General features: G+C 28.7%; 54 protein-coding genes (1 of these 54 cut by a window edge). 22 read left to right on the forward strand and 32 right to left on the reverse strand.

The window, feature by feature from the left end; all coding sequences use genetic code 11:
- The first annotated feature begins 133 nt into the window (after nt 1-133).
- Together IPM32_03675 and IPM32_03680 are read left to right on the forward strand one after the other, a co-directional pair.
- Nucleotides 134-898, forward strand: a complete 765-nt coding sequence (locus IPM32_03675) for an SDR family NAD(P)-dependent oxidoreductase (protein MBK8944351.1) — start codon at nt 134-136, stop codon at nt 896-898.
- A 3-nt stretch (nt 899-901) separates the two neighbouring features.
- Nucleotides 902-1273, forward strand: coding sequence for a hypothetical protein (locus IPM32_03680; protein MBK8944352.1), 372 nt, complete (start codon nt 902-904; stop codon nt 1271-1273).
- 28 nt (nt 1274-1301) lie between these two features.
- Here the strand turns inward: IPM32_03680 and carB are convergent, their stop codons facing one another.
- Both carB and carA read right to left on the reverse strand, forming a co-directional pair.
- Nucleotides 1302-4520 carry a carbamoyl-phosphate synthase (glutamine-hydrolyzing) large subunit gene (gene carB, locus IPM32_03685; GenBank protein ID MBK8944353.1) on the reverse strand — a complete coding sequence of 1073 codons (3219 nt, stop codon included), beginning with the start codon at nt 4518-4520 and terminating at the stop codon, nt 1302-1304.
- A gap of 76 nt (nt 4521-4596) precedes the next feature.
- Nucleotides 4597-5670 (reverse strand): glutamine-hydrolyzing carbamoyl-phosphate synthase small subunit, encoded by a 1074-nt coding sequence (gene carA / locus IPM32_03690; protein MBK8944354.1) that lies wholly within the window; start codon nt 5668-5670, stop codon nt 4597-4599.
- 268 nt (nt 5671-5938) lie between these two features.
- Here carA and IPM32_03695 point away from each other — a divergent pair, with 268 nt between their 5' ends.
- Together IPM32_03695 and IPM32_03700 are read left to right on the forward strand one after the other, a co-directional pair.
- Nucleotides 5939-8212, forward strand: coding sequence for a TonB-dependent receptor (locus tag IPM32_03695; GenBank protein ID MBK8944355.1), 2274 nt, complete (start codon nt 5939-5941; stop codon nt 8210-8212).
- Between the two features lie 43 nt (nt 8213-8255).
- Nucleotides 8256-9617 (forward strand): deoxyribodipyrimidine photo-lyase, encoded by a 1362-nt coding sequence (locus IPM32_03700; protein MBK8944356.1) that lies wholly within the window; start codon nt 8256-8258, stop codon nt 9615-9617.
- Between the two features lie 18 nt (nt 9618-9635).
- Here the strand turns inward: IPM32_03700 and IPM32_03705 are convergent, their stop codons facing one another.
- Nucleotides 9636-10175 carry a glutathione peroxidase gene (locus IPM32_03705; protein MBK8944357.1) on the reverse strand — a complete coding sequence of 180 codons (540 nt, stop codon included), beginning with the start codon at nt 10173-10175 and terminating at the stop codon, nt 9636-9638.
- Between the two features lie 38 nt (nt 10176-10213).
- Nucleotides 10214-11137 carry a MerR family transcriptional regulator gene (locus IPM32_03710; GenBank protein ID MBK8944358.1) on the reverse strand — a complete coding sequence of 308 codons (924 nt, stop codon included), beginning with the start codon at nt 11135-11137 and terminating at the stop codon, nt 10214-10216.
- A 121-nt stretch (nt 11138-11258) separates the two neighbouring features.
- Here IPM32_03710 and IPM32_03715 point away from each other — a divergent pair, with 121 nt between their 5' ends.
- The 10 genes from IPM32_03715 to IPM32_03760 all read left to right on the forward strand — a co-directional run bounded on the left by IPM32_03715 (nt 11259) and on the right by IPM32_03760 (nt 20714).
- Nucleotides 11259-11708, forward strand: a complete 450-nt coding sequence (locus tag IPM32_03715; GenBank protein ID MBK8944359.1) for an SRPBCC family protein — start codon at nt 11259-11261, stop codon at nt 11706-11708.
- 8 nt (nt 11709-11716) lie between these two features.
- Nucleotides 11717-13198 carry a phytoene desaturase gene (gene crtI / locus IPM32_03720; GenBank protein MBK8944360.1) on the forward strand — a complete coding sequence of 494 codons (1482 nt, stop codon included), beginning with the start codon at nt 11717-11719 and terminating at the stop codon, nt 13196-13198.
- The gene (locus tag IPM32_03725; protein MBK8944361.1) at nt 13179-14024 is read left to right on the forward strand and encodes a phytoene/squalene synthase family protein; all 846 of its coding nucleotides are present in this window, start codon (nt 13179-13181) and stop codon (nt 14022-14024) included. The genes crtI and IPM32_03725 overlap by 20 nt, the downstream gene beginning before the upstream one ends.
- A gap of 39 nt (nt 14025-14063) precedes the next feature.
- Nucleotides 14064-14753 (forward strand): lycopene cyclase domain-containing protein, encoded by a 690-nt coding sequence (locus IPM32_03730; GenBank protein MBK8944362.1) that lies wholly within the window; start codon nt 14064-14066, stop codon nt 14751-14753.
- 122 nt (nt 14754-14875) lie between these two features.
- A complete protein-coding gene (locus IPM32_03735) occupies nt 14876-15862 on the forward strand; it encodes an aromatic ring-hydroxylating dioxygenase subunit alpha (GenBank protein ID MBK8944363.1) in 987 nt (328 codons plus the stop codon).
- A gap of 2 nt (nt 15863-15864) precedes the next feature.
- Entirely contained in the window at nt 15865-16569 is a 705-nt protein-coding gene (locus IPM32_03740) for a class I SAM-dependent methyltransferase (GenBank protein ID MBK8944364.1), read from the forward strand.
- An 8-nt stretch (nt 16570-16577) separates the two neighbouring features.
- A complete protein-coding gene (locus IPM32_03745) occupies nt 16578-18083 on the forward strand; it encodes an FAD-dependent oxidoreductase (protein ID MBK8944365.1) in 1506 nt (501 codons plus the stop codon).
- Between the two features lie 221 nt (nt 18084-18304).
- Nucleotides 18305-18517, forward strand: a complete 213-nt coding sequence (locus IPM32_03750) for a cold-shock protein (GenBank protein MBK8944366.1) — start codon at nt 18305-18307, stop codon at nt 18515-18517.
- A 206-nt stretch (nt 18518-18723) separates the two neighbouring features.
- Entirely contained in the window at nt 18724-20514 is a 1791-nt protein-coding gene (locus IPM32_03755) for a 5'-nucleotidase C-terminal domain-containing protein (protein MBK8944367.1), read from the forward strand.
- Nucleotides 20515-20531: 17 nt separating this feature from the next.
- Entirely contained in the window at nt 20532-20714 is a 183-nt protein-coding gene (locus tag IPM32_03760; GenBank protein ID MBK8944368.1) for a hypothetical protein, read from the forward strand.
- Between the two features lie 122 nt (nt 20715-20836).
- Here IPM32_03760 and IPM32_03765 read toward each other — a convergent pair whose 3' ends face one another.
- The 7 genes from IPM32_03765 to IPM32_03795 all read right to left on the reverse strand — a co-directional run bounded on the left by IPM32_03765 (nt 20837) and on the right by IPM32_03795 (nt 29302).
- A complete protein-coding gene (locus tag IPM32_03765; protein MBK8944369.1) occupies nt 20837-21106 on the reverse strand; it encodes an RNA-binding protein in 270 nt (89 codons plus the stop codon).
- Between the two features lie 235 nt (nt 21107-21341).
- Nucleotides 21342-22481 carry a hypothetical protein gene (locus IPM32_03770; GenBank protein MBK8944370.1) on the reverse strand — a complete coding sequence of 380 codons (1140 nt, stop codon included), beginning with the start codon at nt 22479-22481 and terminating at the stop codon, nt 21342-21344.
- A 1-nt stretch (nt 22482) separates the two neighbouring features.
- A complete protein-coding gene (locus IPM32_03775; protein MBK8944371.1) occupies nt 22483-23439 on the reverse strand; it encodes a hypothetical protein in 957 nt (318 codons plus the stop codon).
- Between the two features lie 15 nt (nt 23440-23454).
- A complete protein-coding gene (locus tag IPM32_03780; protein ID MBK8944372.1) occupies nt 23455-24030 on the reverse strand; it encodes a sigma-70 family RNA polymerase sigma factor in 576 nt (191 codons plus the stop codon).
- A gap of 217 nt (nt 24031-24247) precedes the next feature.
- Nucleotides 24248-26323: a hypothetical protein gene (locus IPM32_03785; GenBank protein ID MBK8944373.1), complete on the reverse strand. Its 2076-nt coding sequence runs from the start codon at nt 26321-26323 to the stop codon at nt 24248-24250.
- The gene (locus IPM32_03790; protein MBK8944374.1) at nt 26323-26868 is read right to left on the reverse strand and encodes a hypothetical protein; all 546 of its coding nucleotides are present in this window, start codon (nt 26866-26868) and stop codon (nt 26323-26325) included. Before IPM32_03790 ends, IPM32_03785 begins: the two co-directional genes overlap by 1 nt.
- Before the next feature lie 196 nt (nt 26869-27064).
- A complete protein-coding gene (locus tag IPM32_03795) occupies nt 27065-29302 on the reverse strand; it encodes a carbohydrate binding family 9 domain-containing protein (protein MBK8944375.1) in 2238 nt (745 codons plus the stop codon).
- 328 nt (nt 29303-29630) lie between these two features.
- Here IPM32_03795 and IPM32_03800 point away from each other — a divergent pair, with 328 nt between their 5' ends.
- Nucleotides 29631-30806 carry an MFS transporter gene (locus IPM32_03800; GenBank protein ID MBK8944376.1) on the forward strand — a complete coding sequence of 392 codons (1176 nt, stop codon included), beginning with the start codon at nt 29631-29633 and terminating at the stop codon, nt 30804-30806.
- Between the two features lie 25 nt (nt 30807-30831).
- On the opposite strand, the gene IPM32_03805 is transcribed toward IPM32_03800, so the two are convergent.
- The 12 genes from IPM32_03805 to IPM32_03860 all read right to left on the reverse strand — a co-directional run bounded on the left by IPM32_03805 (nt 30832) and on the right by IPM32_03860 (nt 41253).
- Entirely contained in the window at nt 30832-32265 is a 1434-nt protein-coding gene (locus IPM32_03805) for a hypothetical protein (protein ID MBK8944377.1), read from the reverse strand.
- Between the two features lie 54 nt (nt 32266-32319).
- On the reverse strand, nt 32320-33183 hold the full coding sequence (locus IPM32_03810) for a hypothetical protein (protein ID MBK8944378.1): 864 nt from the start codon (nt 33181-33183) through the stop codon (nt 32320-32322).
- Complete coding sequence (locus IPM32_03815) at nt 33184-33606, reverse strand: SufE family protein (protein MBK8944379.1); 423 nt, start codon at nt 33604-33606, stop codon at nt 33184-33186.
- A 90-nt stretch (nt 33607-33696) separates the two neighbouring features.
- Nucleotides 33697-34311: a bifunctional phosphoribosyl-AMP cyclohydrolase/phosphoribosyl-ATP diphosphatase HisIE gene (locus IPM32_03820; GenBank protein ID MBK8944380.1), complete on the reverse strand. Its 615-nt coding sequence runs from the start codon at nt 34309-34311 to the stop codon at nt 33697-33699.
- On the reverse strand, nt 34308-35063 hold the full coding sequence (hisF, locus tag IPM32_03825; GenBank protein MBK8944381.1) for an imidazole glycerol phosphate synthase subunit HisF: 756 nt from the start codon (nt 35061-35063) through the stop codon (nt 34308-34310). The genes IPM32_03820 and hisF overlap by 4 nt, the downstream gene beginning before the upstream one ends.
- Nucleotides 35053-35772, reverse strand: a complete 720-nt coding sequence (hisA, locus tag IPM32_03830; protein ID MBK8944382.1) for a 1-(5-phosphoribosyl)-5-[(5-phosphoribosylamino)methylideneamino]imidazole-4-carboxamide isomerase — start codon at nt 35770-35772, stop codon at nt 35053-35055. The genes hisF and hisA overlap by 11 nt, the downstream gene beginning before the upstream one ends.
- The gene (gene hisH / locus IPM32_03835; protein ID MBK8944383.1) at nt 35766-36353 is read right to left on the reverse strand and encodes an imidazole glycerol phosphate synthase subunit HisH; all 588 of its coding nucleotides are present in this window, start codon (nt 36351-36353) and stop codon (nt 35766-35768) included. The genes hisA and hisH overlap by 7 nt, the downstream gene beginning before the upstream one ends.
- The gene (gene hisB, locus IPM32_03840) at nt 36350-36937 is read right to left on the reverse strand and encodes an imidazoleglycerol-phosphate dehydratase HisB (protein MBK8944384.1); all 588 of its coding nucleotides are present in this window, start codon (nt 36935-36937) and stop codon (nt 36350-36352) included. The genes hisH and hisB overlap by 4 nt, the downstream gene beginning before the upstream one ends.
- An 11-nt stretch (nt 36938-36948) precedes the next feature.
- Nucleotides 36949-37995, reverse strand: a complete 1047-nt coding sequence (hisC, locus tag IPM32_03845; GenBank protein MBK8944385.1) for a histidinol-phosphate transaminase — start codon at nt 37993-37995, stop codon at nt 36949-36951.
- Complete coding sequence (gene hisD / locus IPM32_03850; protein ID MBK8944386.1) at nt 37992-39275, reverse strand: histidinol dehydrogenase; 1284 nt, start codon at nt 39273-39275, stop codon at nt 37992-37994. The genes hisC and hisD overlap by 4 nt, the downstream gene beginning before the upstream one ends.
- A 144-nt stretch (nt 39276-39419) precedes the next feature.
- Nucleotides 39420-40286: an ATP phosphoribosyltransferase gene (locus IPM32_03855; GenBank protein MBK8944387.1), complete on the reverse strand. Its 867-nt coding sequence runs from the start codon at nt 40284-40286 to the stop codon at nt 39420-39422.
- Nucleotides 40287-40524: 238 nt separating this feature from the next.
- Nucleotides 40525-41253 (reverse strand): esterase family protein, encoded by a 729-nt coding sequence (locus tag IPM32_03860; GenBank protein ID MBK8944388.1) that lies wholly within the window; start codon nt 41251-41253, stop codon nt 40525-40527.
- A gap of 157 nt (nt 41254-41410) precedes the next feature.
- Between IPM32_03860 and IPM32_03865 the strand changes: the two genes are divergently transcribed.
- Nucleotides 41411-42058, forward strand: coding sequence for a DUF2807 domain-containing protein (locus IPM32_03865; protein ID MBK8944389.1), 648 nt, complete (start codon nt 41411-41413; stop codon nt 42056-42058).
- Nucleotides 42059-42131: 73 nt separating this feature from the next.
- A complete protein-coding gene (gene uvrB / locus IPM32_03870) occupies nt 42132-44144 on the forward strand; it encodes an excinuclease ABC subunit UvrB (GenBank protein ID MBK8944390.1) in 2013 nt (670 codons plus the stop codon).
- A gap of 1 nt (nt 44145) precedes the next feature.
- Here uvrB and IPM32_03875 read toward each other — a convergent pair whose 3' ends face one another.
- On the reverse strand, nt 44146-44919 hold the full coding sequence (locus IPM32_03875) for a ParA family protein (GenBank protein ID MBK8944391.1): 774 nt from the start codon (nt 44917-44919) through the stop codon (nt 44146-44148).
- Between the two features lie 139 nt (nt 44920-45058).
- Nucleotides 45059-46048 (reverse strand): NAD(P)-binding domain-containing protein, encoded by a 990-nt coding sequence (locus tag IPM32_03880; protein MBK8944392.1) that lies wholly within the window; start codon nt 46046-46048, stop codon nt 45059-45061.
- A gap of 131 nt (nt 46049-46179) precedes the next feature.
- Here IPM32_03880 and IPM32_03885 point away from each other — a divergent pair, with 131 nt between their 5' ends.
- Nucleotides 46180-47460, forward strand: a complete 1281-nt coding sequence (locus IPM32_03885) for a hypothetical protein (GenBank protein MBK8944393.1) — start codon at nt 46180-46182, stop codon at nt 47458-47460.
- Nucleotides 47461-47522: 62 nt separating this feature from the next.
- On the opposite strand, the gene cysK is transcribed toward IPM32_03885, so the two are convergent.
- The 3 genes from cysK to IPM32_03900 all read right to left on the reverse strand — a co-directional run bounded on the left by cysK (nt 47523) and on the right by IPM32_03900 (nt 51249).
- Nucleotides 47523-48434: a cysteine synthase A gene (cysK, locus tag IPM32_03890; GenBank protein ID MBK8944394.1), complete on the reverse strand. Its 912-nt coding sequence runs from the start codon at nt 48432-48434 to the stop codon at nt 47523-47525.
- Nucleotides 48435-48457: 23 nt separating this feature from the next.
- On the reverse strand, nt 48458-49300 hold the full coding sequence (locus IPM32_03895) for a serine acetyltransferase (protein MBK8944395.1): 843 nt from the start codon (nt 49298-49300) through the stop codon (nt 48458-48460).
- A 260-nt stretch (nt 49301-49560) separates the two neighbouring features.
- On the reverse strand, nt 49561-51249 hold the full coding sequence (locus tag IPM32_03900) for a glucose-6-phosphate isomerase (protein ID MBK8944396.1): 1689 nt from the start codon (nt 51247-51249) through the stop codon (nt 49561-49563).
- A 144-nt stretch (nt 51250-51393) separates the two neighbouring features.
- On the opposite strand from IPM32_03900, the gene IPM32_03905 reads away from it, so the two are divergent.
- Nucleotides 51394-51942, forward strand: a complete 549-nt coding sequence (locus tag IPM32_03905) for a hypothetical protein (GenBank protein ID MBK8944397.1) — start codon at nt 51394-51396, stop codon at nt 51940-51942.
- Complete coding sequence (locus IPM32_03910) at nt 51939-54104, forward strand: TonB-dependent receptor (GenBank protein ID MBK8944398.1); 2166 nt, start codon at nt 51939-51941, stop codon at nt 54102-54104. Before IPM32_03905 ends, IPM32_03910 begins: the two co-directional genes overlap by 4 nt.
- A 3-nt stretch (nt 54105-54107) precedes the next feature.
- Here the strand turns inward: IPM32_03910 and IPM32_03915 are convergent, their stop codons facing one another.
- Nucleotides 54108-54542, reverse strand: a complete 435-nt coding sequence (locus tag IPM32_03915) for a lipocalin family protein (protein MBK8944399.1) — start codon at nt 54540-54542, stop codon at nt 54108-54110.
- A gap of 140 nt (nt 54543-54682) precedes the next feature.
- On the opposite strand from IPM32_03915, the gene IPM32_03920 reads away from it, so the two are divergent.
- Nucleotides 54683-55678: an SDR family oxidoreductase gene (locus tag IPM32_03920; protein MBK8944400.1), complete on the forward strand. Its 996-nt coding sequence runs from the start codon at nt 54683-54685 to the stop codon at nt 55676-55678.
- A 26-nt stretch (nt 55679-55704) separates the two neighbouring features.
- The gene (locus IPM32_03925; protein MBK8944401.1) at nt 55705-56028 is read left to right on the forward strand and encodes a hypothetical protein; all 324 of its coding nucleotides are present in this window, start codon (nt 55705-55707) and stop codon (nt 56026-56028) included.
- A gap of 41 nt (nt 56029-56069) precedes the next feature.
- On the opposite strand, the gene IPM32_03930 is transcribed toward IPM32_03925, so the two are convergent.
- The 3 genes in view from IPM32_03930 to IPM32_03940 are tightly spaced (at most 33 nt apart) and all read right to left on the reverse strand, a layout consistent with a single transcriptional unit that may run on beyond the window.
- Entirely contained in the window at nt 56070-57254 is a 1185-nt protein-coding gene (locus IPM32_03930; GenBank protein MBK8944402.1) for a SpoIIE family protein phosphatase, read from the reverse strand.
- A 1-nt stretch (nt 57255) separates the two neighbouring features.
- On the reverse strand, nt 57256-57633 hold the full coding sequence (locus tag IPM32_03935; protein ID MBK8944403.1) for a response regulator: 378 nt from the start codon (nt 57631-57633) through the stop codon (nt 57256-57258).
- 33 nt (nt 57634-57666) lie between these two features.
- A protein-coding gene (locus IPM32_03940; protein ID MBK8944404.1) for a GHKL domain-containing protein crosses the window boundary here: on the reverse strand, nt 57667-57671 show its end. The gene runs 3316 nt beyond the window's last position; only the last 5 of its 3321 coding nucleotides appear in the window; its start codon lies off the right edge, out of view; it ends in the stop codon at nt 57667-57669.

Here is a 57671-nt window from a genome sequence, read left to right on the forward strand (position 1 = left end):
AATAAGGCTTGAATCCTTTTTATTTAATTATTGATTCAAATCGAAAAAATTAATTTATTGATTTCCACTAGCCTACATAAGTTTTGTATTTACTAAAATTCTTAAATTTACAAATCAAAAAAAATACTCAATTATGAATTTTGAAAACAAAGTAGTTTTATTAACCGGCGCTTCTACCGGAATTGGAAAAGAAATTGCTCATCAATTAATTGTTAAGAAAAATGTTAAACTTGTTTTGGTTGCAAGAAGAGAAAATTTGCTGAAAGAAAATTTTTCGGAAAATGAAAATCTCAAAATTTTAAAATGTGATGTAAGTAAAAAAGATGATGTTAAAATTACTTATCAAAAAATTTTAGAAAAATTTGGGAAAATTGATGTTGCAATTTTAAACGCCGGATATTCAGTAAGAATGCCGGTTGAAGAATATAATTCAGAAGCTGCAGAAAAAATTTTTGGCGCAAATATTTTTGGAATTATTTATTGGGTTGAACAAATTTTGCCGGAATTTATTAAAAGAAAAAATGGAATTATTGTCGGAGTTTCAAGTCTTGCAGATTCCAAAGGATATTCCAAAAGCGGATTTTACTCAGCAAGCAAAGCTGCTGCAACAATTTATCTTGAAGGCTTGAGAACGGAATTAAATAAATATAATGTGAAAGTATTAACAGTTCGTCCGGGTTTTGTAAAAACTCCAATGACAGATAAAAATGAATTTAAAATGCCGTTTATGATGAGTGTGGATAATGCAGCAAAAATTATAATTAACGGAATAGAAAAAGAAAAAAGAATGATTCAATTCCCTTGGCAGTTGGTAATTTTAACAAGATTGATTCCTTTAATTCCCACATGGATTTACGAAAAATTAGAAACAATATTTGTCGAAAAAAATAAAAAGTAAAATATGGAAAACACAATTATTTTAATCGGCGGATTTTACAATTTAGCTTTTGCAACTTTTCATTTATTATTTTGGAAAATTTTCAAATGGAATAAAGAATTAAAACGAATGAATTTTGTAAACGGAAATATTTTGCAGATTTTAAATCTATCTATAACTTTTGTTTTTATAATTTTTGCATTTTTATCATTTTTTTACGCAAAAGAATTAGTTACAACTCAACTTGGCAATTCAATTTTAAGATTGATTTCTTTCTTCTGGTTTTTTAGATCACTTCAGCAAATTTATTTTTTCGGATTAAAAAATATTACATCAGTATTATTTTTTATTGGATTTTTGATTGGAGTGGGAATTTATATTTATCCTACTTTATAACTTTTTTACTTTTTACTTTTGATTTTTTTTAGTGTTCATTCCAATGTTTGATGGAAATGTCTTCCAAATCTTTTTTACAAAATGCTGTAATAAAAGCTTGAGCCAATCGTGTATTGGTTATAAGCGGAATATTAAAATCAATTGCACTTCTTCTAATTGAGTAATCATTATCTAATTCTGATTTAGACAAATTTTTGGGAATGTTTATCACCAAATCAATTTTTCTTTTTTTCAAATATTCAAGTGTATTTGGGCTTTGATTTTCATCTGGCCAATATAAAAGTTGAGATTCAACATTATTATCTTTTAAGAATTTATGAGTTCCCCTTGTAGCAAATAAATTATAATCATTTTCAATTAATAATTTACAGCTTTCTAAAAGTTCAGCTTTTGATTGGACCGGACCGGTAGAAAGTAAAATATTTTTCTTTGGAATTTTATATCCGACCGAAAGCATAGATTTTAAAAGTGCATCATAAAAATCATCCCCAATACAACCAACTTCTCCGGTTGAAGCCATATCAACGCCAAGGATAGGATCAGCTTTACTCAAACGTGAGAATGAAAATTGAGGCGCTTTTATTCCAATATAATCAAGCTCAAACAAAGATTTATTTGGTTTAATATATTTTGCTTGGAGCATAATATCAGTTGCCAATTCAACAAAATTTACTTTTAAAACTTTTGATACAAACGGCAAACTTCTTGAAGCACGTAAATTACATTCAATAACTTTTACATCATTATCTTTTGCAAGAAACTGAATATTGAATGGACCGGAAATATTTAATTCTGAAGCAATTTTTCTAGAAATAGTTTTTATTCTTCTCACAGTTTCAAAATAAATTTTCTGCGGTGGAAAAACCATTGTTGCATCACCAGAATGAACTCCGGCGAATTCAATATGCTCGCTAATTGCATAAAGAACCATTTCGCCCTTATCAGCAACTGCATCAATTTCTATTTCTTTTGCATTTTCAATAAACTCGGAAACAACAACCGGATATTGTTTAGAAACCTCCGTTGCCAGTTGTAAAAAATGATCCAATTCATTTTCGTTAGAAACAACATTCATTGCAGCACCGGAAAGCACATATGAAGGACGAACTAAAACTGGATAATTTACTTCAGAAATAAAATTTCTTATTTCGGTTGTTGAAGTTAATTCTCTCCATCTCGGCTGATCGATTTTTAAATCATCCAACATTTGTGAAAATTTATGTCGGTTTTCCGCTCTATCAATTGAAAGCGGAGAAGTTCCCAAAATGTTAACATTTGATTTGTGCAATCGCATTGCCAAATTATTTGGAATTTGCCCGCCGGTTGAAACAATTACACCTTTTGGATTTTCCAAATCAACAATATCTAAAACTCTTTCCAGAGTTAATTCATCAAAGTAAAGACGATCACAAATATCATAATCCGTACTGACTGTTTCCGGGTTATAATTTATCATTATTGATCTAAAATTTTCTTTCTTAATTGTGTTTAAAGCATTTACTCCGCACCAATCAAATTCAACACTGCTTCCAATTCTATAGGCTCCGGAACCCAAAACAACAACTGATTTATTATCATTTATAAAATTTATATCGTGTTCAATTCCGCTGTAAGTTAAATAAAGATAATTTGTGTGTGCCGGATATTCAGCTGCAAGAGTATCAATTTGTTTAACAAAAGGTTTAATGCCTTTACTTAATCTATAATTTCTAACTTGCAAAATATCTTGTTCAATTTCTTTAATTTCGCTTTTAAGTACAAATTTGCCGATTTGAAAATCTGAGAATCCTAATTTTTTTGCATCAATTAATAATTGGTCTGGTAATTCTTCTAACGAATTATATTTATGCAATTCATATTTATAATCATAAATATTTTTAAGTTTTACCAAAAACCATTTGTCAATTTTAGACAGTTCATAAATTTCATCAACTGTTAATCCTTCCTTAAACGCTTGAGCAATTACAAATATTCTCATATCGGTGGGATTAAGCAACATATCTTTAATATCTGATGTGGGAATATCTTTATTCCCAACAAATCCATGCATTCCTTGTCCAATCATTCTCAACCCTTTTTGAATTGCTTCTTCAAAGGTTTTGCCGATTGCCATTACTTCACCGACACTTTTCATACTGCTTCCAATTTGATTGGAAACTCCATGAAATTTATTTAAATCCCATCGAGGAATTTTGCAGACGATATAATCTAATGCAGGTTCAAAAAATGCAGATGTGGTTTTAGTTACTGAATTTTTTAATTCATAAAGTCCATAACCCAAAGCCAATTTTGCCGCAACAAATGCAAGCGGATATCCAGTTGCTTTGCTTGCCAATGCACTGGAACGAGATAATCTCGCATTAACTTCGATAACTCTATAATCTTCTGAAAATGGATCGAGCGCATATTGAACATTACATTCACCAACAATTCCGATATGTTGAATTAATTTTATTGCAATTTCACGAAGTTTATGATATTCGGTATTTGTTAAAGTTTGAGAAGGCGCAACCACAATACTTTCGCCGGTATGAATTCCAAGCGGATCAAAATTTTCCATATTACAAACTGTGATGCAATTGTTGTAACAATCTCGCACAACTTCGTATTCAACTTCTTTCCAACCTTTTAAAGATTCTTCAACTAAAATTTGATCAGAATACGAAAGAGCTTTTGATGATAAAATTTCTAACTCTTCTGCATTTACACAGAATCCGCTTCCTTGTCCGCCTAATGTATAAGCGGCTCTAACAATTATTGGAAATCCTAAATCATCGGCTGCTTTTAATGCATCTTCAACAGAAGTAACTGCAACACTTTTAGGAGTTTTAATATTAATTTTCTTAAGTGTGTTTGCAAATAGTTCTCGATCTTCAGTATCCATTATTGCTTTAATTGGAGTTCCAAGAACTTTTAAATTATATTTTTCAAAAACGTTTGTTTTAAAAAGTTCAATTCCGCAATTTAGTGCCGTTTGTCCGCCGAACGAAAGTAAAACTCCATCCGGTTTTTCTTTTGCAATTACTTGCTCAACAAAATATGGCGTAACCGGAAGAAAATAAACTTTATCTGCAATATTTTCTGATGTTTGAACTGTAGCAATATTTGGATTGATTAAAACTGTTTCAATATTTTCTTCACGCAAAGCTTTTAATGCTTGCGATCCGGAATAATCGAATTCTCCGGCTTCTCCAATTTTTAGAGCACCGGAACCTAATATCAAAACTTTTTTAATTTCTTTATTCATTTATCAAACTTTTTATTCTGTTATTCCGAACTTGATCCGGAATCTACGATGCTGAAAAAAATCAGTATAGCTAAAATTATTTATTTATTAAATTTAAAAATTCATCAAATAAAAACTCAGTATCCGTTGGACCGCTAGATGCTTCGGGGTGAAACTGAGTTGAAAAAAATGGCTTATTTTTATGTCTAATTCCTTCACATGTATCATCATTCAAATTTACAAAATATGGTTCCCAACCTTCATCTAAATGAGAATCATCAACAGCAAACCCATGATTTTGCGAAGTTATAAAACATTTATTTGTTCCAACTTGTAAAACCGGCTGGTTATGACTTCGATGCCCGTATTTCAATTTATAAATTGAACCGCCCGCAGCTAACGATAAAAGCTGGTTTCCCATACAAATTCCAAAAATTGGCTTTTCAATTTTAATTGCGTTTTTCAAGTTATTAACAGTTTCTTCGCAAAAAGTTGGATCACCTGGACCATTTGATAAAACAACTCCATCATATTCTTCATTTGTAAAATCAAAATTCCACGGGACTTTAACAACGGTAGTGTCTCGTTTTAGCAAACATCTTACAATATTATTTTTCACACCCATATCAACTAAAACAATTTTTTTCTTTCCGTTGCCATATATTACTTTTTCTTTTACACTAACTTTATCAACAAGATTTTCAACATTTGGATCAACAAATTCAATATCTTCATTTTCAAAAACTAATTTGCCAAGCATTGATCCTTTTTCTCTCAACTTTTTGGTCAAAGCTCTTGTGTCAACTCCAAAAATGCCGGGAATTTTATTTTCAATTAACCATTGCGATAAACTTTTTTTAGCATTCCAGTGGCTGTATTCAAAAGAATAATCCGAAATTACAAATCCTTTTACTTGAATTTTATCAGATTCAAAAATGTCGGGAATTCCATTTTCGAATTTATCATCCGGAACACCATAATTTCCAATAAGTGGATATGTTGAAATTAAGATTTGTCCGTAATATGAAGGATCCGTAAGACTTTCTGGGTAGCCGGTCATGGCAGTATTAAAAACAACTTCTCCGGAAGTTGATGCTTCATATCCAAAAGAAAATCCGTTATAACTTGAGCCATCTTCTAGGATTAAGGAAATTCTTTTAGGTTTTTGCATCAAATAGTATTGAAAATGGTGTGTTAGTTTGTAAAATTGATTTGTTAAAAATACAACTTTCACAGATAATTAAGAAATTATTTAGCAAAATATCCAATTATTTTATGATTTCTTTCGAATTTATTCAATTATTGGAATAAATATTATTGTATACACATAAAGTATCAGCTAAAAATATTTAGACAAATGTTATACTATTTCACAAAAATCTTGACAAAAATTAGACAATTTCCTAAATTGTCAATAAAAATTTGAGAAATTAATGAAAATTAAGACATTGGTTGGCATTTTACTTTTTTTTATATCGAAATTTATGATAGCACAATCGACTGGGATTATTTCCGGAAAAGTAATTGACATCGTAACGAAGGAATCATTACCTGGAGTTAATGTAATTGTTGAAGGTACAAATTTTGGTTCATCTACTGATATAAACGGTGAATTCAAAATTTCAAATGTACCCGTAGGAAATTACAAAGTAAAAGTTAGTTTTATCGGTTACAATTCAATTACCAAATCCGATATAATTGTCAACTCAGCAAAACCTGCATTTTTGGATTTTCAATTAAGTGAATCTGTAATTGAATTAGAAGGAGTAACTGTTACTTCTAATTTTTTTGAAAATACTCCAATTGAAGTTAACAGTGTGAAAAAATTTAGCTACGAAGAAATTAGAAGAGCTCCGGGTGGATTCGAAGACGTTGTGCGCGCTCTTTCAATTTTGCCGGGTGTTGCAAAACAAAGTGCCGGAAGGAATGATTTGGTTGTAAGAGGCGGCGCTCCATCAGAAAATCTTTATGTAGTAGATGGATTTGTAATCCCAAATATTAATCATTTTGGAAACCAAGGTGCAACTGGCGGGCCACTTAGTTTTGTTAATTTGGATTATGTAAATGAAACAACATTTTCAACTGGTGGATTTCAAGTCAATTATGGCGATAAACTTTCTTCTGTTTTAAAAATTGATTTGCGCGAAGCAAGGAAAGATCATATAGGAGGAAAAGCTTTGGTTTCGGCTTCACAATTTGGGTTTAATCTTGAAGGACCGGTAACTGAAAAAAGTAATTTCATTTTTTCAGTTAGAAGAAGTTATTTGGATTTTATTTTCAATGCAGCTGGTTTTAATTTTGTTCCAGAATATTATGATTTGCTTGCAAAATATACTTATGATATAGATAAATCAAATAAATTTTCTTATTTATTTGTTGGTGCTTTAGATAGAGTGAAATTTAATAATAATAATTCTGAGGATATTTATGATAATTCCAGAATTTTAGGTAATGATCAAAATCAATATGTAACCGGAGTTTCATTCAGACATTTATTTGAAAAAGGATTTTATAATTTAACTCTGAGTAGAAATTATATAAGTTATGATGGTTTTCAAAATGATACTTTACTAAACCCAATCTTTTTGAATAAATCCAAAGAAGCAGAACATGAATTAAAAGGCGATATTGTTTTTAAAATTGCGAAAGCTTCCGAATTGAATTTTGGTGTTTCCGGTAAATTAATAAATTTCAATAGCGATATTTTATTTCCTTCAAAATTTGTAACAACTTTTGGCGAAACTCTTCCAATCACATCAGCAAATGTTAATGAAAATTATTACAAAGCTGGAATTTATGCGTTGTACAGCGCTTATTATTTCAACAGTTTCAGATTTAATTTTGGTCTTAGAGCAAATTACTTTAATGCAATTGATACAAAAATTACAGTTAGTCCAAGACTTTCACTTGCATATGATTTAAACACCTTAACTAAAATTAATTTTAGTACCGGGATTTACAGACAAAGTCCTTCTTATATTTGGTTAACCTTAAATGAGAATAAATCACTTGAACCAATTCAAGTTAACCAGTACATTTTGGGACTTTCTCATTTGTTAACTGAACATACACAAGTAAAATTAGAAGCATTTTATAAAGATTATTCAAAATATCCTACAAGTGAATTAAGAAACTACTTGGTTTTAGCAAATACCGGAGCCGGTTATCCCGGTGCCGATGATAATTTCTCAACTTATGGATTAGAACCACTTACAAGTAAAGGAAATGGATTTTCAAGAGGATTGGAATTTTCCATGCAGAAAAAATCTGCATCCAATAATCATTACGGAATTTTAAGTGTAACATATAGCCAAAATAAATTTACAGGACTTGATAATATTGAAAGAACCGGACAATATGATCAAACATGGATTGTAAGTTTAAGTGCCGGATATATTTTCAATGAAAATTGGGAAGCTTCAATGAAATTCAGATATGCTTCGGGAAATCCTTACACACCGTATAATTTTGATGGAACACAAAATATTCTAGATTATTTAACAGCACGATTAGACGCTTCCCATAGTTTAGATTTGCGTGTTGATAGAAGATGGGATTTTACCGGATTGAATTTAATTGCATACATTGATATTCAAAATGTTTACAATCAAAAAAATGAAAGTAATGTAAAATGGAATTACGCAAAAATGGAAATTGATAAACAATCAGAAATCGGAATTCTTCCATCAATTGGAATTAGTTTAGAATTTTAGCTAAAAATTTTTTTGACTTTTGACTTTTACTTTTTAACTATCAATGAATATAAATAGAATAAGATGTTTGAAGAGTGGTGAAATTGAGAAAGGTCCAATTGTATATTGGATGCAGCGCGAACAACGAGTAAACGATAATTGGGCTTTAATTTATGCTTACGAAAAAGCAAAAGAGAAAAATGAAAAATTAATTGTTGTTTTTAATTTGGTAACAGAATTTCTTCAAGCCACTTACCGTCAATATTATTTTATGTTAGAAGGATTGAAAGAAGTCGAGAAAAATTTAACTAACTTTAATATTAATTTTTTTGTAACAACCGGAAAACCCGAAGAAGAAATTCCAAAATTTGTTGCAACACACAATGCCGGCTTGCTTATTACAGATTTTAATCCATTAAAAATTATTAACAATTGGAAAGAAAAAGTTTCGCAGAAAATTACTATTCCCTTTTACGAAGTTGATGCACACAATATAATTCCGGTTTGGAAAACTTCAAGCAAATTAGAATTTGCCGCTTATACAATTCGCCCAAAAATAAAAAAATTACTTCCGGAATATTTAGATGAATTTCCGAAATTAGAAAAATTTAGTAAAAATAATTTTATTCAAAATAAAATTGATTGGGATAAATTGTATAAATATTTAAAAATAAATTTTGATGTAGAGCCGGTTAATAAATTTATCCCGGGTGAAAATTATGCAAATAATATTCTTCAAAAATTTATTGAGGTAAAATTGCAGAATTATAATGAAGATCGTAACAATCCTAATTCAGATGGACTTTCTAACATTTCTCCTTATTTACATTTTGGACAAATTTCAGCTCAAAGAATTGCATTAATACTAAATAGTTTTGATCAAAATAATATTTCCGTTTCATCATATTTAGAAGAATTAATTGTACGAAGAGAACTTGCGGATAATTTTTGTTTCTACAATAAAAATTATGATAACTTTGATGGATTTCACGATTGGGCAAAATTAACTTTGAATGAACACAGAAATGATAAACGTGAATTTATTTATACTTTGGAAGAATTTGAATTTGCAAAAACCCATGATGAACTTTGGAATTCTGCTCAAATAGAAATGGTTACAACCGGCAAAATGCACGGTTATATGAGAATGTATTGGGCAAAGAAAATTTTGGAATGGACAAAATCTCCCAAGGAAGCTTTGGAAATTGGAATTTACTTAAATGATAAATATGAATTAGACGGGCGAGATCCAAACGGTTATGTGGGTTTAGCTTGGTCAATTGGCGGCATACATGATAGGGCATGGAACGAAAGAAATGTTTTCGGAAAAATTCGATATATGAATTTTAACGGATGCAAAAGAAAATTTGATGTAAAAAATTACATTGAAAAATTCGGAAATGCAGATCAGCAAAATTTGTTTTAATTAAAATATATTCCTTATTTATTTTGCTAATTCTTGCTCAATAAGCGAAGTAATTTTTTCACTCTCCGGAGTTGTAATACTTCTAAATCTATCAACGACATTTCCTTCTTTATCAATAATGAATTTTTCAAAATTCCATTTTATATCAGATTTTCCGGTTTGGGAATTATTTGTTAAAACTTCAAACAAAGGTGATTTATCATTTCCCAAAACTTTTACTTTATCAAACATTGGAAAAGTTACATTAAAATTCAGTGAACAAAATTCTTGAATTTCTTTATTTGTTCCGGGTTCTTGTCCGCCGAAATCATTACATGGAAATCCCAAAATTTCAAATCCTTGATCTTTATATTTTTGATAAATTTTTTGCAATCCCTCATATTGATTTGTAAATCCGCATTTACTTGCCACATTTACAATAAGCAAAACTTTTCCTTTGTAATCGGAAAGTTTCACTTCTATTTTGTTAATATCTTTAACAATAATATTTGAAATATTAGGAGAGTTTTCACTATTTTCATTAAACAATCCTAAAAATGAGCTGATAGTTAAGAACATTGTACTGATATTCATAGATTTTCCTTTATAATGGAATTCTATTTACGAACAAGTGAAAGATGATTTCTAAATTCATTTAAATTAACAATTATTTTTGCGTTCATTTTTTTTAAAATATTTTCATAGGAATGAACGCTTCTGCCACCGGCAATTACTTGTGTTCCGTTAATCAACAGCTTGCTAATTTTTACCATTTCTTTATCAAGCATTATATCATCGGAAGGATAAACAATGCTGATTGCAACAATTTTGGGATGAATTTTTTCAATTGCTGCAGCAATTTCTTCGCCGGGTAAATCCGGACCAATATAAGTTACATCCCAACCGTCTGATGATGCAACAACTCCAACAATTAATGCGCCAAGTTCATGGTGCTGACCTTTTGGCGTTGCAATTAATATTTTGGGTGCATTTGTATCAACTAAATTTGAATCAATTATTTGTGTTAAAAATTTGCGAATTATTGTTGTAGAAATATGCTCGTGCATAATTCTTATTTCGCCGGATTTCCACAAATCACCAATTTGTTCAATTAAAGGAGTTATAATTTTTTCTATTAAAATTGGTTGAGTGAAATTAATTTGCGCAGAATAAAGTTCTTGCTCAAAAGATTTTTTATCTAAAGATTTTATAAAAGTTATACAATTATTAATGGTCTGCTGAATTGTTTTTTCGTTTGTATTTAATTCTTCAACTTTCTTCTCTGTAATTTTCTCACCAAACAATTCTTTTAATTGATCAATTGAATAATTGGAAATTACTCCAATTGAATAACCACTTTTTGAAGCTTTAGCAAGTAAGGATAATTTTTCAACATCCTCTTTAGAATAAAGTCGGCGGTTTGTATCAGTTCTGTTGGGTATAACTAATTTATATCTTTTTTCCCAAATTCTGATTACATGTTCTGTTAAACCGGTTAAATCTGCAACAGCTCTAATTGGGTACTTTACTATATTTTCCATGATTAAAAATACAAAACTGTCTAATAATTGTCAACTTATTTGTTCAAATAAATAAAATAATTCAAATTTATCTTGACAAATATTAGACATTTGTCTATTTTTTGACAAACAATTATTTAAGATGTTCAAATTTAGTCAAACTCAAATATTCAATAAAACAACTGGGGAAATTTTTCCGTTTTTTGAAAATCCGGAAAATTTAGAAACAATTACTCCGGAATTTTTAAAATTCAAAATTGTAACTAAGAAACCTTTGATAATGAAAGTCGGTGCTGAATTTATTTATACAATTAAATTAGGTTTTTTTAAATTTCCTTGGAAAACTTTGATAACCAAGTATGAACCAAATAAAGCTTTTGTTGATGAGCAAACATTTGGTCCATATAAAAAATGGATTCACACACATTTTTTTGAAGAAGTTGATGGAAAAACAAAGATGATAGATATAATTGAATATGATTTATTTATTTCACCATTAAAAAATGTAATAAATAAATTTTACGTAAGAAAAAATATTGAGAAAATATTTTTATTTAGAAGAAATTACTTAGATTCAAAATTCAACAGTTAAAAATTGATATGAAAAAAATTATAATAATTGGTGCTGGCTTGGGGGGTCTTTCAACTGCATTGCGGCTTTCCAAAAATCCCAGTAATAAAATTACAATTATTGAAAAATATTCAACTCCCGGTGGAAGATTAAATATTTTAGAAAAAGATGGATTTACATTTGATCTTGGTCCATCTTTTATGAGTATGACATATGAATTCGATAATTTATTCAAAGATGCGGAAGTTTCCAATCCTTTACAGATGAAAGAACTTGATCCAATTTATCAAGTTTATTTTGAAAACAGAATTCAGCCTTATAAAATTTTAAAGAATTTAAAACGGTTAGAAGAAGAATTTAAAAATGTTGAACCGAATCTTGCAGAAAAATTAAATAAATATTTGAATCGTGCTGGTGAGTTTTTTCACGATACTGAACTTCAAGTTGTTCAATCAAATTACAAAGGAATGTTGGATTATTTTTATAAGATGTCAAAAGTTCCTTTTAAGCATATTCCATACTTATTTAGAACAATGTGGGATGAGCTTGACAAAAATTTTTCATCGGAAGAAATTAAAATTATTTTTTCTTTGGTTGCTTTTTTCTTAGGTTCAACACCTTTCCAAACGCCATCAATATATTCTTTGTTAAGTTATACAGAAATGCGCCACAATGGTTACTGGAGCATTCATGGGGGAATGTATTCAGTTATAAAATCCATTGTGGATATTTTAAAAAAACGTGGGGTTGAAATAATCTGCAATACCGAAATTGTGGGAATTGGAAACAGTAACGGAAAACTTGCAGAAGTTATTGATCAAACTGGTAAACGATGGAATGCGGATATTTTTGTAAGTAATTCTGATGCTGCCTCTTTCAGAGGAAAAATTTTAAAGAGAAAAGAATTCGATGAAAAGAAATTAGACAGTATGCATTGGACACTTTCACCTTTCACAATTTATTTAGGTGTTAAAGGAAAAATTCCGGGATTGATTCATCACAATTATTTTTTAGGGAGTAATTTTAAGGATTACGCAGATACGATTTTTACGTCTTCAGTTAGTCCTAAAAAACCTTATTATTATGTAAATGCAGCTTCAAAGTCCGATGAAACTTGCGCTCCGGAAGGATGTGAAAATTTATTTATACTTTGTCCAGTTCCCGATTTGCGCTTTAAAGATAATTGGAATGATGCCGAAGATTTAGCAGAAAATATTATTGATGATATTTCGAAACGGACAAATTTTAATCTGAAAGAAAATATAATTTCCAAAACAATAAAAACTCCAAAAGATTGGGAACAAATGTTTAATCTTTACAGAGGAAGCGGATTAGGATTAGCTCATGATCTGAACCAAGTTGGAGCATTTAGACCAAAAAATAAAGACGAACACTTTTCAAATTTATACTACGTTGGCGCATCAACCACTCCCGGCACTGGCTTGCCAATGGTAGTGATTAGTTCAAAATTAGTAACTGAAAGGATAAACAATGACATTCAATCATTATGAAAATACATGTGCAAAAATTAGTAAGAAGTTAACGGAAGCTTACAGCACTTCTTTCAGTTGGGGAATTAAAGCATTTGATCCAAAATACCGCGAACCGATTTATTCAATTTACGGATGGGTGCGTGTTGCAGATGAAATTGTTGATACTTTTCATCATGCTGATAAAAAACAACTTTTAGATAAATTTAAAGAAGACACATATGATTCTATAAAATCGGGAGTTTCAACAAACCCAATTATTCATTCATTTCAAAAAGTTGCGAGAAAGTATAATATTGGAAATGATTTAATTGATGCTTTTCTGCTTAGTATGGAAATGGATTTGGATGAAACTTCTTACGAACGAAAAAGTTATGATTTATACATTTACGGCTCTGCAGAAGTTGTTGGTTTAATGTGTTTAAAAGTTTTCTGCAACGGAGAAAGCATAAAATATAATGAACTTGTGCATTCTGCTAAAATGCTTGGTTCTGCATTTCAAAAAGTAAATTTTCTGCGAGACATAAACAGTGATTTAACCGATCGCAAAAGAATTTATTTACCGGATGTTCATCATGAAATGTTAATTAACAACACTAATAAAAAAAGTCTGGAATTTGAAATTGAAGAAGAATTCCATGAAGCGTTAAAGGGAATTTTGAAACTTCCAATTGGAGTAAAGCTTGGAGTTTATTCTGCTTATCTTTACTATTTAATGTTGTTCAAAAAAATTAAAAGGTTGGATGTAAAACAGTTAATGAGCAAGCGTGTAAGAATTTCTAACTTTTATAAAATATATTTGTTTCTTAAATCTTTTTGGGAAATAAAAATCATTAAGCTTACTTAAATTGTGAAATACGAGTATTTAATATTTAACATAATTGTTTTGTCTGGACCACTATTCTTCGGATCATTAAAGAAATTTTACTTTTTAAATTATTGGAAGCAAGCATTAATTTCCATTTTAATTTCTGCAATTCCGTTTATTATTTGGGATATTCTTGTTACAAATCGTCATTGGTATTTTGCGGAAAATTATACTTTGGGAATTAGAATTTTTGAATTGCCGATTGAAGAAATTTTGTTTTTTTTAACAGTTCCTTTTGCGTGTTTATTTACTTGGGAAATGTTGAAAAGATTCTCTAACACAAATTATCTGCAAGATTTTGATAATGTGAAAATCTTTGAACAAAAAATCTTCACCTCGGTAATATCTGTCTTCAATCTTTTACTAATTTTTATAGCTATAGTATTTGATAAAGAATATACAGCAATTTCATTAGCAATTTTAATCGCTTCATTTTTTATTGATAAAACATATGGAGCAAAATTGTTTAGAAGAAAATTATTCTGGATTTATATTTCTATTGTTTCGGTATTCACTTTTATATTTAACGGATATTTGACTTGGAGACCGATTGTAACTTATAACGAAATCTATCAATTAGGATTTAGAGTTTTTACAATTCCTATTGAAGATTTTTTGTTCGGGTATGCGTTAATAATATTATCTACAACAATTTTTGAAAAGCAAATAAGTGCGAATTATTTTGCAATGAGAAAAAAAACCAAGTAATATTAAAATTACTTTACAAGTTCTATTTTAGTTAAAGAATTTTTGTTATTCCCGAATGTTGTTTTATGGAATCTATTAAACTTCAGACTAAAGTCTGAGGCTACAAATAATTTGAGAAAAATATGCTTAAAAATAAATGGTATTTAATTTGTCCATCAAAAGATTTATCAAACAAAATAATTTCAAAAAAAATTCTTGATGAAGATATAATAATTTATCGCACAAAAAATGGTAAAGCAGTTGCACTTGAAGATAGATGTTGTCACAGAAATGTTAAATTATCTCTTGGATATTTAAATAAAAATAATGTTGTATGCGGTTATCATGGCTGGGAATTTGATTGCAACGGATCTTGCGTTTTAATTCCTTCTCAATTGCCCGGAACTAAAATTCCTCCCAAAGCAGTAATTAAAAAATATCCTATCAAAGAATTCAATAATTGGGTTTGGGTTTTTATTGGTGATGAAGAAAAATCAAAAATAATAAATCCTCCAAATATTTTAGAAATGAATGATTGGGATTTCACATATAAAGAACATGTATTTGAAGCCGATTTGGAAGCCGCTGCGGAAAGTTTGATTGATCCTTATCATATAAAATACACACACAAAGATTCTATCAAACATTTACTTGGACAAATAAAAGAATTTCCTGCGGAGTTTAGAATTAATATTCTAGATGACGGAATTGAAGGAAAATATTTTCGCTCAAATACAGCAAACGTTTCTGAGAAAATGTATTTTGGAAAAGAGTCTGAGTTAGAAGTTTATTACAGATTTTATTATCCTAATATTTCTCGATTAGAAGCAAGATTTAAAAACCGTACACTTTTAATTCTTGAACATTTTATGCAAGTAGATGAAAACAAAATCAGTATGATGCAAATTACATTATGGAAAAATATTTTCGGATTTTTCCCCGCATTTGGAAAATGGTTTATGGCACGAAAATCAGATAAAATTGTTAACGAAGATATTGCTTTGCTAAAATCACAGAAAGGGATTTTAGATAAGACAAAAGAAAATCTTCATGAAGTAAGTGTAAAAGGTGATGAAGTTTCCCTAGCGTTTAGAAAATTTTGGCGAAGAAAACTTAATGAGGAAATTTAATTTTGGAAAGTTTGGAATTATTAGAGAATAAAAAATCTGTTCCGCTTGAATTTAACAGTATTGCAAAGCAGTATGATATTGCAACTAAATTAAGTCAAGGTTACCAAAAAGATTTAAATCTAAGTGCCGAAAGAATGAATTTAAAGGGTAATGAATATATAGCTGATCTTTGCTGCGGAACCGGAAAATCTACAACGGCATGTTTATCGGTATTGCCCCAAGGGAAAATTTTAGGAATTGATAATTCAAAAATAATGCTGGAAATGGCAGTAAGAAAAATTCAAAACAAAAATGTAAAATTCTCCTTAGAAGATGTAATGGAATTAAATTATCCGAACGAAACTTTTGATGCAATTTTTATGGCTTACGGAATTAGAAATATGCCGGATTATGAAAAATGTTTAACCAACTTAAAAAGAATGTTAAAGCCAAATGGAGTAATAGCATTTCATGAATATTCTTTAAACGATAATTTATTTTCAAAAATTTACTGGATGTTTTTGGGGTACTCTATAATTATTCCTATTTCAACCTTATTAAGTGGTTCTTCAAAAATTTATAAATATTTAGTAAAAAGTGTTTTAACATTTCCCTCGCCAAAAATTTTTCTTCAAATTTTGAAAAATGTTGGATTTAAAAATACAAAGAGATTACCAATGCCAAGCTGGCGAAAACCAATATTACACACATTCATAGCATATAAATAAATTTTGAAATGAGCATAATTGAAAGTCTTGTAAAGAAAAAACTAAACAACTACAAAGTTGTAGTAAATCAAGTAAATGAAAATTTACCACAAAAATTATCAACAGAGAAAAAAGCTGCTGTTATCGGAAGCGGAATTGCCGGCTTAACATCAGCTATTTTATTGAGCGAAAGAGGATTTAAAGTAAAATTATTTGAAAGAGATAATTTTCTTGGTGGAAAAATCGGTAGCTGGAAAGTAAAATTTAATGATAATTTTGAACCAAATGTAGAACACGGATTTCATGCTTTTTTTAGACAATACTATAATTTAAGAGAAATTCTTAAAAAACTAGATTCCTTTAAACACCTTATCCCTATTGATGATTATTTAATTAAAACAAAAAAGTATGGAGATTTTAGTTTTAAGAATATTGACAAAACTCCTATTCTAAACATTCTTTCAATGAGGAAATCCGGAATTTATTCATTCAAAGATATTTTTAAAAATCCGAAATTTGCTAAACTAATTTCATTATTAACTTACAATAAAGATAAAACATTCGAGAAGTTTGATCATATTTCATTTAAAGAATACTCAGATGAAATAAATTTGCCAAATGAAATGAGATTGATGTTCACAACTTTTTCCCGCGCATTTTTTGCAGAACCTCAATATATATCTATGGCTGAGTTAATAAAAAGTTTTCACTTTTATTTTTTAAGCAATAATCACGGATTAATTTATGATGTTTTAAATGATGATTTTCAATCAACAATTTTAAATCCAGCAAAAGTATTTATTGAAAATAACGGTGGCGAGGTTCTAATGAATTCACCATTTCTCGCTATTCAAAAAGTTGATAATAAATTTATTGTTACAAATGAAGAATTCGATTATTTAATATTGGGAACTGATATACCCGGAACAAAAAAAATTTTTTCCAATTCTGAATTTATAAAATATGGATATACTGATTTTTACAATCAAATCATGAATCAAAAGAAATCTCAACGTTACGCGGTTTTAAGATTATGGATGGATAAAAAAATCGGTGATAATCTTCCGTTTTTTATATTTACCGATGCTTTGAAAATTCTAGATTCGGTCACTTTTTATCACAACATGGAAAAAGAAAGTGCTGAATGGGCTGCTCAAAACAATGGTGGGATTTATGAACTTCACTCATATGCTTTGCCAGATGATTTTGACGAATTAAAAGTTAGAGAACAATTTCTTACAGAATTCTTTGAATATTTTCCGGAATTAAAATCTTCGAAAATATTGTTTGAAAATATTCAGATTAAAAAAGACTTTACAGCGTTCCACACAAACTTGCATAAAAACAGACCGGAACCAAAAAACGTAATTGATAATCTTTATCTAACCGGAGACTGGATAAAACTTCCTATTCCCGCAATGCTTATGGAAGCTTCAGCAAGTTCAGCACTTTACGCAATAAATGATATTTTGAAAAACGAAAATTTAAAGGAAGAAACTATTTTATCTGTTCCTCTAAAAGGAATTTTTTCATAATTATAATTTTTCAGTTAAATTATTTCTTTTTTAAAAATTATTTATTGTAAAAAAAGTAATTAATCTATTTGATTTAGCAATTTTCTTTCTATAGTTTTGTATCAAATGACAGTATCTTTAAAAGTAGTTTTCAGAAAAACCGAATTACATCAGTTTAAATATTCAAAGTCTTTTCAAAGCTCTGTCAATTTATTTTTAATTAATTTAGGAGAATCTGTTTGATGGCAGAGCGTACAAAAGGAACCGTAAAATGGTTCAATAGTTCAAAAGGTTATGGTTTTATTTCACAAGAAAATGGCGAAGATGTTTTCGTTCATTTTAAAGCAATTATTGGCGATGGCTACAAAACTTTAAAAGAAAATGACAAAGTTGAATTTGTTGTTACCAATGGTGAAAAAGGTCCGCAAGCTGCAGACGTAAAAGTTGTAAAATAAAACATTACAAAATTTTAATCCCAAAGCTCCCTTTTAGGGAGCTTTTTTTGTAACCTCCCAAGTAAACAAAACTTTTTACTTCAAATCTTTCGGATTTTCTTAACAATTTGTTAAAAATAATTTTTTAAATTGATTTTATTTTTATAAATACTTCTTTTTACATTTACTAAATTCAACAAAGCAATTATAATTTTTAGGATGTTAATATGAGGTTTCAAAAAACAAATAAATTCCTTTTTATGGTTTTATTTTTCCTAACGTTTATTTCAAACAATGCACAAACATTAAATTTAAAGTTTATACAAACAAGTGATGTTCATGGAGCAATTTTTCCGTATGATTTCACGGAAAATAAAACATCTAATTCTTCGTTAGCTCAGATTTATTCTTACTTAAAAAGTGAAAGGGAAAATAAGAATCATGAAACTTTTCTTTTAGATAATGGTGATATTCTTCAAGGCGATCCTTCGGTTTATTATTACAATTTTGTTAAAACTAACGAAACACATTTATTAGCAAATGTGATGAATTTTATGAAATATGATGCCGGTTCGGTTGGAAATCACGATATTGAAACTGGTCATGCTGTATATGATAAATTTAATGATGAATTAAATTTTCCTTGGCTTGCAGCAAATGCAATAAACACTTTAACTGACGAGCCCTATTTTCCACCTTATAAAATTTTAAATGCAAAAGTAGATGAAAATCAAAATGTTAAAATTGCTGTTTTGGGATTGATAACTCCGGGTATTCCAAATTGGCTGCCAAAAAATATTTGGTCAGGAATTGAATTTGAAGATATGATTTTAACTGCAAAAAAATGGATCCCAATAATTAATAAAAAAGAGAACCCGGATTTAATAATTGGACTTTTCCATTCTGGTGTTGATTTTACTTATGATAATCAAACTGCAGAAACTCCACGAAACGAAAATGCTTCTCAATTGGTTGCAGAACAAGTTCCTGGTTTTGATATTGTTTTTGTTGGTCATGATCATCATGAATGGAATTTTAAAGTTTTAAATTCTGCCGGAGATTCGGTTTTAATTTTGGGACCTTCGGCAAGATCAAACAGTTTTTGTGAAGCAAACATTTCATTGGATTTTGATAAACAATCAAAAAAATGGGGAAAAAATATTTCCGGAAAAATTATTAATTCTTCGGATTTAAAAGCCAATGAAGAATTTATGCAAAAATTTTCTGAAGAATTTAAATTGGTAAAAGATTTTGTATCAAGAGAAATAGGAACTTTTACAAAAACGGTTTCTGCAAAAAATTCTGTTTTCGGAAATTCTGCATTTGTCGATTTAATCCATAAAATCCAGATTGAGCTTACGAATGCTGATATTTCTTTCACTGCGCCGCTTTCAATTTATTCACAGATTGATTCGGGAAAAGTTTATGTAAAAGATATGTTTGATCTTTACAGATATGAAAATCTTTTGTACACAATGGAATTAACTGGAAAAGAAATAAAAGATTATTTGGAATTTTCTTACGGAATTTGGTTTAACACAATGAAAGATAAAAAAGATAATTTATTGTTGTTTGAAAAAGATGAAAATGGAAATTTAATTTTCTCAAAACGCAGCAATACTACTTTATTGAAAAATAGATATTATAATTTTGATTCCGCAGAAGGAATTGAATATTTAGTTGATGTTTCTAAAAATTTTGGTGAAAGAATTAAAGTAAAATCTTTTTCTAACGGAAAGATTTTTGATGAAAACAAAAAATATAAAGTTGCAATAAATAGTTACAGAGGCAATGGCGGCGGCGGACATTTAGTAAATGGTGCAAAAATTCCCAAAGATGAATTAACTACTAGAATTATAAATTCAACAGAAAAAGATTTAAGATTTTATATGATGCAATGGATTGAAAATCAAAAAATTGTTAACCCGATTGAAAATTTAAATTGGAATGTAATTCCCGCTGATTGGTATAATTCGGCAAAAGAAAAAGATTTTAAATTACTTTTTGGTACAAATTAATTTAGGGGAAAATTAAAATGACTGACTCAAAAGTTAAAGTTGTAAATAATAGTATTTGCGGTGGTTTGTGGTTTGTTGGCTGGCTTTTCACTTTGGGTTTTTTGAAACTTACCTTTTGGAAAGGTGTTTTAGCACTATTACTTTGGCCTTATTATTTGGGAGAATATTTTTCAATTCCAATTGAAATTCTGGCAAAATAATTTTCATTAATTTTAGTCTGATATTGAATTTGAAAATTTTTCATGATTTAAAAAATAAGAAGCAGACTATTTTTATTCGTAATCTGCTTCTAATAAAATCAATTTACTTTGTTAAAGAATATTTATCTATTGTTAAATTTTCTTTTATTTCTTTCCGGTCTTGCTTCGTTCACAACAATATTTTTACTCAATAATTTAGCAGTATTCAATTCCTTAATTGCAGCTTTTGCTTCGGCATTATCTTTCATTTCAACAAAACCAAATCCTTTAGATTTTTGCGTAAACAAATCTTTAATAATTTTAGCTGAAGCTACTTTTCCATATTTTGAAAATTCGCTATTCAAGTTTTCTTCTGTAACGTCAAAATCTAAATTGCCAATAAAAATGTTCATTCTTCCCTCTTAAATATTTTCAATTAAATGTGTGTAAAGAAGTTTTTAATGAAGCTTAAATATCAATGAATGTAGGATTAATTTTTGATAAGAATTTAAAAACCGTAACAATATACCTTATTTAAGTGATTATACCAAAATTCATAATGTTATTTTGATTGGAGATAATTGTAGCCGCATCTTTATTTATTGCAAAATAATGCAAAGTTGAAGTTTGCGGCTACGATTTATTAAATTATTTATTCCACTTTTTAATACTAACATTTCCGCCGATGCATTTTAATGATATTTTTGAACCACCGCCGTTAAGATTATATGTTGCATTTATTTTACCATCATCACCATCTGCATTAAATTTTGCTGAGGGAAAATCGGATTGTAAAATTTCTTCAACTTCATCCTTTTCAAATTCATCGGTTTCAATAAAAACTTCAATTGTTGTTTTTGCTGAAGCCGGAACTTTTAATTCCATATTTCCGCCAGAAGTTCTTAATGATGAATTAGTATTTGATTTAGGATCCAACTCAGCATTAACATGTCCGCCTTCGGTTGATGCTTCAATGCTTCCGGTTATGTTTTCCAAATTAATATGTCCGCCCATTGTTTTTGCTACAACTTTTCCGGATGCACTCTGTAAAGTTAAATGTCCGCCGTAAGTTTCCATTGTTGCAGAACCGGTAACTTTATCCATTTTTATATGTCCACCATAAGTAAAAACATTTGCGTTACCACCAACATCACCAATGCTAATATTTCCACCTTGTGTTTTTGCAAATAGATCAGAAGTTACATTTCCAACGCTGATATTACCTCCATAAGTATCTATATTTGATTTTCCACTTTTCACATTACCCAATGAAATATTTCCACCGTTTGTATGAAGATTTACATCGCCTTCAACATCTTTACCATTTATATTTCCTCCGGAAGTATTTACGGAAACTTCACCTTTTACATTGTTGAAATTTATATTTCCACCATCTGTTTCTGCCGATAATTTTCCAGTAATCGCATTTTCAATATTTATATTTCCACCGGTTGTGTTTAGTTTAAAATTAAAGTTGGATGGAGTTTTAACTTTTACAGTTACATTATTATTCCAGCCGTCTTCCAATTCCAAATGAAATTTTATTGTTTTTCCAACTTTCTCAGAAATAATATTTTCAATTTCGTATTTCTTTTTTGAAACTACTTCAATATTAACTTCATTCTTTTCCCAAGTTTGAATATCAATATTTCCGGGATCAATACTTATATCCAAATTCTCACCATCAGTTGCTGAAAAAGTTTTTACCAAAGGTTGTTTGTTTTGAGAAAATATTAAACCATTCACAATTAATAAAAATGATAAGATTTTAATCATACTTATTTTCATTTTAGTTTCCTCCTCGTAATAAATTTGCTGTTTTAAATTTTATAACTTCATTGTCTTCTAAAGAAATTCTTTCTTCTAATTTTTTCCGAATATTTTGATCAACATTATTAGACTTAAAATTTATTTCCAATAAAATATTTATTGCATCCATTCTATTTGCCGCATTGCTGTCGTTTTCCAAAGTATAAATAAGTGCGTCTCTAATTTCGTTATCAAATGGAAAATTTATTAATGCTTTAATTGCCGTTTTTCGCACACCCGGATTTTTATCAGTTTTTACAGAATTGATAAATGCGTTTTTAATTTTTCCATCGGGATTAAAATTTTTCGGCATAAATTCAACAACGGAATTTGCAGTTTTAATTTTAAAGCCGGGATTTTCTGTTTCTTTAAATGCTTTTGCAAGAAGTTTTTGAATTGCTTCGTCGTTTAAATTTCCTTTATACGAAATTTGTTTTCCGTTCTTATTTATAATTTCAAATTCGTAATTGGTTGAAAATTTTTCCGGTAAATTAACATTTGCAATTTTTATATTTTCAATTTCATCCAAATCAATTTCATTTTGCGCAAATTTATTTTTTGTGAAATCAGATTTATTAAAAACCAAATAACCAATTAACAATCCGACTAAAATCAGAGCTAAACTTGCGAATGTAATTGAATATTTTTTATAAAATATTTGATTTAAAATTTGTGCAATTTTTTCCGTTAAAGATTGATTACTTTCTTTTTCATTTATTGTTTTGAATAAATTAAATCTTGCATTTTGCAAATCAGATTCATTCGGAAAATCAATATTTTCATAAACTATTTTGGAATGGAATTTTTTTATTTGAGAATATTCTTCAAAACATTCGTTACATTCCAACAAATGATTTTCTATATCAATTTGATCACTTTTATTAAGTTCGCCAAGAATATTTAATTCTAATAATTCTTTATATTTTTCATGATTCATAATTCAACCAAAAAATTACATTTCTAAAATTGGTTTTAATTTTTCTCTTAATTTTTTTGATGATGTAAACAAGTAACCTTTTATAGTTCCTTCGCTGCAATTCATAATTTCTGATATTTCTTTAATCTTCATTCCTTGATAATATTTTAAGGTGAAAGCCATTTTAAGCTGTTTTGGTAATTTATCAATTTCAGATTTTATAATATTATTTTGCTCGTTATCAATTGAGTATTTGTCAATTCTTTCACCACTATCCAAATTAGATTCAAACGAAAAATTATTATCATTTTCTTCATCATATTTATTCAGAGATTGCATTTCATAATTTTTAATTTTTCTTTTATATTCAATGCAAACGTTAACAGTAATTCTATAAAGCCAAGTTGAAAATTGACTTCTCGATTGAAAATTTTTCAAACCTTTATAAACTCTTAAAAATACCTCTTGATAAATATCTTGAGCATCTTCTTTACTATTTCTATATCCGTATGCAATATTTAAAACGATGCGATCGTATTTCATTACAAGCTGTTCAAAAGCAATGTTATCACCTTTTTGCGCTCTGGATATAAGCTGATTATCGTCTTGCATTATTTTTCTTGTTTACTAAATATTTAGACTTTGTTCTTAAGAAAAGGTTGTGATGTTTAAAATAAAAATGGGAAATAAAAGTTTAATAAACCAAAAAATCATTTTAAAGATGAGATCTTTTATAAATGTTGTATCATTATCAAATATTATATGTTTGTAACAGTAAAATGTTGTTTAACCCAATAGAAGTGTTAAGCTAGCTTTGTGAAAACAATTTTTAAGGAAACAAAACTTTCTGCGTTTCATTAATAATGTCCTGAGACTTATTATTATCTCCAAATAAAAAATATACTTCTGAAAGATTATATTGAATCTCCAACCATTTAAGAGGATTAAATTCTTGTGTAAAAACACGGCTAGCTGCTGATAATGATTTTAAGGCAACCGAAAGATATAACATTCTATTTATTTCATCTTCAAGCAAAGCTAACTTTTTATATGCAATTCCTTGATAGATCTGCGTTTCTGCGAACCCGTTTGGAAAATAATCTTCTTCAAAAATTTCAAAAACCTCATCGAAAATTGTAATTGCTTCCTGAAGAGAATTCTTTGATTCGGATTTTTCTTGAATTTGTGAACAAATAATTTTTATTATTCCAATTGTTAATTTTGTTCTGGCCCAATCTTGTGGATAAGTTTCATTAGTTAGGTAAGAAAAATTCATTTGTAAAGTATCAATTGCTTTTTGCAGAATATTATTGTTTGCTGGATAGTTTAAAGAAAAACTTTTTTGGACTAAAGCGTATGCGAAATTATTTCTTGCATTTGAAAGTTCTCTTTGTCTTTCCTCTTTAATTAACCTTATAATTGCTTCATTTAGTATATCAATATCGGAGGATATTGGATTCTTTATTAAATAAGTTTGTAATGAATCAAAATAAATCAATGATTCTAGTCTTTTTAATATTGGCAACCAGCTTTTTTGAATAACATTAAGCTGTTGACTATCTCTTAAAGTCGTTGATAAAGTTCTTTTAAATGGATCCTCGTTAGTTAAACTTCGTGTGTATAAATTAATCACTGCAATGTTAATTTTGGGTACTGTTATTTCCCAATCAGAATTATCTAAACCTTTTAGTGCCTCTTTACCAAATTTTAAACCTTTGAAAAAAAAATAAAAAATCGAATCAATATTTGAACTTAAAGCTAAATGTCCAAGAGCAAACATGATATTTGTACTTACTGCACCCATACCATATTTGTTATTTTCTTTTTGATAAATTTTTTGAGACTCTTTGAGGAGTTTCAATCCGGTCTTATAATTTGCAATAGATTTATTCCCTTTTTGAAAATTTGCTTTTTGGAGAAAAATAGCGCTTTTACTTCTTAAAATTAATGCACTATCTATATCCTTTTCTTTATGTGTACTTAAAATAGAATCATAAATTTCAATTGTCGAATTGATACTTTTTAATAGATCTGGGCCACTATTTTTGAGGATTTGTTGAGTTAAAGAAAAAGCTCTATCCATCATTAACTCAATCCAGATCTCATGTTTTAAATTTTTATCAATATATTTAAGAGCATTTTCATAAGCAATTATTGCTTGTTTATAGTTTTGAATTTCAGAATAAGATTCCCCAGCTTTTTGGAAGTCTCGAATAATTTCATCAATTATTTTATTTTCCTTTTCATTAAGTTTATTTAAAATTTCGACTTTGTTAATTGCAGAATTATGAAAATAATTTCCTGCCTTATTATAATTACCTTTCACAAATGCAGCAAGTCCTAGTTTATAGTCATCTTCTTTATTTTTTTCAAGTTCTTTTGTCCATTCTTCGATTTTCTGGTTTACATCTTCAACGGTAAGGTGATAATATTCAGCCCATTCTTTTATGTTATCGGGCAAATTATTTTTTTGGGGCAATTCTTTAATATCAACAGTTTTTTGATTATTTGCCATAAGATTCAATATTAGCTTTTCAAGATGATCATGAGAAAAAAATTTTTTGGACTCAATTGGTAGAATTAAAATTTCTATTAAATCAATTTCTAAGTTTTTAGGTATGTAGGTTTTACCACTTAATGGATATAATATAGCCCATCCTTTCTTTTCAACTGTAATTGATATATTATCACCAGGCGATAATGACTCTTTAAGTTTAATTCGAAATTTTCCATTTTCATCTGTTTTATCTTTGTCTCCAGTTGTTAAAATTGTTACAATTGTATTATTAATTGGTGTTTTTACATTATTTTGTTCAGTAACAAGTCTTCCAAGTAACCATCTGTCATTTTGGCCATAAATATTTGTAACAAGAAAAACAACTATTATATATAAGTAATTCATCATTACTTATTCTTCTTTAAAATAAAGTTATAAGAACGATTTCCCAAAGTTCCATCAGAATCATATGTATAATAGCCTTTCTTTTTAGCATTTATATTTATCGTAATTTCTTTATTACCTTGCACTTTAAATTCATATTTCCCAAAATTATCTGTTGTATCAAATTTATTGTATTCAGGTAAAAATACTATTACACTATCTATAGGTTCTCCATTTTGATCATAAATTATCCCAGAAAATGTTTTCACATTATTTTCTTTTTCAGAATTTTGATCATTAAGTAAAAAATAAGTTCCAAATTCAATAATTATAAAAAGCCAAATTACAATGCAAACTTTTTTAATGAAATTTATACTTTTAAATTTATATTTAAAGAAACATTCGAACGATTGATAATCCGTTAATTTTAAGTTTTTAGAAATTCCTAATTTATCATCAATTTTAATAACAATTATTAGTATTGGTAATAATGAAGTATAAAACCATCCATAAAATAGATATGTAATTAAGAAAAAAAATACTAAACTAAATAGAAAAAATATTCTCACAATACTTTGTTTTATTTTTATAAATAGTAACTTAAATTTTATTTATTTAAAGTCAAGTTATGAAAATAATTTTTTAATAAAATAATTTTTATCGAAGAAATATTTACAACAAAATTTATATAAAAATGCCATCTTTTGAGATGGCATTCGATTCATGAGATTATATATAACTATAATAAGGAGTTTTGAGAAAATTTTATAAACTAACCAAATATTGCAATTTTATAAAATATTGCTGATCGGTATTTATAATTCCATATTCTTGTTTGTAGTTTTTATAATTGCTTGTTGCACCGGCATAAAAAGTTGTAAATGCTCCGATTTGGTAACTGAACAATGGATAAAATTTAAACGATTTATTGAATGAATTATATTGAAAAATTGTTCTGAAAAAGGCTTCTGTTGAAAATTGATAAATTGCAACTGCTCTATAAATATTTCCATCATAAAAAAGTTCATCGGAATTTCTATCAGAAAGTCTTGCACGATCGTAACTTAAATTAATATTTAAATTTGATGTTGGTTTTATTGTTAAATATCCGCCAAGATTATGCCCAACTCCAATTGTGGGTTCATCCGATCTGTAAATATATTTTCCAAATGTTCCGTAAATTCCAAAAGAAATTTCTTTTAATGGTTTTGTATTCAACTCAAAATACACATCGTTAGTATTTTTAAAATTCTTCCCGTTAAATTTTTCATCTTTAATTACATGATACTGAATGTAAAAATATGTTTGCCCTTTCATATTTAAATTGATCGAAGGAGTAATTCTAACTTGTTTAATTATTCCATCATAATTATGCTGTAAATTTGAATTTAGACTTATATCAATTCGATCAAAGAATGAACTATCGGGATAAATTTTATATGAGTGATACATTTTTTGCTCTCTGAATGAGCTAACATTAAGCAAACCATTGTAAGTTTGAAAAGTTGGATTTATATGATTTGATTCGAAATTGAAATAATACAATTTTTCTGAACGTGAAAGAAAAAAGTGAATTACATTTCCGGAATATTTTTCTCCATTTAATTTAGCTGTGTATTGAGAATTTCCAAAATTTCGTTCAGCTTCAATAAAAGTAGAATCATTAAGTTCTTTCGTTTGAGATAAATACGCTTGACCTTCAAAAATCCAATTATTCCAAAATTTAAAATTCCAATCAATTCCTCCAACATAATTATGACTTTCAGTCATATTTCTAGTAAGAATTTTTGCACCAATATAATCTTCATCACCAAAATCATATCTTATTCTTCCAATATTTGCAAAGGATTTTTTATTAGTTGATGCAGTATTACTTTCTTCTTCTCCCGGAACAACAAAAACAGTATTTCTATCATATGCACCAAGATATAAATATGAAAACGCTCCACTTTTTCCCGTTGCTCTTGTTGCCGCTAATGGATTATTGATTGATCTGGAATAATAAATCGGTTGTGGAAGCAATTCATTTCCAGTTAAAAAGAAAGGTCTTTTCTCTTCATAATTTAGAGCAAAAGTTGTGTTCACGCTTATTTGATCAGCATCAGCTTCAATTTGACTAAAATCGGGATTTAAAACTGCTTCAATTGCTAAGTTTGAATTTGGTGAATATTTAATTCCTCCGCCAATTCTTCCTTCAATTGAATTATATTTAAAATTAGAATTTGGATTATCATAATCAACAATGCTTCCGTTATTTTGTCCAATTAGATAAGGCAGTAACTCAACATAAGAATTTGTTGATAGATTTTTCAATCCTCTTATAACACCGGATTGTGATAGAAATCCGGGAATGTTTTTATTAATTGGTACCCATGAATTTTGGGTTCTGCTTTCTCTTGGAATTGTTCTAACTACATTGAAACCCCAAATAGGATCTTTGGTTTCATCAAACGCAAGACTGCTAAATGGAATTGCCATTTCTGCCGTCCAGCCCGAATCATTTTTTTCTGCAGCCGTGTAGTAAATCATATTAAAATTTATATCTTCGTTATTAAAAGTTGCGAGAAGATCACCTTGAATTCCCAAAGGATTTACTGCAATTTCATAACCTTTTTGCGCATCTCCATATGTATCAATTAATAAAATTACATAATCATCAGAAAATATTTTATCTCGTTCCGATAAATTTGCTCTTATTTCTTCCGGATTTGAATCATAACATTTAAAACCAAAGTATAAAAATTCTTCATCATAAAGTGCTTTCACAATTGTTCTTTCTTTTGCTTGAGCATTATCACCCGGGTTAAATTCATAATTTATTTCTATTGGATCTGCTTGAAGCCAAACCGGGTTATCTAGTTTTCCATTAATTTCAAAATTTTTATCAATTTTAAAAATATTTAATTCCGGTTTTGCACTTTCTGGAATTGGTTGAGCTTGCATTTTAGCAAAAATTAAAATTTCAAAAATTATTATAATGTAAGCGTGATTGAATATTTTCATATAATTGAATCCAAGTTTTTAATGGTAATTTTTTAATGTTTCTTAAAAACCGTTAAATAAAACATAATTATCTTAAAATATTTCATTGTCATTTACGTGTAATAAATTGTAAAAAGTTGTCATGGGCTTGTTAATGAAAACAAAACTGAAATTATTAATCGATTTTTAATTACAACAATTATGACGAATAATTTTATGAAAATGTTACATGGAGTTTTTAAACATTAGAATTTTCAGTGAATATGAACATTAATGATTTTAACATCTTAATTTTTTATTTAATAAATAATTTCTTTAAAATTATTACTCACTTTTAGAAATCTATTAAATGAATCTCTGGAAAAGTCTTAACGGTTTACCCAAAAATATTTGGCTAATTTGTGCAGTAACATTGATTAACAGATCCGGCACAATGGTTTTTCCGTTTCTTGCACTTTACTTAACTCAAGAAATTGGTGTAACACCGGGAAAAGCTGGATTGGTAATAACTTTTTACGGAATTGGTGCACTTATTTCCGCGCCTTTCTCCGGAAAATTAAGCGATAAATTAGGTCCGATTACAATGATGAAATTTTCCCTTTTATTTTCCGGAATTTTGTTTTTCATCTATTCAATTTTTGATAATTATGTTTTAATTAGCATTACAAGTGTAATTTTAGCAATAGTTTCGGAAGCATTTCGTCCAGCCGGAATGGCATTTATTTCAAATGAAGTTACGGTTGAACAGAGAAAACCAGCTTACGCACTTTATCGTTTAACAATTAATTTAGGTATGAGTATTGGACCGGTAATTGGCGGACTTTTAAGTTCAATCGATTTTCATTTGCTTTTTTTTGTAGATGGAATAACTTCAATAGCGGCGGGAATATTTTTAATTTTTGCCAAATGGGATTTTAAACCTAAGATTAGCATTGAAGAAGAAAATAATAAATTTAATTCTGATAAGAAAAAAGTTTGGATGGATTTTCAATTTATGTATTTCCTGATTGCTGCATTACCCGTTTTTATGGTTTTTCTTCAGCACTTTAGTTCAATGCCATTATTTGTTGTTGAGCAGTTAAAATTTACAACTGCAACTTTTGGATTATTAACAGCAATAAACACAGTAATTATAATTTTTGTTGAAGTTCCTTTAAATTCATTAATGAGTAAGTGGGAAGATTGGAAAGGGTTAACTTTGGGTTCCATACTTACGGCTATTGGCTTTGGTGGAATGGCTTTTACAAATGATATTTATGGATTAATTATCACAATTATTATTTGGACTTTTGGCGAAATGATTTTCTTTCCCGCAGCTGCATCTTTTGCAACAGAAATTTCTCCGGAAAATAGACGAGGAGAATATATGGGATTTTATCAAATGATGTTTAGTTTGGCGTTTACTATTGCACCTTGGAGCGGAACAAAAATTTATGAAATTTATGGCTCACAAATTTTATGGACATTTACTTTTGTTTCTGGAATTGCTTCTGCATTATTATTTATTCGTTTAAGGAAAAATTAAAAAGGTTGATTAAGATTTAATATTTTTACAAATCATATTTTTCCTCTAATTCTTCAATGCTTAATTCCAATCTTTCATCATCCAAATCTTCTAACTCATCAATTAATTTTTCCACATTATTTTTATTTGCATTTGTTGTTTTGTAAATGTGAATTAGATATTCATTAATGTCATTACCAAATATTTTATCATCAAGTGATTTAGATTTTATAAAATTCTTTTCTGCATCTTGAATTTTTCCTTTATTATAATTTTCCACACCGTTGTAATATTCAAGAAAAGCCAATTGTGAATTGGTTAATTTAATATTTAGAAAATTTTCTTTTACTTGATTTGCATTAGCATAATCTTTAACTAAAACTAATTCTCTCAATTTTAATAAATTTTTTCCAAGTTCATTTTTATCAAATATTTTTTCATAATACTCTTTGAATTCATCTTTTAATTCTTGTTTATATTTTTTCTCCATTTTTTCATCATTCAACATTTTATAATTTACAACCCGCATCAATTTTGAATACTCAATTATCCACGGAAATATTTTACTTTCGTTATGGAAAAGTGAATTTAATATATCATTAGATTTTCCATAATTCCCCGATAAATGATAATATTGTGCTTTAACAACATCATAAATAATATTTGATTTATCAGACTCAATTAATTTCTCTACTTCTTTAAGATTGCTTGAATTCATTAGTTCATAAGAATACCAATTTGCAAAGTGAGAATTATTTGGAAATTTCTTATTCATTTTTTCAAGTAATGGAATTGCAGCAAATCTATTATTCTCTAACCGAGAATATAATTCTATTAAAATCATTGTAGCTTGCCAATTCGTTAAAACACCGTTCTTATCAACTTTGTGCAGATATTCTAAACCGGTTTTTCTATCTCCTGATAAACCTAAAACGCTTGTAATTAATTTTGTAACTCCACTTAATCTATCAGCATAATAATTCATCATTCCCAAAAGTAAATATGCGTCTGTATAATTTGGATCTGTTTCAATTATTTCTTCCAAAATATTTTTTCCTTCTTTACCATTACTGAATGCAGACATCCATGATTTATTTACTCCATAAAATCTTCCCAATAATCCATAAATACTTCCCAAATAAAATTTTTCATCAATTGTTAAATCTTTGTCTTCATATTGCGAAATTATTTTCTCGGAATATTTAATCATTTCTTCATTTAATGATTCTTTAACTTTTTGTCTATTCTTAACTGGTGCTTCATCTGTAGCTTTAATAATTTTTACCAATTCCACATTTAAATAAAGATAGTGATATTTTAAATTATTTGAGTTTTGCAAAAGTTCGTTTAACAATTTATCAGCTTCATCAAATTGATAATTTAAACTTAGCTCAATAATTTTTTTATCATTTGCGGTTGGTTTTCCGTTTGCAAAAAAATTTGTTGAAATTAACAATAGAATAATTATTGATTTTAACATTTTATTCCGGTAATTAGTTTTTCAAAAGTAATATTGAAATTTTATACAATCTATTTAGAAAGAAGATTCAAGAAATTTTTGGAATTGATTTTTTGTATGAATTACTTCGTTGTGTTCCAGTTGTGATTTGATTATAATTATTCTACTTTGATTAAGATCATCAAGTTCAAAATCATCGTCATCAATTACTATATGATCAAGTTTCCAACCTTCCAAACAAAGTACTAAATTTTCTGATTCCGATTTTGTTCCACCATTTTTAGTATAAATATTTATGAATTTTCCATTATTGTTATCCAACCAATAAGTGAATTTTTCAACATCATTATAAAGTGCATCAAAAAGAAAAACATTATTAATTTTATTTGTAATTCCACCATTCATTAAAATGAAAGCCATAACTCTGTAAGCTCCACTGTGCCCAGCCAAAGTAATATTCCCAATTTTAATTTCGTTATTAAATATATTGTTCAACTCATCATTTAAATCTTCAACTAATTCACTAAATGTTTCCATCTCTTCTAATTTTCCACCGTATGAATCTGGAGAATTTTTGGCTGTCTCGGACAAAATTAAAAGTGCATTTTTTTTACTATTATAAAATTGCTCAAACAAATTAAATTGATTTACAGAAGAATCAATATTATTCCACCATCCATGAAAATAAAAGACAAGTTCAACCGAATCTGTAATTATAAAATTATTTGGAATAAAAATTTTCACATCAGAAGTATTGTAATGTTCATCAACTTTGTAGTGCGTGTTTTTATATGTATATCCACCTTGTCTGTTTTTATGAGGAAAAGATGTGTTAGATGATTTGAACTTAAAAACTTTTCCGAATTTAGTTAGTTCACTTTCTTGTGAATAAATTATTGAAGATAGAATTACGAAAAAAATTAGAATAATTTTTGACATTTATTTACCTAATGTTTTAAATGCAATTGCAAATAATTGAATTTGTTTTAACATTGCACCCAATCCATTTTTGCGAGTTGGAGAAAGATGTTTATCAATTCCAATTTCATTTAGGAATTTTGGCGGTGATGAAAGAATATCATCCGGTTTTTGATTTGAATAAACTTTGATTAAAAGTGCAACTAAACCTTTAACAATCATCGCATCGCTATCGCCAACAATTTGCATTTTTCCATCTTCTAATTTTGCATGCATCCAAACTTGCGATTGACAACCGGAAATTTTGTTTTTATCAATTTTAATTTCTGGATCTAAATCACCAAGTTCTTTACCCATTTTAATTAATAATGAATATTTATCTTCCCATTCTATTAGATCAGAAAATTCTTTTACAATTTTATTTTGCTCATCAATTACAGACATTTGTAAAGCCTAATTAAATATTAATGATACGATCTTTTAAAAAGATCGTATCATTTTAAAAATTGATTCAATTGAAATATAACCAAATAATTATTTTTTATCAGAATGGCGTTTTTGCAGATTTGAAATTATTTCGGAAAACTCAATTCCTTGATTAGCTAACATTACAAATAAATGAAATATTAAATCTGATACTTCATTAATAATTTCTTCCTTATCATTATTCTTCGCTGCGATAACTGTTTCTATTGCTTCTTCTCCAACCTTCTGAATTATTCGGTTTGATCCTTGCTTAAATAATTTTGTTGTATAAGAATTTTCAGGCAATTTAATTTTTCGATCTTTGACAAGTTCAAACAAGTAGTTTAAAAATAGAATGTTATTTTTATCTACTTCTGCAAAACATGAATAGGCACCAGTATGACAAGTCGGTCCATCCGGTTTTGCATAAATGAGTAATGTGTCATTATCGCAATCAGTATTTACCGAAACCACATTTAAATAATTTCCGGAAGTTTCGCCTTTAAGCCAAAGTTTATTTTTAGTCCGACTAAAAAAAACAACTTTTTGTTTTTCAATAGTTTGAGTTAATGCTTCTTGGTTCATAAATCCGAGCATTAAAACTTGATTAGTTATTTCATCAATTATAATTGCGGGAACGAGTCCGTCAAGTTTTGAAAAATCAATATTTTCAATGTTTATCATATTCTTACATTTATATTATTTTGATGTAAATAATTTTTTAAATCTGTTATTTCCAATTCTTTATAATGAAATAAACTTGCCGCTAAACATGCATCTACATTTGCTTTTTCAAATGCTTCAAGAAAATGTTCTTTGGTTCCCGCTCCGCCGGATGCAATTATTGGAATTGTCAATTCATTAGATAAATATTGGAGTATATCAATATCGTAACCGGATTTTGTTCCATCTCTATTCATGGAAGTTAAAAGAATTTCACCAGCACCAAGATTTTCAACTTTTTTGCACCAAGTAATTGTTTCCAATTGTGTTTCTTCTGTTCCGCCTTTGATATAAACTTTGTGTATTTCTTCAATTGTTCTTGAATCAATTGCCGCAACAATTGCTTGGCTTCCGAAATTTCTAGATGCTTCAGAAATTAAATTTGGATTTTTTACAATTGATGAATTTAAAGAAACTTTATCGGCACCAGCATTTAGTAATTTTTCAATATCTTCTATTTTAGATATACCACCGCCAACTGTAAAAGGTATTCTAATAACTTTAGAAACTTCTTCAACAAGTTCAACTAAAGTTTTTCTTCTTTCTAAAGTTGCAGTAATATCTAAAAATACTAATTCATCTGCGCCTTCATTATAATAACGCTGCGCAAGCTCAACTGCAGAGCCGGCTTCACGAAGATTAATAAAGTTTGTTCCCTTTACAACAATTCCATCTTTTACATCTAAACATGGGATAATTCTTTTACACAGCAAGTTTTGCCAACTCCTCTAAATTTATTTTATTTTCATAAATTGCTTTACCAATTACAACTCCCCTTACTTGTATTTCAGCTAATTTTATTATATCATGAATACTGCTTACTCCACCGGAAGCTGTTAGTTTTATCTTTGGATACTTCGCAAGAATTGATTTATATAAATTGTAATTTGGTCCGGTTAACATTCCATCAACGTCAATATCGGTGCATAAATAGTTAGCAATTCCCAATTTATTGCAATATTCAATGTGATCGAAAAGATGAACTTCAGAATTTTCCGTCCAGCCTTTAATTCTAATTATGTAATCCAAAACGTCTGCAGCAATAATAATTTTCTGGGGAATCACTTTGGTAAATATTGATTCAAACTCTTTTTTATCAGTAATTGAAAGCGATCCAATAATTATTCCATCAACTCCTAGTTTATTTAATTCAACAACATCTACCTTTGTTCTTATTCCTCCCCCGAACTCAATTTTCAGATTTGTTTTATTTTTAATTTCTTCAATAATTTTAATCGTATTTATTTTGCCATCTTTTGAGCCTGACAGATCAACAACATGAAGCCATTCGAATCCAAGTTCATTATAAATTTTGGCTTGTTCAAGAGGAGTTTTATTATAGCTTACAATTGAATTGTATTCTCCTTTTGAAAGTCGAACAACTTTTCCATCAATTATATCTATTGCCGGAATAATTAACATAACTCAATAAAGTTTTTTAATAATTGTAGTCCAATTTTCCCCGATTTTTCGGGATGAAATTGAACTCCGTAAAAATTGTTTTTATTAATTGCTGAACTAAAAATAATATCATAATTAGTTGAGGCAATTGTATATTCTGTAATTGGAACGTAATATGAGTTAGCAAAATAAAATGTTTCACCACTTTCAACTTTCGTAAAAAGTTTATTTTGATTTTTATATTCTACTTTATTCCATCCCATATGAGGAACTTTAACTTTTGATGAATCAAATTGTTTTACTACAACTTTTATAACATCTAAACATTTTGTATTTCTTTCCTCTGAAAAAGTAGCTAACAATTGCATTCCCAAGCAAATTCCTAAAAGTGATTTTTCTGTTGATTTAATAGTATCAACAATATTTTTTTCATTTAATTTATACATTGCTGAGTTAGCTTCACCAACTCCAGGGAAAATAATTTTTTCAGCTGAATTTATTTCTTCACTATTATCTGTAATTATATATTCTGCATTGAGATCATCCAAAGCATTTGCAACTGACTTTAAATTTCCTGCACCGTAATCAATTAATGCAATCATATAATTCCTTTTGTTGATGGAATTCTTCCATTATTACGTTCGTCTAATCTGCAAGCTTCATTTAACGCTTTCGCAAAAGACTTAAATATTGCTTCAATTTTATGATGATCATTTTTACCTTTTACTTTTATGTAAATATTTGATTTTAATCCGCTTGCCAAACCTCTAAAAAATTCTTCTGCTAATTCTGTAGGAAATTCTCCGACTAATTCTCTTTCAAATTTCGCTTTAAATTTAAGATAGAAACGGCCACCTAAATCTATTACGCAAAGTGCAATTGATTCATCCATCGGTACATAATACCCATAACGTTGAATTCCTTTTTTATCTCCAAGTGCTTTTAGTAAAACTTCACCTAAAGTTATTCCAACATCTTCAACCGTATGGTGTTCGTCAACATGTAAATCTCCATCGACATGAATATCCAAATCAATATTTCCATGCTTTGCAATTTGTTCAAGCATGTGATCAAAGAATCCAATTCCGGTATTTATTTTTGATTCACCAGTTCCATCAATATTTACAGAGATATTTATTTTTGTTTCTTTTGTTTCACGAATTGCTTCTGCTTTTCTCTGAATCATAATTTTCTTTCTCATAATATTTCTTTTAGTTTTGCTAAAAATATTTTGTTTTCTTTTTGCGTACCAATTGAAATACGCAAACAATTTTCTAAGTTAAGTTGATTGCTTCTGTTTCTAATTATTACGCCTTTAGCAGCTAATTTATTATAAACATCAGTTGCGTTTTTAATTTTGAATAATATAAAGTTTGCATCACTTTGATAAACTTTTTGAACTTGTTTAATTTTCTTCAATTCAATAACTAAATTTTCTTTTTCTGAATTTAACTTTTTTACAAAACTATTTTTCTTTTTTACGTTTGATAAAGCATCCAAAATTGCATTTGCGGTTAATTTATTCAGATTATATGGCGCTTTAATTTTAAATAATAAGTTTGTAATAAATCCATCAGCAACTGAATATCCACAACGTATTCCAGCCAAACCCCATGCTTTTGAAAATGTTCTTATAATTACTAAATTTCTATTTTTTTTAAACTCGTCTATGAATGATTGATTTTCATTAAAGTCAATGTAGGCTTCATCAATTACAACAATTCCATTGAAATTTTTTAATATTTGATTTACACTTTTTTTGCTCAATAAATTTGCAGTTGGATTATTTGGTGAGCACAGAAAAATCATTTTTGTATTTTTTTGAACAGCGGCAATAGTTGTTTTTACATCAACTTGAAATTTTTTATCAAGCGGAATAGTTATTGTTTCGACCTCATTAACATCACATGCTACTTTATACATTCCGTAAGTCGGCTCCGGAATTAAAACCGAATCCTTTTTAGGTTCGCAAAATATTCTTATCAGCAAATCTATAATTTCATCTGATCCAACACCGAAAAATAAATTCTTTTTAGAAACATTAAGATATTCAGAAAGTTTTTCCCGTAATTTATTTTGCGCCGGATCGGGATATCTATTCAATTGAAGATTGTGTTCGTCTTTAATTACACTTCCTAAACTGTTTTCATTTGCATCAAGTAAAATTCCTTCAAGAAAAGAATCTCTCGCAGAAGTATAAGGTTTTAAATTTAAAATATTTTTTCTAACCAATTTTTCAATCATTGTTCGAGCCTTATTTTTACTGCATTTGCATGAGCTTGTAATTTTTCTTTATTTGCTAATTCAATTACTGTTTTTGATATGTTTCTTAATCCGTCTTTGCTCAATTCTTGAAATGTAATTCCTTTCATGAATTGTTCAACTGAAACTCCACCTATTGATTTTGCATAACCATATGTTGGAAGTGAATGATTTGTTCCGGATGCATAATCTCCAACACTTTCCGGTGAATATTGTCCAATGAATACTGAACCGGCATTATGAATATTTGATAATTTTGATTTTGCATTTTTAAAATTCAGAATTAGATGTTCCGGTGCATAAGAATTACTGAATTCAATTGCTGTATCAATATTTTCAAATACAATTACAAATGAATTTTCTAATGATTTTTTTACAAAGTCTTTTCGCTCAAGATTTTCAGTTTGTTTATTTATTTCATCAATAACTTTTTTACAGAAATCTTTATTTGTTGTGCAAAGAATTACCTGTGAATCATTTCCATGCTCTGCTTGAGAAAGTAAATCTGATGCAATAAATTTTGGATTTGCAGATTTATCAGCAATTACTAAAACTTCACTTGGACCAGCAATCATATCAATTGCACATCCGTTTGGATCAATACTGACAAGCGCTTTAGCCGCTGCAACAAATTGATTTCCAGGACCAAATATTTTATCAACTTTATTAATTTTGTTTGTTCCGTAAGCCATTAGTCCAATTGATTGAGCTCCGCCGACTTTGTAGAATTCATTTATTCCTAAAAATTTTGCAACATACAAAACTTCAGCGGTAATATTTTTATTTGTCGGAGAACAAACTACTATTCTTTTACATCCGGCAATTTTTGCTGGAATTGCCAGCATCATCAATGTTGATGGAAGTATTGCGGTTCCACCGGGAATGTAAAGTCCAACATTTTCAATCGCTCTAAATTCTCGTGAGCAATTTACTCCTTTCATGTTTTCGATAGAATATTTTTTAGGAAACTGCAATTTGTGAAATTTAGTAATATTTTTTACCGCAATTTTTACTGCTTTTTTAAATTCATTTGAAACAATCTTTTCACTTTGGATAAATTCACTTTCGGTTACTCTAATTTGTTTGCCGGAAAATCCATCAAACTTTTTTGAATAACTTAAAACACTTTTTAATCCATTTTTTTTTATATCCACCAAAATTGGCTGAACAATTTGATACGTTTTTGACATATCAATTGATGGACGCTGCAAAAGTTTTGTTTTTTGATTTTGAGTTAGTTTATTAAATATTATTGTTTTCATATTTAATTTTTATTTTCTGGATTTCCGAGAAAAGTCTTCGGAAATGACAACTTAAAATTTTCAGTCATTGCGGACGATGTGAAGCAATCTCAAAAACTGTTTAGATTGCTTCGGAATAAATTCCTCGCAATGACGAATACACAATTACAAAATTATATTCTCAATTGGTAATGATAAAATTCCAGAAGCACCGGCTTGTTTTAAATCTTCGGTAATTTCCCAAAATTTATCTTCCTTAATTACTGCATGAACTGCGTAAAGTCCTTCATCAGAAAGCGGTAAAATTGTTGGACTTTTTAATGAAGGAATTATTTTAATAATCTGTTCTAATGAATCTTTTGGCACGTTCATCATTATATATTTTGAATTTCTTGCATTAAGCGATGATTCTATTCTAACCAAAAGTTTATTAAAAATATTATTCAGCTCAAAATCATTTTCTAACTTTTTACTTTTTATTAAAACTGCTTGAGAATCTAGAACTTTAAAAGATTTTTTTAGTTTATTCAATTTCAAAGTATTTCCGGTAGAAACCAAATCGCAAATAAAATCAGCAACTCCAAGAGTTGGAGCAATTTCTACTGAACCGCTAATCTGAATTACTTTTGCAGAAATTTTATTTTCATCTAAAAAGTTATTTAAAATATTTGGATATGAAGTTGCGATAGTTTTATTTTCCAAATCTTTTATACTTTTTAATTCTTCCTTCTCCGGAATTCCTAACGACAATGAGCATTTTCCAAAACCTAATTTTTTTACGAGTTCAACATTTAATCCTTTTTCAAGCAAAACATTTTCTCCAACAATTCCAATATGCGCAACGTTATCTTGAACATATTCCGGAATATCATCATCACGCAAAAAAAGAATATCCAAATTAAAATTTGATGCAGTTACAAATAATCTATCTTGAAAATTTTCTATATCAATTCCGCAACTTTTCAAAAGTTGCATTGATTTTTCATGCAATCTGCCTTTTTTCTGAACTGCTAACTTTAAATTTTCTGCCATAATTTCCTCAAACAAAAAACCCCAACATTTGTCGGGGTTCTTTTATAAAATTTTTTACATCTTATTTAAATTTCACCGACACTCACAAATTGTAAGTTATGGTGATGATGATATATTAAAGAAATGTTTTTCATAATTGCTTCAAAAATAGCTATAAATATTTTAAAATCAACTTAGTAATATTTGTAAAATAATTTAAAGATATTTAAATGTAATTTTATTCACTTTAGTGTATTTATTAAAACTTACTTAAAAAATACGGAAGCATATTTCTCCAAGTTGGCCAATCATGTTTTATATCAAATCCCCAAAGATCAAGCCAGTGCGGAATATTTTTTGAATTTAAAATGTTTGATAATTTTATTGAAGAATTTGGATCTTCAAAATCGCCTTGACCAGAAGCAATTACAATTCCCATATTATTTCTCATTTGGCTGAGATAATTTTCATCATTAGAATTAGGTAAAAAATCTATTGGTGAATTAAAATAAACATGATCATCATAATAACCTTTTGCATAATACTTTAAATCATAAACTCCGCTCATTGCAATTGTTCCTTTAAATACTTCGGGAATTCTAAAAAAAGTATTTGCTGCATGATAAGCTCCAAGTGAGGCTCCAGTTGTAATAATTGGAACTTTTCCATTACAATTATTATAAATAAAAGGAACAACTTCCTCAATTATATATTGATTATATTGTCCGTGACGCAAAGATTTGTGCGGCGGATAAATTGAATTGTTCAGCCACGATTCATTATTTATACTATTTATTGAAAATACTTTGAACTTTCCTTCGTTTATAAACCAAGAAATTGAATCAATTAATTGAAATCTTTCATATTCCAAAAAATCTGCGCCGGCTGTTGGAAACATTAATAGCGGAGTTCCATAATTTCCATAAACAACAATTTCCATTTCCTTAAATAAACTTGGGCTATACCACTTATGAATTTCTCTTTTCATATTATTTTAATTTATGTTAAATAATTGTAAAATTATTTCATACTTAATGAAAATTCAACTTTTTAAATTTATATTTGTAAAAAATAAGTTTGATCGGTAATTTTTTAAACTTTCTAACTATATTATAAATAAATATTTAAACAGATTTGAGGAATCCATGAAAATTAAAATACTTTTAGCGTTAATTGTTATTGCTATTAGTTTAGCTGGCTGTTTTTCATCAAGTATAAAGGGAAGCGGAAATTCCGTAACCGAAGAAAGAAAATTAGATTACGTTAGCAGAATTGAAATTGATGGAAATTTTAATATCGAAATTGCAAGTGGAGAAGTTTCAAGCTTAAAAATTGAAGCGGAAGATAATATTATTCCGCTTATTGAAACGAAAGTCGATGATGAAAAATTGACAATCAAAATGAAAGAAAAAATTACAAATCTTAGAGAAATTAGAATTAAAATTTCCACACATGATTTAGTTGAATTAGAATCTGAAGGAAAAAGTAATATTAATATTAAAGGTTTGAATACAGACGATTTTGAACTTTCCAGCGATGGCGAAGGTGAAATTACAATTGAAGGAAAAGTTGATTACTTAAATGTTACAATGGATGGAGAAGGAAAACTTTTAGCAAAAGATTTGCTTTCCAAAAATGCAACGGTTAATCTTTATGGTGATGGAAAAGCTGAAGTGAATGCCAGAAAATTATTAAAAGCAAAAGTTAAAGGTTCCGGTTCGGTAGATTATTACGGTGATCCGGAAGAAATATCAATTGATACTTCAAAAGGCGGTGCAGTAAATAAAAAGTAAGTTTTATTTCTTGATGTCATTTCAATTTTATTTATCTTCAAATATTGAAATGACATTTTTATTTTAAACCAACATGAATAAATTTGAATTAGTATCTTCATATAAACCTTCCGGAGATCAGCCCGAAGCAATTAAACAGCTTACGGAAGGAATAAATTCCGGCGAAAAACATCAAGTTTTACTTGGCGTTACGGGAAGCGGAAAAACGTATACAATCTCAAATGTTATTGCAAATATTAATAAACCAACATTAATAATTTCACATAACAAAACTCTTGCTGCACAATTATATTCTGAGTTTAAATCTTTCTTCCCAAATAATTCTGTAGAATTTTTTATCAGTTATTATGATTATTATCAGCCGGAAGCTTATGTTGTAAAACGCGATTTATATATAGAAAAAGATTTTTCCGTAAATGAAGAAATTGATCGGCTTAGATTAAAAGCCACAACTTCATTAATTGAAGGAAGAAATGATGTAATAATTATTGCAAGCGTAAGCTGTATTTATGGAATCGGAGCGCCGGATCAATATGCTCAGCAAATTATATTTTTGAAAAAAGGTGCGGTTATTGAGCGAAAAAAACTTCTGCGTTCTTTAATAGACATTTATTATGTAAGAAATGATATAGAATTTACACGCGGATCTTTTAGAGCAAGAGGTGATGTTGTAGAAATAATTCCGGCATATCAATATGAAGAAGCAATTCGTATAGAATTTTGGGATGACGAAATTGAAAAAATTTCTTTAATTGATGCAATTACCGGAGATTTTATAAAAGAAGTCGATTCAATTCCGGTATATCCCGCAAAATATTTTGTTACTACAAAAAGTCAAGTTACCAACGCAATTAAAACAATTGATGAAGAACTTAAAGAAAGATTAAAATATTATTGGGCAGAAGAAAAATATCTTGAAGCTCAAAGAATTGAGCAAAGAACTCGTTATGATATTGAAATGATGCGAGAAATCGGATATTGCGCCGGAGTGGAAAATTATTCCAGACATATGGATGCAAGACCTCCAGGTTCGCGCCCTTCTTGTTTATTTGATTATTTTCCTAAAGATTATCTTCTAATAATTGATGAATCTCATGTAACAGTTTCGCAAATTCGCGGAATGTATTTGGGTGATAGATCCAGAAAAGAAACTTTGGTTGAACATGGATTTCGACTTCCCTCAGCATTGGATAATCGTCCGCTTAAATTTGAAGAATTTGAGAATTTAACAAATCAAATTATTTATGTAAGCGCTACCCCCGGTGATTATGAAATGACAAAAACCGGTGGTGCATTTATTGAGCAAATTATTCGTCCAACCGGACTTTTAGACCCGGAAATTGAAGTAAGACCAATAAAAGGTCAAATTGATAATCTAATCGGTGAAATTAGAAATCGCTCAATAATTGGTGAACGTGTGTTAGTTACAACACTCACAAAAAAAATGGCAGAAGATTTAACTGATTATTTGGATAAAATTAATATTAAAGTTCGATATATTCACAGTGATATTGATGCTTTGGAAAGAGTGGAAATAATTCGTGATTTAAGAATTGGCGATTTTGATGTTTTGGTTGGTGTAAATCTTTTAAGAGAAGGTTTAGATTTGCCGGAAGTTTCACTTGTTGCAATAATTGATGCGGATAAAGAAGGATTTCTGCGAAGTGAACGATCGTTAATGCAAACTGCGGGAAGAACAGCAAGAAATGTAAACGGAAAAGTTATTATGTATGCTGATGTTATAACAAATTCAATGGCAAAAACAATAAAAGAAACTAACCGAAGAAGAAAACTACAGCTTGAATATAATAATGAAAATAATATTACTCCCAAAACAATTTTTAAAAGTAGGGAAGACATTTTAAATTCAACTTCAATTGCAGAATTAAGAAAAAAAGAACCAGGAAGCGATGCTGCTTTTGCAAAAGTTGCGGAACCGGTTTTAAAATATATGACAAATGATCAGAAAAAAGATTTAATTGAACAACTTGAAGAAGAAATGTTAAACGCCGCCAAAGATTTGGAATTTGAAAAAGCTGCAGGATTACGTGATGAAATTGAAAAACTTAGAAAAATGATTAAATAAATTAAAACATTATATTATACTTTGCGATCAGCTCTAAAGCCAATTCTTTATAAGCCAAAGAAGCTTTTGAATTGGGTAAAATTATACTCAACGGTTTTTTACTAAAAGTTACATTCATCATATTTACATCTTTGGGAATTGAAACATTCATCATTAATCTCGGAAATCTTTTATATAATTCGGCTTTAATTTTAAACGCAGCTTTTATATTTCTTTCGTATACAGTTAAAAATATTCCGTCAATTTTTAGATTTCTATTATACAAAGTTTTTACGTACTCAACTCTTTTAGCTAAAGTTTTTATAGCATCTAAAGAATATTCATCCGTTCTAATTGGTGCAATTACAGAATCTGAAGCAATTAATGCAAGTGATGTTGTTCCAAATAAATATGGCGGGCAATCAAAAATAATAAATTCATAATTTGCTCTAATGCTGTTTATAATATTTCTTAACAAGAAATTATTTGCAATTAATCTATTTTGTCTTCCTTCCTCAACAGAGTTTAATTTCATTTGAGGAATACAAAATAAATTTTCAATTTCGGTTGGATGAATTACTTTATCAATGGTTTTTGAATAACTAAAAACATCAAATACATCGCCAAAAATATTTTCTTCAGTAAAACCTAAGGATAGAGAACATGATGCTGTTGGGTCTAAATCAACAAGTAGAGTTTTAAAATTTTGTTTGGCAAACTTTATGGCAAGATTCACGGCAGAAGTTGTTTTTCCAACTCCACCTTTCGGAAGAATAACAGAAATCACTTTTCCCAAAGAATCGGTCCCCCAAACCTATTCAAAAGATAACACTACATTTCCAGGTTAATTATACAAAAATTTTTACAATTATTATATGAACTAGATCAAGTCTTAAAAAATTAATGGGGGATAATTTTTTAAAATTTGAGGTACTTTATATATCACATTTCAAATATTTTTCACAGATTTTTTGCATTGCCGAATTTGCGGAATTAAAAGCCCAAATTATTGATCCACCTTTTTGTCCGGCACTTAAATCTCCAATTAAAAATAATCCGGAAACATTTGTTTCATAACCTTCTTTTAGAATTGGTTCTGGTCCGTTAAATTCAATACCAATCATTTTAAGAAAATTTTCCGGAGTGCTTCCGCCTAAAGCGTAAATTATATAATCAAATTCGATGTTTCCGTATATATCTTCCTCAAATCTAACAATTGGTTTATTATTATGTGTTATTAATTTATTAATATTTGAATTTAATAGAAGGTTTACCTTTTTGTTTTTTGCAAGTGCTAACAAACTTTCTTTATTAATATTATTCATTCGAGAGAATTCGTTTTTTCTATAACTTAAATAAACATTATTGTTTTCAATATCTTCAGATAAAAATTGGCAATATTCCGAAGCTGAATCTCCGCCACCAACAACCAGGACTTTAGAATTTTTTATTTCAAAAGTTGTTAAATCAAACAAAACTTTTTCTTTCAGTTCATTTGGAATTTTATAATCCGGTTTATTTGGTTTTCCTAAAATTCCAACGGCTATTGCAACAATTCTTGATTGATAAATATTATTTTCTGAAATTACTTTAAAAGTACTATCAGTTTCAGATTTTTCAATTTTGTAAACAGTTTCATTGTAATGAACATTTAATTCATTATCTTCAATTGCTTTATCCAAATAAGAAATTGTTTCATGTTTGGTTGAATCTGTTAAACACATAACTCCTGTGCAAACCGGCGTAAATCCTTTATAATTTGCAGTAACTAATTTTTTATCTGGATAATATTTTTTTATTGTAAATGAGTGTTCTGCGGATTTTTCCAAAATTAGAATTTTATCTTTTGAAACTCCGTAATTATGTGCTTCCACACCAAGACTAATTCCACCCGGACCAGCACCAATAATTAATATTTCGTACATTTTATCCTTTATTTTTTACAAAATATGATGAATGAATTTTTAATCAGATTCAACTTTTACTTTTCGCAATCGAAAATAACATAATTAAGAATTCGAATTTTATTAAACTTGTAAATTTCCAATTAAGTTTTATGAAAAAACTCCTATGTGTTTACTTAACTATTTTACTTTTCCCAATAAATATTTTTCCACAATATGATTCTCTTTATCATAATAAAATATGGAGAACTTATTTAACTCATCTTCCACCACAATATAGTTCAAATGAAGATAAAGAATACCCACTTGTCTTGGTTTTGCATGGAGGATTTGGAAATGCATACAATATTGAAGAACAATCACAATTTAGCATAAAAGCTGATACGGCAAAAATTCCGTTTATTGTAGTTTATCCGGAAGGAGTAAAAAGTCCGATAAACATTACAACTTGGAATGCCGGTGGCTGCTACGGATATTCCGCAAATACAAATATTGATGATGTAGATTTTATTTCAACATTGGTAGACACAATTGAAAGCAAATATAAAATTGATAAAAATAGAATTTATGCAAGCGGATTATCAAACGGCGGAATGATGAGTTATAGATTAGCTGCTGAATTAAGCAATAGAATTGCGGCAATTGCTCCGGTTGCTTCAATGATGGTTAATGAAAATTTTTTTGAACCGGTAAATTCAATTCCAATTATTCATTTGCATTCATTTTTGGATGACAGCGTTCCAATTGAAGGAGGTTTGGGGGATGGCACAGCAAATTATGAATATCCGCCTTTAGATTCTGTTTTAAATATATGGGCAAATATTAATAACTGTAATAAAATTGATATTGTTTTTGATGAACCAGGAAAATATCTTTATAAAACTTGGACGAATTGCAATGATGAAAAAAATATTGATTTATATGTAACTTATGATGGCGGACATTCTTGGCCCGGAGGAACAATTCCGCGAATTGGTGCTGATCCGGTTTCTGAGCAGATAAATGCAACAAATTTAATTTGGGATTTTTTTCTAAAGCATCCGAAAGAAAATACAACAAATATTAAATTTGATGAAAAATTAAATTCGAGTTTTGAACTTTATCAAAATTATCCGAATCCGTTTAATCCTACAACAACAATAAAATATTCTATTCCATCTTTTTCTGTCAGTTCGATCGAAGAGAGAAATCTCAGAGATTTCTCGTCGCAAGTTTACCAGATGCGGCTGGCTCATCTAAATGACAATGTGAAAATAACTTTAAAGGTATTTGATGTTTTAGGTCGAGAAAATAATACGCTTGTAAATGAAATTCAAAAACCTGGAAATTATGAAATTCAGTTTGATGGAAATTTTCAACCAAGTGGAATTTATTTTTACAGATTGCAATTCAATAATTTTTCTAAAACAAAATCTATGTTATTATTAAAGTAGAGATTTGATTTATCAAATCTCTACTGTTAAATTTCTTCAAAATTATTCACTGCAAACTAATTTTAATATAAATCTGCAATTGATAAATATCTTTCTCCGCTATCATAATTAAAACCCAAGACTGTAGTACCTTCAGAAATTTCAGGCAATTTTTTATTAATTGCAGCCAAAGTTGCACCGGAAGAAATTCCTCCGAATAGACCTTCTTCCTTTGCGGCTCTTTGTGCAAATTCAAAAGCCTCTTCTTTTTCTATTTGAATAACTCCATCCAACAAATTTGTGTTTAAATTTTTAGGAATAAATCCGGCCCCAATTCCTTGTATCGGATGCGGACCAGGTTTTCCTCCACTAATTACCGGGGATAAAACTGGTTCAACAGCAAAAACTTTTAAATGAGAAAATTTATTCTTTAAAACTTGCGCAACTCCGGTTATATGTCCGCCAGTTCCAACTCCGGTAATTAAATAATCTATTCCTTCCAGAAAATCATTTAAAATTTCTTGGGCTGTTGTTTTAGTATGAATATCAACATTTGCTTGATTTTCAAATTGTTGCGGAATCCATGCATTTGGATTTGAGTTTGCAATTTCTTTTGCTTTTTCAATTGCGCCGTTCATTCCTTTTTCTTTTGGAGTTAGTTCAAATTTTGCACCAAATGCCGACATGATTTTTCTTCTTTCTACACTCATTGATTCCGGCATTACTAAAATTAATTCGTAACCTTTAACTGCGGCAACCATTGCTAAACCAATACCGGTATTGCCGGAAGTCGGTTCAACAATTATACTATCTTTTTTTAATATTCCTTTTTGCTCCGCATCTTCTATCATTGAAAGAGCAATTCTATCTTTTATACTTCCACCGGGATTTGCTCTTTCAAGTTTTATCCAAACATTAGTTTTATCGCCAAATAATTTATTTATTTTAAGATGTGGTGTATTTCCTATGGTTTGTAATATATTTTCTGCTTTCATTTTTTTGCCTTTCTTGAAATTAATTAAATAATAAATTCTAATGGTTCCGGTTCACTTGTTTTTCTTAATCGAACTTCACTTTTATGATAGACTATTGAATTTTCCGAAACACTTTCAGTCAACCAAACATTTCCGCCAATTATACTATTTTTTCCAATTACAGTATTTCCTCCTAAAATTACGGCTTGAGCATAAATAATTACATTATCATTTATTGTTGGATGTCTTTTAGTTTGCGCTAAATTTTTATCAACACTTAACGCACCCAAAGTTACACCTTGATAAATTTTTACATTATTTCCAATTTCGCAAGTTTCGCCAATTACAATTCCAGTTCCGTGATCAATGAAAAAGGAATGACCAATTCTTGCTCCGGGATGAATATCAATGCCCGTTTCTTGGTGTGCGTATTCAGTTAAGATTCTTGGTAGAATCGGAACTTTTAGATTGAATAAAATATGCGCAAATCTATAAATTGCAATTGCTCTAAATCCCGGGTAAGCTAAAATTACTTCATCAATATTATGCGCAGCGGGATCTCCTTCATAAATTGCTTTTGCATCATTCCACAATTCTGAATTAATATCATAAATTTCCTCGAAGAAATTATCACATATTTCATCAATGTTTTCGATGGAATTATTGTTAAGTAAAATTAAAAGTGATTTAAGATTGCGTTTTAGTAAAATTAATTTACTTTCAATATCTTGTTCCGAATAATAAATATCAGATGCAAAATGAGGGAAAAGTAGTTGCATTAAATCGTTTATAAATTTTTGTGCTTCAATTTTTATTGGTTTTATAACTTTATGTTCTTTTCGATTTTCAATTAAAGTTTTTGAAATTTTGCTAAAATTTGTATTCATGATAAAATAAACTCCAATTATTCAAAAGAATAATTCTTAGGATTTTTAAAATTTGTAATTAGTTAGAAAATATTTGAAGCATCAACAGATGCAGGTAGAATGGTATCCGTGTGTTAAATTTGGATTGCTTAAGATTTCTATGTGTGCAAGAATATTCATAATCAAATAATAAAAAATAAAAGACTCTGTGTCAACTTATAAATTTGGGATATTCTTATTTTTATAAAATTACCGCAGACAAATGTCTGCGGCTACGTATGTTAAATCAAATTGTTAATTTTATCAATATTTGAGCTTACATTATCTCCCAAATGAATTGTAATTACTTTTCTATTATTATTCAACAATGCTTGGCGGTCTCCCATTAGCTGAGCATCAATTAAAACTCCAAATGAAAATTCTGATTCATCTTTACCAATTTCTTTTGGAATTGCAACTTCCTCATTTCTATTTGAAGTAAATTGTATGAACAAACCGTTTCCGGCATCACCTTTGTGCAATTGTCCGGTTGAATGCAAAAATCTTGGTCCATATCCAATAGTTACAGAAGTTTTATATTTTTTTTGAATTATTGTTCTAAGTTTTTGAAGCAAATTTGATGTTTCATAATTTGGAGTAATATATGCTTGAATTGAAACATAATTATATTTTACTTTATCTAAATTTGCCAAAAATTCATGAATTGCATTTTTTAAATTTTGCTGATTTGTATTTCCGCTTAGTTTAATTCCATTTTCTTCAATTGCAAAATTTAATTGAGGAAGTTCGCCTTTTTCTAAATAATTATTTATCATAACTTTCGCTTCAATCTTTGCAGATTCAACGTTAGGTTGATCAAATGGTTGAATTCCCAAAACCCAGCCGGAAACTGCCGTTGCAAATTCCCATCTGAAAAATTCACCGCCTAAATCATATTCATCATTTAAAATTATTTCAATAATCGGATGACAGGCATTTTTAAGTTTTTCAATTTTCTCTGAATTTGAATTTTCGTTATCAAAATGTGTATAAACAAAAACTCTATCGTTCGCATAAAATTCCGGAGATTCCAAACTTTCACTTTCGATTGGTAAAATTCCAACTCCATTTTTTCCGGTGCTTTCAGCAATTAATTGCTCAACCCAAGTTCCAAACGAAATTATTTTTTCCGAATAAACAAAAGTAAGTTTGTCTCTTCCCAATTTTGCAAGCTCACCGAAAATTACTCCAATTTCTGCACTAATGTTTTTGTTGTTTTTTGAATCTTCAACAACTAGTTTTGCATTTCCCAAAAACTTATTTAGATCAATTCCAATAAGTGCGGCGGGAACCGTACCAAAAAACGAAAGCACGGAATATCTTCCGCCAATATTGGGATTGTTCACAAATATTTTTCTGAAATTTAATTGCTGTGCCATTTGTTCAAGTCCGCTGCCCGGATCTGTAATTGCAATAAAATGTCTGCTTACCTTTTCTGTACCAAGTTTATTTTGGCAAAATGTAAAAAAGTATTTTAAGAAAGATAAAGTTTCAATTGTTCCGCCGGATTTTGTTGAAACAATATATAATGTTTTTTGCGGATCTAAATTTTGCGTGAAATCAAAAATTGCATCGGGATCAGTGCTGTCTAAAACTTTCATATTAAGAAAATTTTCTTTTGTCCCAAATGAAAATGAAAAAACTTCCGGCGCAAGACTTGATCCGCCCATTCCTAATAACAAAGCATGAGTATATCCTTCTGATTTAATTTCGTTTACAAATGAATTTATTTCTTCAAGATGTGATAATATTTCGTCTGCGCTGTTTAACCAATCAAGTCTATTTGTAATTTCCTTAGGTGAGTTTGACCAAACTGTAAAATCTTTTTCCCAAATCCTTTTTACAATTTTCTCATCAACCAATTTTTGAATTGACTTATTAATTTCTTGTTCATAATTATTTAAAAAAAATTTTACAAAAACATTTTCCATTTTTATCTCACGTTATTTTTTTGTTATTCAAAAATATAAAAACTAAATTATAGTTTTTCATTGATGTTGAGAAACTTATAAATTTATTATTTCAACAAATCAACAAATATTGTTTATTAAAATTTCACTTGTTATTTTAAGGTTATGAGAGCACTAAGAATATTACCATTTTTATTTTTGCTTTTATCTTGCGATAAAGGTTTATCGCCGGAAAATGCCGACCAGAAGGCGGGCTTTGGAGGAACTGTAACATTTATCGGGAATTGGAATTCCGCGGCAAAGCAGACTTACGTTGTAGCATTTAAAGATCCGCTTTTATCAATTAGTGATTTCAGCATATTTAATTTAAAATTTGTAAGCGATTCAATTCCGTTTGGTTCAAATAATTTTAATTATTCTACAAATAGCGAGAATGCAGTTTTATCGAATATTGAATTCGGCGATTATTCTTATGTTGCTGTTGCACAAACAATTAGGGACACTCTTTCTTTAGATAGAAATGATTGGATTGTTGCGGGAATTTATACTTCAAATGATGATTCTGCACAACCCGGAATTTTAAATATTCCGCAAGGTACGTTTATTGAAAATGTAAATATACTTTGTGATTTTAATAATCCGCCTCCGCAACCACCAAGTGAAATTCAAAATTTATTAAAATCTTTTTTTGAATCTAAGAAAAGTGACGAATGAAAAATTTTTATTTTCTAATAATAATATTGTTAGTTTCAGAAAATTTATTTGCTCAATTCGGAAGCATAAAAGGAAAAGTTACTGATAATTCTAACCTTCCGTTGTTGGGCGCAAATATTATTATTGAAGGAACTTTAATTGGAGTTGCAACTGATGAAAATGGATTTTTTAATATTCCCAAAATAAAAAATGGAAGTTATTTTTTAACCGCAAGTATTGTGGGATTTACAAAATTCAAATCAGAATTAATTCAAATAAATAATAACTCATTCGAATTAAATATTAAACTTACGCCGACGAGTTACCAATTCGATCAATTAATAATTTCCGCAAATAAATTCGGACAAGATTTACGAGGAATTTCATCAAGCAGTTATATTCTTGATTCAAAAATTTTTGCCGAAAAAAATTATCAAAAAGTTGATGATGCATTTCGTTATGTTCCGGGAATAACAATGACGCAAGATCAAATAAGCATAAGAGGATCAAGCGGATACAGCCGCGGCGCTGGAACAAGAGTGCTTGTTGCAATTGATGGAATTCCAGTTTATACTCCGGATACCGGAGAAATTATTTGGGAATTAATTCCTGTAAATGAAATTGAGCGAATTGAAATTCTTAAAGGTTCGTCTAGTTCTTTATATGGTTCATCGGCAATTGGCGGAATTATAAATATTATCACAAATAAAATTTCTACAAATCCGTTAACGTTAGTAAAATTAGAAGGCGGAATTTATTCTAATCCTTCACACGATGAATGGAAATGGACTGATAAAACTTTGAGCTTTAATCGGCAATCAATTTCTCATTCAAGATTATTTGGAAATTTAAATTTATCTGCATCACTTTCTAGATTTGAAGATTTGAGTTACAGAAAAAATGACAATCAAATTAGATATTCTGCATTTTTAAAAGCTGATTATAATTTTTCCGAAAATACTTCTCTTTCATTTTGGGGAACCGGATACACACGCGAAAAAAGTACGTTCATTTATTGGAAAGATTTGCAAAATGCTTTAGTTCCAGCTGATGCAGATTTGGGGCAATCAATAAATTCCGATCGAACAATTTTTGGCTTAAAATTCAATCATATTTATAATGAAAATTTATCGATAAGTTTTGTACCAAGCGCATACATTAGTTTCTGGAAAGATCAATCTGAAAGCAGCAATAAATCTTCAAGCCAATTATATAGAAATGAATTAAGAATTAATTACAAATTTTCTGATGAAATAAATTTGGTTTCCGGTGTTGAACATCAATATAACAAAGTTGGCTCAACAATTTTTGGAAACAGATCTTCAAATTCATTTGGAATTTTTTCTCAATTAGATTTTAAACTTTTTGAAAGATTAAATTTATCAACGGGATTAAGATATGATCATTCCAAACTTGAAAATTTAGATAACGAAAATTCTCTTTCTCCTAAAATAGGATTGAATTATAAAATTGATGATAATACATTTATCAGAGCTTCATTCGGGAAAGGATTTAGAACTCCTTCGCTCGCGGAAGCTTTTACTTCAACAACCACAAGCGGTGTAACGGTTAAACCGAATCCAAATTTAAATTCCGAATCAAGTCTATCTTTTGAAACCGGAATAAATACAAATATTTTGGATCCAATTAATATTGATTTTGCAATTTTTAATAATGAATATTTTGAAATGATTGAACCATCTTTTGATAGTTTCGGAGATATAATTTTCAAAAATCTTACTCGTGCAAGAATTCAAGGATTTGAAATAGTTTCTGCAACAAAATTATTTTCGGAAAATTTGAGTTTGAAATTTGGTTATAACTATTTGTGGGCAATCGATATCGAGAATAACGAATTTTTAAAGTACAGACCAAAAAATTCAGTAATAGCCGGAATTGATTTTAAAAAGGATTTTGTAGAATCCGGAATTGATTTTAGATATTTGAGCAGAGTTGAAAAGATTGATAATGAGTTTGTCGATTTGGGCTTGGTTCCAGATGGCGACAAACGAGTTGAAATTTTTGTAATTGATGCTCGGGTCGGAGTAAATCTTTTTCAAATTAATTTACCCGGCAGAATATTTTTTAGTATATCAAATTTATTGAATTATAATTACGTGGAGCTAATTGGTAATTTAGCTCCAGTAAGAAATTTTTCTTTAAGCACAGAATTTATTTTTTAGAATTTACTGTTTTGTAAATTCTAGAGTTGCATCAATTTCAAAACCTTGATATGGAACAGTTGATTCCAAAGTAACAATATTTCCCTCAACCACATATGGTGAAGATTCCGGTTCTTCTCCGTTAATTGTTATTGTAAGCGTGCCGTCTTTTGTTCCCCAAGTTCCGGCATCAACAGTTACAGAATCACTTTCCGTGGTAGTTGATTGGAATGTAAGATCATCTTTAAAAACCGCAGTAACTGAATATCCAGCTTGTTCCGGAGTTAATTCTAAATTTGAAGTTCCGAGCTTTGCTATAATTTTTGTTAAATCCCAAGTTCCCACTAAAGCTTGATCGATAACTAATTCCGGCTCCGTGGAAGATTTATCATCACTGCAAGAAATTATTATTGCGGTTAATAATAAAATTATAATGTATGTGAAATTGTGTTTCTTCATTTCTTCCCTTTCTGTTCTTTGATTTATTTAACAAAATAAAAATAATATTTTGCAAAGTAAAATTTCTCAATTTCTTTCAATTTTTTTAATCAATTTTATAATCTGAAAATACATTTATTAAAAAAACAAATGAGTGAAATTTGAAAGTATTATTTATTGGAGGAACCGGAAATATTAGCACAGAAGTTAGCAAACTGTGTCTTGAAAAAAGAATTGATTTATATTTATTAAATAGAGGAAATTCCGAAAATAAAATACACGGAGCAAAAGAAATAATTTGCGATTATTCCAATTTTGAGCAAAGTGAAAATTTATTAAAAAATCATTCTTGGGATGCTGTTGTAAATTGGATTGCTTTCAACAAAAATGATGTGGAAAAAGATATTAAACTATTTTCCGGAAAAACTAATCAATATATTTTTATTAGTTCTGCATCGGCTTATCAAAAGCCACCGGCTTCACCAGTTATTACAGAATCAACTCCTCTGAAAAATCCTTTTTGGCAATATTCAAGAGATAAAATTGAATGTGAGGAAACATTAATGAAAGCTTATAGAAATAATGATTTCCCAGTTACTATTGTTCGGCCTTCGCATACATATGATACTGTAATCCCTATTTCTGTAGGACCTTGGAATGAATATACAGTGGTTGATAGAATAAAAAAGAGGAAAAAAATAATTGTACATGGAGATGGAACATCACTCTGGGTTGTTACTCATTCTAAAGATTTTGCAAAAGGATTTATCGGTTTACTTGGTCATCAACAAGCAATTGGAGAATCTTTTCATATTACTTCAGATGAACTTTTAACATGGAATCAAATTTATGAAGCAATTGCCGAAGCAGTAAATAATGAACCAAATATAATTCATATTCCATCGGATTTTATTGGTAAATATGATGAACAACTTAAATGCAGTTTATTAGGCGATAAATCTTATAGTGTAATTTTTGATAACACGAAAATCAAGAAATTTGTGCCGGATTTTAAAGCTACAATTCCGTTTAAAATTGGAATTAAGGAAACAATAAATTGGTTTGAAGCAAAACAAGAAAGAAGAATCATTAAACAAGAAAGTAATAATTTAATTGATAAAATTATTACTGATTACGAAGAAATTTTTTTGCGATAATTTCACAATATATAATTGGAGTTGCCATGTACCAAATTAAAAAGTTCGATATTGGTTCCGTTGCCCTTTATTCATTTATACTTTACCTCATACTTACTTTCATAATTCTTCTTCCAATTGGATTGATTCTTTCTTTTGTATCTAATTTTATTCCAAATAGCGATGAATTAGAAACCGGGGTTTTACCATTTATAAGCGGAATATTCATATTCATTCTACCAATTTTTTATGCAGTAATTGGAACTGTAATTAATGTTATAGTTGTTGCAATTTATAATTTGATTTCTAAAAAATTTGGCGGTATAAAATTTGAATTACAAAATGTTAATAAAAATGAAGGGTTGATTTAAGCTAATCTTAGTTGTAAATAAAGTTAGTTCGTTCTAAAACTCTATTTATATAAATATTTTAACACTAAACAAGTTATATCATCGGATTGCTCATTTCCATTAGAAAAGTTTTGAACTTCTGAAATGATACTGTTTACAATTTCCTTTGCATTAAGTTCATTCTTATTTTTTAAAGTTTGAATTAATTGTTCTTCTTCAAATTCTTCATTATTTTCATTAAAAGTTTCGGTAATACCATCTGTATATAGAATTAGACTTTCACCGGGTTTAATTGAAATTATATTTGATTGGTATTCAACATTTTTAATTGCCCCCAATAAAAGCCCGCCAATATTTTCAAGTTGTTTTACTTCCCCATCGTTAGAAATTAAGAATGGCAAATTGTGTCCTCCATTTGTATATTCAAATGAACCGTTCCGAGTATCAAGAATACCGTAAAAAACTGTTACAAACATTCCCATAGGACTTTCATTTACCAAAATATTATTAACTTCATATAAAATATTGTCAGTTGGAATACCATTTAATGCAGTAGCTTTAAGTAATGTTTTGCAAACCGCCATCATCATTGCAGCTGCAATTCCTTTACCGGAAACATCCCCAATAATTATTCCTAATCGGTATTTATCAATTAGAAAAAAATCATATAAATCACCGCCAACTTCTTTTGCCGGAATCATTTTTGCATATATATCAAATTCGGTTCGTTGAGGAAATGCTGGGAATGTTTTGGGAAGTATTGATGTTTGAATCAAAGTTGCAATTTCCAATTCTTGTTGGAAAGCAATTAATTTTTCACGAGATAAAATTGCTTGCTTATATAATTCTATCTCATTTAGTGATTTCTCAATTGTGATTTCCAAATCTTTTAGATTAATTGGTTTTGTAATAAAATCAAACGCACCTCTATTCATAGCAGTTCTAATATTTTCCATATCTCCGTATGCGGAAACAATTATAGATCTTAAAATTTTGTTTTGCAATTCATTTAATTTTGAAAGAAGCGTTAGACCATCCATTACCGGCATATTAATATCTGTTAAAACCAAATTTATTGTAGAATTATTTGATATTATATTTAAAGCTTCCACACCATCTTTTGCAAAATGAAATGAGTACTCGTTTCCGCTAATTTTTTTTCTGAATTTCTGCAAAATTAAAAGTTCTAAATCGGGTTCATCATCAACAACAAGTATATTAACGGGCTGAAAAATATTATTAGTCATTTTAAGCTACCTCAAGTTGTGTTAATCTTGTTTTTAATTCATTAAATTCCAAAGGTTTTGTAAAATAATCATCCGCTCCCAAATTTTTTGCAAGATTGTAATTTTGTTCATCACCATAGGCAGTAATCATAATTACTTTTAATTTGGGATATTTCATTTTAACTTTTTTCAAGAGCTCCAATCCGGTCATTTCAGGCATATTAATATCGGTAAGCATGCAGTATTCATATTTATTTTCAATTGACTCAATGAGATTTAATGCCGATATTCCATTTAATGCAAAACTGATTTGTACATTACCGGATTTTATTTCTTTTCTAAACTTTTGTTGAAATAAAAATTGAACATCTTGCTCGTCATCAACAACTAATAATTTCAAGCTTAACTCCTTTTAAAATTAAATTCGTTTATTTTATT

This window comes from Ignavibacteriota bacterium (genome assembly GCA_016716225.1).
Taxonomy (GTDB): domain Bacteria; phylum Bacteroidota; class Ignavibacteria; order Ignavibacteriales; family Melioribacteraceae.

Excerpts from the sequence above, each read along its gene's own strand:
- IPM32_03675 (MBK8944351.1), top strand. The coding sequence starts at position 134 with ATGAATTTTGAAAACAAAGTAGTTTTATTAACCGGCGCTTCTACCGGA.
- IPM32_03680 (MBK8944352.1), top strand. The coding sequence starts at position 902 with ATGGAAAACACAATTATTTTAATCGGCGGATTTTACAATTTAGCTTTT.
- carB (MBK8944353.1), bottom strand. The coding sequence starts at position 4,520 with ATGAATAAAGAAATTAAAAAAGTTTTGATATTAGGTTCCGGTGCTCTA.
- carA (MBK8944354.1), bottom strand. The coding sequence starts at position 5,670 with ATGCAAAAACCTAAAAGAATTTCCTTAATCCTAGAAGATGGCTCAAGT.
- IPM32_03700 (MBK8944356.1), top strand. The coding sequence starts at position 8,256 with ATGAATATAAATAGAATAAGATGTTTGAAGAGTGGTGAAATTGAGAAA.
- IPM32_03705 (MBK8944357.1), bottom strand. The coding sequence starts at position 10,175 with ATGTTCTTAACTATCAGCTCATTTTTAGGATTGTTTAATGAAAATAGT.
- IPM32_03710 (MBK8944358.1), bottom strand. The coding sequence starts at position 11,137 with ATGGAAAATATAGTAAAGTACCCAATTAGAGCTGTTGCAGATTTAACC.
- IPM32_03715 (MBK8944359.1), top strand. The coding sequence starts at position 11,259 with ATGTTCAAATTTAGTCAAACTCAAATATTCAATAAAACAACTGGGGAA.
- crtI (MBK8944360.1), top strand. The coding sequence starts at position 11,717 with ATGAAAAAAATTATAATAATTGGTGCTGGCTTGGGGGGTCTTTCAACT.
- IPM32_03725 (MBK8944361.1), top strand. The coding sequence starts at position 13,179 with ATGACATTCAATCATTATGAAAATACATGTGCAAAAATTAGTAAGAAG.
- IPM32_03735 (MBK8944363.1), top strand. The coding sequence starts at position 14,876 with ATGCTTAAAAATAAATGGTATTTAATTTGTCCATCAAAAGATTTATCA.
- IPM32_03745 (MBK8944365.1), top strand. The coding sequence starts at position 16,578 with ATGAGCATAATTGAAAGTCTTGTAAAGAAAAAACTAAACAACTACAAA.
- IPM32_03750 (MBK8944366.1), top strand. The coding sequence starts at position 18,305 with ATGGCAGAGCGTACAAAAGGAACCGTAAAATGGTTCAATAGTTCAAAA.
- IPM32_03755 (MBK8944367.1), top strand. The coding sequence starts at position 18,724 with ATGAGGTTTCAAAAAACAAATAAATTCCTTTTTATGGTTTTATTTTTC.
- IPM32_03760 (MBK8944368.1), top strand. The coding sequence starts at position 20,532 with ATGACTGACTCAAAAGTTAAAGTTGTAAATAATAGTATTTGCGGTGGT.
- IPM32_03765 (MBK8944369.1), bottom strand. The coding sequence starts at position 21,106 with ATGAACATTTTTATTGGCAATTTAGATTTTGACGTTACAGAAGAAAAC.
- IPM32_03770 (MBK8944370.1), bottom strand. The coding sequence starts at position 22,481 with ATGAAAATAAGTATGATTAAAATCTTATCATTTTTATTAATTGTGAAT.
- IPM32_03775 (MBK8944371.1), bottom strand. The coding sequence starts at position 23,439 with ATGAATCATGAAAAATATAAAGAATTATTAGAATTAAATATTCTTGGC.
- IPM32_03780 (MBK8944372.1), bottom strand. The coding sequence starts at position 24,030 with ATGCAAGACGATAATCAGCTTATATCCAGAGCGCAAAAAGGTGATAAC.
- IPM32_03785 (MBK8944373.1), bottom strand. The coding sequence starts at position 26,323 with ATGATGAATTACTTATATATAATAGTTGTTTTTCTTGTTACAAATATT.
- IPM32_03795 (MBK8944375.1), bottom strand. The coding sequence starts at position 29,302 with ATGAAAATATTCAATCACGCTTACATTATAATAATTTTTGAAATTTTA.
- IPM32_03800 (MBK8944376.1), top strand. The coding sequence starts at position 29,631 with ATGAATCTCTGGAAAAGTCTTAACGGTTTACCCAAAAATATTTGGCTA.
- IPM32_03805 (MBK8944377.1), bottom strand. The coding sequence starts at position 32,265 with ATGTTAAAATCAATAATTATTCTATTGTTAATTTCAACAAATTTTTTT.
- IPM32_03810 (MBK8944378.1), bottom strand. The coding sequence starts at position 33,183 with ATGTCAAAAATTATTCTAATTTTTTTCGTAATTCTATCTTCAATAATT.
- IPM32_03815 (MBK8944379.1), bottom strand. The coding sequence starts at position 33,606 with ATGTCTGTAATTGATGAGCAAAATAAAATTGTAAAAGAATTTTCTGAT.
- IPM32_03820 (MBK8944380.1), bottom strand. The coding sequence starts at position 34,311 with ATGATAAACATTGAAAATATTGATTTTTCAAAACTTGACGGACTCGTT.
- hisA (MBK8944382.1), bottom strand. The coding sequence starts at position 35,772 with ATGTTAATTATTCCGGCAATAGATATAATTGATGGAAAAGTTGTTCGA.
- hisH (MBK8944383.1), bottom strand. The coding sequence starts at position 36,353 with ATGATTGCATTAATTGATTACGGTGCAGGAAATTTAAAGTCAGTTGCA.
- hisB (MBK8944384.1), bottom strand. The coding sequence starts at position 36,937 with ATGATTCAGAGAAAAGCAGAAGCAATTCGTGAAACAAAAGAAACAAAA.
- hisC (MBK8944385.1), bottom strand. The coding sequence starts at position 37,995 with ATGATTGAAAAATTGGTTAGAAAAAATATTTTAAATTTAAAACCTTAT.
- hisD (MBK8944386.1), bottom strand. The coding sequence starts at position 39,275 with ATGAAAACAATAATATTTAATAAACTAACTCAAAATCAAAAAACAAAA.
- IPM32_03855 (MBK8944387.1), bottom strand. The coding sequence starts at position 40,286 with ATGGCAGAAAATTTAAAGTTAGCAGTTCAGAAAAAAGGCAGATTGCAT.
- IPM32_03860 (MBK8944388.1), bottom strand. The coding sequence starts at position 41,253 with ATGAAAAGAGAAATTCATAAGTGGTATAGCCCAAGTTTATTTAAGGAA.
- IPM32_03865 (MBK8944389.1), top strand. The coding sequence starts at position 41,411 with ATGAAAATTAAAATACTTTTAGCGTTAATTGTTATTGCTATTAGTTTA.
- uvrB (MBK8944390.1), top strand. The coding sequence starts at position 42,132 with ATGAATAAATTTGAATTAGTATCTTCATATAAACCTTCCGGAGATCAG.
- IPM32_03880 (MBK8944392.1), bottom strand. The coding sequence starts at position 46,048 with ATGTACGAAATATTAATTATTGGTGCTGGTCCGGGTGGAATTAGTCTT.
- IPM32_03885 (MBK8944393.1), top strand. The coding sequence starts at position 46,180 with ATGAAAAAACTCCTATGTGTTTACTTAACTATTTTACTTTTCCCAATA.
- cysK (MBK8944394.1), bottom strand. The coding sequence starts at position 48,434 with ATGAAAGCAGAAAATATATTACAAACCATAGGAAATACACCACATCTT.
- IPM32_03895 (MBK8944395.1), bottom strand. The coding sequence starts at position 49,300 with ATGAATACAAATTTTAGCAAAATTTCAAAAACTTTAATTGAAAATCGA.
- IPM32_03900 (MBK8944396.1), bottom strand. The coding sequence starts at position 51,249 with ATGGAAAATGTTTTTGTAAAATTTTTTTTAAATAATTATGAACAAGAA.
- IPM32_03905 (MBK8944397.1), top strand. The coding sequence starts at position 51,394 with ATGAGAGCACTAAGAATATTACCATTTTTATTTTTGCTTTTATCTTGC.
- IPM32_03910 (MBK8944398.1), top strand. The coding sequence starts at position 51,939 with ATGAAAAATTTTTATTTTCTAATAATAATATTGTTAGTTTCAGAAAAT.
- IPM32_03915 (MBK8944399.1), bottom strand. The coding sequence starts at position 54,542 with ATGAAGAAACACAATTTCACATACATTATAATTTTATTATTAACCGCA.
- IPM32_03925 (MBK8944401.1), top strand. The coding sequence starts at position 55,705 with ATGTACCAAATTAAAAAGTTCGATATTGGTTCCGTTGCCCTTTATTCA.
- IPM32_03930 (MBK8944402.1), bottom strand. The coding sequence starts at position 57,254 with ATGACTAATAATATTTTTCAGCCCGTTAATATACTTGTTGTTGATGAT.